Raw genomic sequence first — 56,846 nt, 5'->3', positions numbered from 1 at the left:
CGCGGCTCTGGGAGAACCACGTCGGCCGCTCGGCGGCCTTCTGGAGGCTCCTGCTCCCGAAGTTCGAGTCGGCGTTCCCACAGGCCGACGACCTGTCGCCGCAGGACGCATACGAGGCAGCCAACCAAGTCTACGACGAGAACTTCATCCGCGTCGAGGCCGACGAGCTCACCTACCACCTGCATATCATCGTCCGCTTCGAGATCGAACGCGAACTCATCGGTGGCGACCTCGCTGTCTCGGACGTGCCCGAGCGATGGAACGAACTCTACGAGGAGTATCTCGGCATCACCCCGCCGTCGGACGCGATGGGCTGTCTCCAGGACATCCACTGGAGCCACGGCAGCTTCGGCTACTTCCCGACCTACTCACTGGGCAGCGTGATGGCCGCCCAGCTGTACGACGCGGCCAGCGACGAGATCGACGATCTCGAACCGAAAATCGAAGCCGGAAACTTCGAGCCGCTGGGCGAGTGGCTCCGCGAGAACATCCATCAACACGGCCAGCGCTACCGAACCAACGAGCTGGTCGTCGAGGCGACCGGCGAGGACTTTACTGCTGAGGCGTTCATCGACTACGTCACCGAGAAATACGGCGAGTTATACGACTGCTAACTCGGAGTAGCCACTGGCTACTACTCTCACGGCAGAAAGATTTACCGAGTCGACGCCAATGTGAGGGCATGACCCCACGCGAACTCCGAGCGTCGATTCCGGCGCTCGACGAGACGACGTTTTTCAATACGGGCGCGAGCGGGCCGAGCCCCCAGCCGGTGCTCGATGCGGCGACTGACTGCCTCACCCATCACAAAGCCGTCGCTCCCGCGGCCGAAGGGATGTACACGGCCGCCAGTGAGGCGCGGGCCGACAGCCGCGAGACGATCGCGGCCCACCTCGGCGCAGCGCCCGCTGAAATCGCGCTGACCGAGTCGACCAGCGACGCGATCAGCGCGCTGGCGGCGGCGATCGACTGGCACCCCGGCGATGTGGTCGTCCGTACCGATCTCGAACACCCCGCTGGCATCCTGCCGTGGCAACGCGCGGCGCGGAAACACGGTGTGGAGATGCGGGTCCTCGAAACCACCGACGGGCGGGTCGATCTCGATGACTACGCCGAGGCGGTCGCGGACGCGCGGCTCGTCTGTTTCAGTTCGCTCTCCTGGAACTACGGCACGCAACTCCCGGTCGACGAGTTGGTCGAAATCGCCCACGACGCCGACTGCGAGGTGTTGGTCGATGCGGTCCAGTCGGCCGGACAGACCGCGATGGATCTCGACGCCTGGGGCGCGGAGTACGTCGCCGGGTCGGGCCACAAATGGCTGCTCGGCCCGTGGGGGTCGGGCTATCTCTACGTCCGAGAAGGCTGTGGCGAGGACCTCCATCCCGCCCAGGTCTGTTACGGCAGCGTCGAGGACCCCGATGCCGAGGCGTACACGCTTAAAAAGACCGCTCAGAAGTTCGAACGCGGGACCGCCTCTCCCGCCCCCCACGTCGGGATGGCGGCGGCGATCGACCGCTTCGAGTTGGTGGGGCTGGATGCGATCGAATCCAGGATCGAGTCGCTCACCGACCACCTCAAAGAGGCTGTTCCGGACGACCAGCTACTGAGTCCCGCTGCTTTCGAGTCCGGGCTCGTGACGATCGACGTCGACGACCCCGAGTCGGTCGTCGAGACGCTTGCGTCCGAGGGGATTCGAATCCGATCGCTGCCGGAGCCCGATGCGGTTCGGGCGTCGGTCCACGCCTTTAATACCGAATCCGAGGTCGACGCCCTCGTTGCAGCACTCGACGACTGCGGCGCGCTTGACTGACCGAGTGCGGCCTGTGAAGCCAGAAGAACGGTGAGAATATCCAGGAGTTAGACGTCGCCTACCACGGCGGCAGCGTGATCGCTGCCCGTATCGGTTCCGTTTATAAAACAGGGGTACGACAGTAGCAATCAAGAGTCGAGATGTTATCCGGGCTTGCCGTCTTCTTCGCTGTCAGCGCGGTCGTTATTCTGGCCCACAAGCTCGGCCACTACCTCGCGGGCCGGTGGCTCGTCGGGATTCCGGCTGCCGATATCCGGCTCGTGATTGTGAGCCTGCCGCAGTACGTCGCGCTCCAGGACGGCGACCGGTGGGCGAGCCCCACGAACTTCGACCGGTATCTGACCGCCTACCACCACCATGATCCCGAGCTGGACCACGTCGTGGCGTTTCTCGCGGCTGGCGAACTCGCACAGACCGCCGCAGTCGTCACCATCGCGGCTGTCGGCGTGGCCGGTGGCGTCGATGTCGTCGCCCAGTCGGCGGTGCTCGCCTCGGTAATGTTGGTCGGCTACCACCTCATCGCCGATCTCGCGCTCAACTTCCACATGGGCCATCCGACGGGTGACGTTTCGGCGCTCTGGTACCACTCGCCGATCACGGCCACGGTCGTCCTCCTGTTGGTGGCGGTGCCACACGCGATCCTCTACGGCCTGCTCATCTGACCCGCCTACGAGGCGGTGCTGACGATCTTGATCACGTCGCCGTCTTCGAGTTCATACTCCTCGGAGATCCGTCGCTTGGTTTTGCCGTTGACCGCATGCAAATACCCCTCGGCGATATCGGAGTGGACCGCCGCCGCGAGGTCTTTCGGCGTCGACCCCTCCGGAAGCAAGAAGGCATCCGGGAGGACGTTCCCGCGGGCGTCGGTCCACTTCGTCTCGTTTTGCACCGGAAACGCGGTGAGGTGATCCAGGAGATCGTACACCGCCGCGTTCAGCGCGCTTTGGACGCCCGTCCCGCCGTACTCGGCCATCACCTCACGGATCTGTTCGAGCCCGGCCTCCTGGCTGTCGCTGAGATCGCCGGTGATTTCGAAGTCCTCGTCGCCGGGTTTGTAGTCGACGACTCCGGCCTCGACCCCGCGCCGAAGTGCGAGTTCGCCGTCGGCCGTTGCGGGAATCACGATCTCGGCGGCCTCCTGGAGTCGCTGGAGGGTCTCGTCGTCGGCGATGTCGGCCTTGTTCGCCACGAGAATGATGGGCTTGGTTCGCGCCCGGACCTCGCTGGCTAAGGCCTCACGATCCTCGTCGGTCCACTGGATCGGGTCCTCGGGATAGTCCAGTTCGCGGAGACAGGCCGCCACGTCCGCCGTCGTTGCGCCAAAGCCGGTCATGAGGTCGGTGAGCACATCGTTGATGTCGAACTCCGGCGAGCGGGATTTGCGCTCGACGGACTCCCAGTTGCGGTCGATGATCCCGGTGAGCCACTGGTTCATTTCCTCCTCGATGAACTCCACGTCTTCGACGGGGTCGTGGCTGCCTGCCTCGACGGGTTCGCCCTCGGCGTTGGTGCTGCCGGAGGCGTCCAGGACGTTCAAAATCGCATCGGCGTTCGTGAGTTCATCCAGGAACTGGTTGCCGAGCCCCCGTCCTTCGTGGGCACCGGGAACGAGCCCAGCGACGTCGAGCAGTTCGATGGGAACGTAGCGCGTGCCGTCCCGGCAGCGGTCATTGCCGCACCGCTCGTCGAGTTCGAGACAGGGACACACCGTTCGTACTGAAGCGACCCCACGATTCGGGTCGACGGTCGTAAACGGGTAGTTGGCCACGTCGACGTCGGCCATCGTCGCCGCCGTGTAGAAGGTCGACTTGCCCGCATTCGGTTTACCAGCGAGCGCAAGCGAAAGCATACCACGCCGTTCGTCGGTGGGGTGGAACTGCCTTTCGGTCCCGCCGCTGGCCGATCAGGCGGTGCTGAGGATGTCGCCGATCCGGGCGGGTTCGCCCGACAGCTCCGGGCTCTCCTCGATGATCTGCAACACTTCGTGGTCGGTCACGTCGTGGTAGGATTTCTCCGTGGCCTCCTCGATGAGGTCCTTTTCGAGGCGGAACTCGGTGCCCTCATAGACGACATCGACGCCGGTTTTGTCGAAGGATAGAACGGTCATAGCACGTGTTTGCGGCCGAGGCTCAAAAGCACCACGAGTGGACGCGTTGTGCTACTGGTAGCGTCACCGCCCGTGTCAGCCACCCGTCTTACGGACCGTTTATTACTGTTCACGTACTGATTCGGTCTGTGTCCTCTCCCGGCGACCCGCTCGACGAGCTGTCGATTCCCGACGGCACCACCGTCGAGGAACACGACATCGTCACCGACAGTGACGTCCTCGTCGGGAGCAACAGCAGAATCGAGTTCGGGATTCGGAGCCGAACGATCGCCGCTGGCGAGCGCGTCGAGTTCGGCCGCCACCTCGAAGTCGACAGCGACTGTCGGCTCGATATGTTGTGTGAGGTCGACGACAGCGTCCTAGTCGGTGCGGACGCCTACATCGGAGCCCGGTGTCACATCCACGGCACGCTGTTGGTCTCCGGCGATCTCGATATCGGCGACGACGTGACGATCGACGAAGGGTTCGAGACCAACGGCTGGATTCACACCCGCAACCCCGTGCCGGTGCTCGTCTTCTATTTCATCGTGCTCTCGCAGTTCCTCCGGTTCGGCGACGAGGAGCAGGCCGAGGAGTTCGCCAGCGCGCTCACCGACGAGGATGCCGAACAACGCCCGCCGCTGGTGATCCCCCGCGGCGCGGAGCTCTCCGACGACGCCTGGCGCGTCTCGACGCCCGCGACGATCGGCGACGACTGTCGGCTCCACGGCAACATCCGCGCGGAATCGATCACCGTCGGCACCGAAACGACGATTTTCGGCAGCCTGCGGGCGCGCGAGGATATCGAAGTCGACTCCGGGACGGTCGTGATCGGCGACGTGACGACCAGAAACGGGACGGTCACGCTCCACGCCGGGTGTGAGGTGCGGGGTGACGTCTCCTGCCAGGAGCTCGTCGTCCACGAGGGCGCGGACGTCGACGGCGCGCTCCGGGCGAGCGGCGATATGAAACTCGTCAGGCAGACCACCCCATCGGCGGGCGGGCAGGCCGACGAACAGCCGACGGCCGACGACCCGAACGAGTCGGATCGGAACAGCTCCGAGGAGTCGACGGACCAATCGGCGGCCGAATCGGCGGAGTAAAACAGTAGTGTCGGGTTTCTGCTTGCGTTATTCGGTGCCAGCGGCGTGCCGCGAGCCGAGCCAGGTTCGGACTCGGTCGGTGTAGGCGAGGGCGATACCCGCGAGGAACGACAGGAGGCTTGGCACGACGATCCACCACAGCGAGGGGTGTTCGAGACTCGAATGGAGCACGACCATACGCGGTCTGGCTCCCCGTCGGTCGTCAATCTACTGATTTCGGGACGACTCACTCGACCGACTGCTGGCGTGCCTGTTCGAAGATCTGCTCGTGGAGCCGGTCGGTGACGGTCTCGGCGAGCGTTTTGAGATTGACCGCATCCTCACGATTGTAGGAGATCAGGGTCTCAAGTGCGCCGTCGACACCGGCCTCGTGTTCCTTCCAGAGCCGGACCGCATCCTGCCCGGAGATGTCGGGGCGGTCGCGTTCGAGGCCGATCTCCTGTTCGATCGGTTTTAAGCCACCAGTAAGGCCGAGCGTTTTGCAGGGATACAGCAGGTCGAGATGTGGGCAGTCGACGTCGATCCCAAAGGAAGTCTCCAGGAACGGCTGGTCGAACCGGAGCCCGTTGAAACTCACAAGCAGGCTGGCCTCGTCGATGGCCTCCTGGACCGCTTCGGCGGTCAGGTCGTCGCCGCGGACGAGCGTGGTCGTCTCCCCGGCCTGGTGGTAGCTGACGGTCGTGACCTTGTTGTACTCCTGATTGAGCCCCGTGGTCTCGATATCGAAAAAGCAGGCTTCGTCCCGGAAGTTCTCGTAGAGCCGCCACCGCTCGCTGCTGGGAAAGACCTCGTCGAAGTAGGCCGAATCCCCGGCAGCGAGTCGCTGGCGAGCGGTCTGGATGAACGACTCGATGTTGTCGGCGGTCTTCGGACCGACCAGCGACCCGTCGAAACAGTCCCAGTCGGTCGCCCCTTCGGCCCACAGCGTTCGTTCGGTCGTCTCCCCGACCCCGCTGACGGGGATGAAACTGTTCTCGATTCGCATACCGAACCGAGGGGAGTGGGTGACCCTAAAGGTCACGTCTCGTGAGTCGTCGACACTAAGCCGTCGCCGCCCCTCTCGCTTGGTATGTGTGGTCGCTACACGCTCCATACCGCCCCCGGGAAGCTCCGCGAGCGGTTCGATGCCGAGCCCGACCGTCCGCTGGAGAGACGCTACAACTGCGCGCCGGGCCAGAAGCTGCCGATCATCACGGGCGACGACCCCGACCGACTGCAGTTTTTCAAATGGGGACTAACGCCCGAGTGGGCCGACGAGGAGCAGGGCCATATCAACGCCCGCTCCGAAACCGTCCGGCAGAAGCGGAGCTTCGCCGACGCCTACGAGTCCCGTCGGTGTCTCGTCCCCGCCGACGGCTTCTACGAGTGGGCCGACCGCGGCGACGGCAAACGTCCCTACCGCGTGGCCTTCGCGGACGACCGCCCGTTTGCGATGGCCGGGCTCTGGGAACGGTGGGACGAACCGACCCGACAGACCGGCCTCGCCGAGTTCGGCAGCGGCGAAGCGGGCGAGGAGTCCTCGACGCTCGAAACGTTCACGATCCTCACGACCGAGCCGAACAGCCTCGTTTCGGAGCTCCACCACCGGATGGCCGTGGTGTTGCCGCCCGAACGCGAAGCCGACTGGCTCCACGGCGATCCCGACGCGCTGGTCGATCTCCTGGAACCCTTCCCCGCCGACGATCTCGATTACTATCCGGTCTCCGAGCGGGTGAACGACCCGGCCACCGATGAGCCGTCGCTCCTCGACCCGGTAGCGACCTGAGTACCGATCCGCACCGACCCCCGTTAGAGCGAGGCTACCGCGTCGGCGACAGCCTCGTAGTCGGGGAACTCGGGCCATTCGGCGGCGACCCATGCGTACTGGACGGTGAGCTCGGAGTCGACGAGGAACACTGCGGGCCGAGGCTCGCTGACGCCCGCCATTCCGTCGAGATCGTTGACGATATCGTAGGCCTCGGCGACGCCGTTTTGTGGATCACTGAAAAGGCCGTAGTCCATCTCGCGGTCGTCGATCAGCGTCATATGCTCGTAGGGCGTCGAGATCGAAAGCCCAACGACCTGGACGTCGTGGTGCTCCTCGAAGGCTCGCTCTCGGAGTTCGTTCCAGACGTAGGTCGCCGGGAACGAGCCGTCCATCGGGTGGAAAACGAGCAAAACGGGCCCCTCGGCAGCCAGTTCCGAGAGGCTGGCGTCCTCCCAGTGTTCGTCGGTCACGAGCGGGCGGGTGAAATCGGGAGCCGCCTCGCCCTCGGTGGGATGGTCGCTCTCCGGGAGATCGACGATATCGAAGCCGAGTTCCATCAGTTGGCTCCTCCGTAGGTTTTGTCGAGGTATTCGACGATGTTCCCGCTTTCGGACATCGTGACGCCCGTGTTCTCGTCGACGATCGCCGGGACCGTTCGGGAACCACTGACGCGTTTGACGACGTTGCGGTCCGAGTGCATCGGCTCGACGAACCGCGAGTGGTACTCGATGCCGTACTCGTCGAGCTTGCGGACGACGCGCTCACAGAACGGACAGGCCTGCAGCCGGTACAGCGTAATCGGCGCTGACTCCTCGGTTGCTTCGCTCATGGCTTCTATTTGGTCGGTAGATAGGTAAGAACTTCGCTGCCTGCGAGGACGGCCTCAGTTGACGTCGACGATCTCGACGTCGAATTCGAGGGTTTCGCCCGCGAGATCGGGGTTGAAGTCCACGCGGACGACCTCGTCGTCGACGTGGATGATTTCGCCGTGCTGGCCGTTCTGGGCTTCCAGGAACGCCCCTTCCTGGGGCGTCTGGCCGAGCATCTCGACGAGTTCGTCGGTATCGAACTCCTGGACGTGCTCTTCGCTCCACTCGCCGTAGGCCTTCTCGGGTGGGATTTCGAGCGTCTCGGTTTCGCCTTCGTCGAGACCGATCAGTCCCTCTTCCATCCCTTCGATGACCTCGCCCGCCCCGACCTCGACGGTCAGCGGTGCGTACTCGCGGTCCGGCTGGGCCTCGGCGAGGCCCGCCTCTTCGGCGACCGATTCGCGCGAACTGTCGAAAACCGTGCCATCGTCGAGTCGACCCGTGTATTCGAGGGTGACGGAGTCACCAGTAGCAATCGTCATACGTCAATGAGGGGCGACAGGCGGAAAAGCCATTGGATATCGGGTCAGGACAGCTGTCGTTCGGAACGCCGGGGGCCGACGTAGTCGGTCACCAATCCGTCGAAAACTGCCTGCCCGGCAACCAACCGATACCTCGGCCACCAGCCGATGACCGATCCTCCTGGAAGCGATCCGTTTACGATGGGTACCGAACCACGGACAACTGTCGGCTAGCAGCGGGCGTCTGTCGAGCCCGACTCGCCCGATGAATTTATTATAACTATTCTGGTATTATCGGTACAGTCTACCCAACTCCTCCTTGGCTACCGAATGATAAACCGAGGAGATAACAGGTTTTCCTGAGTAGTATATTGTATTTATAACTCACAACCGTCTGCAGATTTCTCCGACTGACAACCCATCAAACCGAATACGACCGAGTCGGTGCTTTGAGGTTTCGACCGCTTTTATACCGTTTTCCGGCAGATTCGATCATCTCGGCTGACTAGTCCTGATCGATAGCGGACGAGTATATTACGCGTCGATGTCTTCATCGAAACCCTTCGAAGAGCTGTTTTTCCGACGATTTCGAGGAGAATTCTCATAGTTAGTTCGGCACCCTGTGTTCAGAAGCGGTCGACACTCGAAACGGATTACTGCCATTTAGAATTGTGTAAAACTCACAATACTATCTCCACTACTATTGGCGGCAGTCTCGTCGGTAGCAGCGAGATCCGGCTGTGAATCAGGAATTTAAATAGGTACGATATCTTATGAATGTTGCGAGCAGCTACCAACCGTGTCGTCGACCATCGGGTCGAATACGTCCCGAGAGACAGTATTACCAATATGAATAAGTATCCAGGAGACCTGGTGCGACTGCTGGATCGAATCAACCCATGACATCAGACAACTGCTGTAAGCTGAGTCGGGTCACAGCCGACTACGGGATTTCCGAGCACGTTCTCGCGGACAGTATTGATGTCCTCCTGGCGAACAAGTGGCTTGGTGAGGGGAGCCAGCCGAACACCGCCCTCCGACCGTTGACCGATTGGTTCAACCGGAAACTGCTGAGCGCCGTCTATACGAAACACGACAGAAAAACGCTCGAACCGCAGATCGAAGCGGATTACGACGCGCTCGTCGGTGATGACGAGGGTCGCCGACAGCTCGTTGTCGATGATCTCGAACAGGATGGCATCGATGCGGGAACGGTTGTTGATGATCTGATCTCGACGTCATCGCTCTATCGGCATCTCACACAGTGTCTCGATGTCGGGAAGGAAACCCAACGGGGCAGCAGCGACACGGGGTGGGAAGCAGACAAGATTCGATACGCAAAACGGATGGCAAGGGACCGCGCCGAAGACGTTCTACGGTCGTGGGAGAACAAGGGCGAACTCCCGGAGGCCACAGCAGCGACAGTCTCGGTCGACATCTCCGTCGAGTGTCCGGTCTGTTCCAAGCGCTCACCGATTCTCCAATCCCACAACCGGGGCTATATTTGTGAAGACCATATGACCGCCGACGAGTAGCATCCTCGCGTGGACTGTCCCCATACGAGCCCCCTCCTTTATCATATCATAGTCTGAACTGTGAGTGGGATGAAAACAGTCTCTATCGAGAATATCGCCGGTATTCGGTCCGGGTCAGCGACGGTCAAGCCGGGGTTGAACGTCGTTCAGGCCTCTAATTTTCAGGGCAAATCGAGTTTTATAGCGTCGATACGGACCGTCATGGGTGCGACCGGCCATTACGGCGACCATCTCCTCACTGAGGGCGAAGACACCGGCTCGGTCGTCCTGGAGACCAATTCCGACTCGTATGCGGTCACGGTTACCCGTGAGCAGGGGGAGCGTCCAGTCCGATCCGGAACACCGTATCTCGCGACGGACACCGACCAGGTGTCTGCTCGACTGTTCGCGTTCCTCGGCGAAGACAATCCGATCCGACGGGCGGTACGAAACGGCGAGGACCTCACCGAATATTTACAGGCCCCGCTTGAGCTCGAAGATATCGATGCTCAGATTCGGACGCTAAAAGAGCAGCGAGACGCTGTCGACGCACGAATCGACACTGCCGAAACTGCAGCAGCCGAACTCCCTGCTGTCCAAGAAAAGGTAACACAGCTTACAACCGAACTCGAATCGCTTCGAGCGCGCAGAGACGAACTCCAACAGGAACGTGTCGACGACCTGCAGAAAGGCGATCCGAGTGATCAACTCAGTTCATCGAAAAGCCGCCTCCAAACGGTGAAAAACAAAATCGAACGAATCGAAAACCGGATCGAGCGAACGACCGAACGGAAAGCCGACAAACAGTCGGAACTCGACGAACTGACGGTCCCCTCCGAACCCGTCGACTCGATCGATGTCGAAAAACGAGAACAGCGAATCGCCGCGTTGCGCGATCAGATCCACCTCATCGAGGATCTGTACCACGCCAATCGAAACATGCTGGAAGACGGTGATCTCGACCGCATAACCGATGTCTCTCGGACAGTCTCTGGAGACGACATTACGTGCTGGCTCTGTGGCAAGGAATCCACGAAACGCGAGCTGAGTGGTCGTCTCGAAGCTATGCAACAGACGATCGAACAACTGAGAGCAGACACGAACGACCTCCAGGAAGACATTACGGAGTACAACCAACAGCAACGACTGATCGAACAGCGGCGGAGCCAACACGACCGGCTCGAACAGGAGAGAAAACAGCTCGGCGCGGAGATACAGGACCTGAACGGAGAACGTCGGACATACCTCTCGAAACGGGACGCCCTGGAAGACGAAATCCAGGCGCTTGCCGACCAACTCGATACCACTGAAAGCCAGTACACTGAAACACTGACTGACGTAAAAACGGAGATCAGAACGAAAGCGGCCCGACTCGACGAGGCTCGTGAGCGACTCGATACACTCGACGACCGGAAGAGCGATTTGGAGGGGCTCCGTGAACAACAAGCCGGGTACGAAACCGAGATCGAATCGTTACGGACCCGCAAAACCGAGACACAGTACGAACTCAAAGCGGCGTTCGATACGGCAGTCAGCGAGATCATCGACCGCTTTGCCCCCGGATTCGATCACGCGCGCTTCGATATCAGAACCGACCCGCAGGGAGAGATCGAGGGCTTCGAACTCAACATCGCACGTGACGGTCGGCAGACGACCGTCGACGCCCTCAGCGAGGGCGAAGTCGAACTCATCGGCGTCGCCGTCGCACTCGCAGGGTATCGGGTCTACGATGTCGAGGACCGCACGCCGATCGTCCTGATCGATGGGATCAGCCAACTCGCATCGGCACACCTCCGGAAGCTCATCGAGTATCTCGAAGCCACCACCGAGATACTCGTCACCACCGCCTACCCCGAAGCTGGCGACTTCGAGGCACACATCATTTCACCGGACGAGTGGGATGTCGTCTCCGACCGAGATCCGGCACCCGCCTGAGCGCACGTTGGATCGCTCTTTTGAAACAAAGTACCCTGTTTCACAAGTCGCAGCAGTCCGCCGTGTGAGTCTCGAACGCAACCCTCTGGTTCGTTACTGACGAACTGTTTTCGCTGCTACCGTCCCAGACGACCGTGGTTGACGGGTTCTACGAGCAAGGCGACTGCCGCCGGATCGATCTCCGAAACACTCTAAGAGTGGTGCTCGCGGGTTCCTATCGAACCGAGTCGAGCAGCAGTTTCTGCTCGATGCGCTTGACCTCGTGTTGGACGTCCTGGACGGCGTCGATGTTCGCGCTGATCGAGGAGATCCCCTGTTCGACGAGGAAGTCGACCATCGCCGGTTTGGAGGCGGCCTGTCCGCAGATGCTGGTGTCGACCCCGAGTTCGCGGCAGGTCTCGATCGTGGATTCGATCAGCTTGAGGACGCCGGGATGGAGTTCGTCGAACCGGTCGACGACGTGTTCGTTGTTTCGGTCCACTGCGAGGGTGTACTGGGTGAGGTCATTGGTGCCGAAGGAGACGAAGTCGATGCCCGTGGCCGCGAGCTCTTCGATCAACAACGCGCTGGCGGGCGTCTCGACCATCACGCCCCAGCGGGCTTTCGCGGGGTCGATGCCGACCTCTTCCATGAGCGTCTTGGCGCGGTCGATGTCTTCGCTATCGTTGACCAGCGGTAACATGAGTTCGACGTTGTCGTAACCCATCTCGAAGAGCCGGTCGAAGGCCCGCAGTTCACAGCGGAACGGTTCGGGTTTATCGAGGCTCCGGCGGATTCCCCGGTAGCCCAACATCGGGTTGTGTTCGTGCGGCTCGTCGCTACCGCCGTCGAGTTCGCGGAACTCGTCGGTCGGCGCATCGAGCGTGCGGGCCCGGACCGGCCGGGGATAGAACTCCTCGGCGACCGTTCGGATGCCGTCGACGAGCTCGCTGATGTAAGCGTCCTCGCCGTGGTCGGCGATGTACTGCTCGGGCGTCTTGCCCAGCGAGATCACCATGTGTTCGATCCGCAAGAGGCCAACGCCGTCGGCCCCGGTGGCGGCCGCACGTTCCGCAGCCTCGGGAATCGAGAGGTTGACCTTGACCTCCGTGGCGGTCATCGGTTTGACCGGCGTCTGTGGTCGAACCGCTTCGAGCGGATCGGGCTGGATCGCGGCTTCGTCCTCCGTCGGGCTTCCCTCGCGGACGGTTCCCATCTCGCCGTCGACGGTCACCGTCCGGCCGTTTTCCAGGACCTCGGTCGCGTTTCGCGTGCCGACGACCGCAGGGACGCCCATCTCGCGGGAGACGATCGAGGCATGGGAGGTCATCCCGCCCTCGTCGGTGACGATAGCTCCGGCCCGTTTCATTGCGGGGACCATATCCGGCATCGTCATCTTGCTCACGATGACGTCACCGTCGGTCACTTGATCGAGGTGATCGAGCTTCCTGACGATCCGGACCGCTCCCGTCCCGGTGCCGGGGCTCGCGCTGACGCCACGAACGAGTACGTCGTCGCCCGGTTGACCATCGCGGTCCTCCGGGCTGTCGGCTACGTCTTCGGCGTCGTTTTCGGTGATCGTCGTGATCGGCCGCGACTGGAGCATGAAGACGTCACCCTCAACGATGGCCCATTCGATGTCCTGTGGCTCGCCGTAGTGGGACTCGGCGCGCCGACCGAGTTCGACGAGCGCTTCGAGTTCCTCGTCGGTGATCACCCGTGTCGTCCGGTCCTCGTCGGGGACCGGCTGGAGCGTCGTCTCGCCGGTCTCGGGGTCTTTGACCATCCGCTGTTTCTTGTCGGCGATCGTCGATTCGACAATGGTTGCGGTCTCGGGATCGATCACGTAGTGGTCCGGCGAGACCGTTCCGGAGACCACGGCTTCGCCGAGTCCCCAGGCGGCCTCGACAATCATCTCTCGGTCGCCTGTCGAGGGGTGACGGGTGAACAGTACGCCCGATTTGTCGGCGTCGACCATCCGCTGGACGACCACCGCGATGTCGACCTCGCTGTGGTCGAACCCCTGTTCGTTCCGGTAGTGAACTGCCCGTTCGGTGAACATCGAGGCCCAACACTCTTTGAGCCGGTCGACGAGGTCATCCTCGGTCACGTTGAGGAACGTCTCATGTTGGCCCGCGAAGGAGGCCTCCGGGAGGTCCTCGGCGGTCGCCGACGATCTGACGGCGACCGGCTCGTCGTCACCCGCCAGCTCCCGGTAGGCGGTGATGATCTCCTCGACGAGGGCCTCCGGGAGGGGTGTCTCGATGACGAGCTCGCGTGCCTGCGAGGCTGCCGTCGCGAGGCCCCTGGCGTCATCCGGGTCGACATCGAGTGTGGCGAACAGTTCCGCGTCGATCTCGGCCCCCTCCAGGAACCTCCGGTAGGTGGCTGCGGTGACGACAAACCCCGGCGGAACGGGCAGGCCAGCGTCGGTGAGTTCGCCCAGCGAAGCCGCCTTCCCTCCGACTGTCGGAAGGTCGGTCGACCGGATGTCTTCGAGCCATTGGATACTCATGGACTGTAGGAGTCCAATTCAGTAGCTTCCATATGAATCTATTGTTAACTATAATGTTGGATAGATAGACACTCAGTTGGGAGTAAAAACATCAATCGACGGATGCGCTGTCGGCTGACAACGGTGGAGTTCGTTCTTGACGAACAGCGCCGCCTACACTCGGCCTTCGATCCGCTCGGCGTTCGATGCAACCACTGACGGTTCGAACGATCTCAGACTACGCAGATACAGTATCCATTCTGGGCTGTTAGAGGTCTGTGAACACTCGACATGGATCACGACTGCCAGCGAGGCAATCGAATAGCTCAGATTGTGTTACAAACATATGGTTGTAATATATATGTCGCTCAATAGTTCGCTAGTAACGAATACCGTGATCGACCGGTTCTCTCGGCGAGCGTGTATCGGTGCTTCGCTGATGAGTCGCGTTCGCCCACTTATTAAATATAAATATTCATTATGAATAGCGGTAGGTCGATCCAACAGGAAACACGTGTTACATCTTAGTTCGTTCCTGACGAACACTGGCCGCTGTGGCTGTTGTACCGACACGGCCCTCACGCACTGGGAGTCCGATCCCGTATAAAAAAAAAAACAGCCCGCGTCGTTACTCGTCGCCGTGTCCCATTACAGTGAGGACGGGCAGCTCTGCACCCAGCAGGATCTGTTGTGTCGTGCTTCCGAACAGGGCCTTGCCGACCGGCGACCGCTTCTGGCCGCCGATAACGATGTACCGCGTCTCGACCGTCTCGGCGTACTCCAGGACCTCGGCGGCTGGCTCCCCGATACGTCCCACCGGAACGGTTGGGACATCGAGGCCCTCGGTGGCCGCCTCCGCCGTCGCGGCCGCCCGTTGTTTGATCGACTCGTCCGTCGAATCCGCTTCGGCCTCGTTGAGCGAGTCGTACGTCTGGACGTAGACCGCGTGGAGTTCGTCGTCGAAGGCCTCGGCGAGCCGCGCGGCTTCGGCGACGATCGATTCGTCCGTCTCAGTGTCACTAACTGCTGCGAGTATTACCATACACTCGTTCTTTGCGGGGTATCGGAATAAGTGTATACGTCGACTGAAAAGTCAGGAATACTCAATGTTCAGTTCGAGCTCGTTTGCGGTGCCAAGCAGCAGATCGACCGTCTCCTCGTGGAACTGTTCGGCCTTCATCCGGTGTCTGGGACCGGACACGCTGAACGAACCCACGGGCGTCCCTTCGGGCCCCATCACCGGGACGCCGACCGACCAGAGCCCGCTGATCGACTCGGCTTTGTTCATACTGTAGCCCCGCTCGCGGATCGCTTCGAGATCTTCGAACAGCGACTCGCGGGTCGCGTGGGTGTTGTCGGTCTCCTGAGGGAGCCCCCATCGGTCGATGACAGCCTCGATCCGAGCTTCGGGAAAGTGGGCGAGGATCGCCTTCCCACCCGCGCTGGAATGGAGGTATCGCCGCTTGCCCACTCGCCGGTCGGCCTTAACGGCGTGTTCGCCCTGTTTCGTGTGCACGTAGACTGCTTGGCCGTGTTCTTCGGTCATAAACTGGGCTCGTTCGCCGGTCTCGGTGGCCAGCTGTTCGACGTGTGGCTCGGCGAGGTTGTACGCGCGCTTGCGCGTGCGAACATATGCACCTAAGTCGAGAAACTTCAGGCCTAACTGATACTGGCCGTCCTCTTTGAGTACATAGCCGAGGTCGACCAGCGCCGACAACTGCTGGTGGACGGTGCTTTTTGCCAGCCCCAGTTCGTCCGCGAGATCAGTGAGCCGCGCACCGTCGTTCGCTTCGAGGGCCTCGATGAGACGGAACGTCGTTCGCGTCGACTTCACCGACCGGCTGTCTGCGGGGTTGCTCATATGCGTTCGTTGTCGACGAACAAAATAAAGGTATGTCTCGGGTGACCGTCGCTGTCGCCGCCCTATGGCTGGAGTTTGTCGACGAGGTTCTCGACCGATGGGACGTCTTCGAGCGCGTCGATAGTCTCGGCGAGCTGGTCGGTCCCGTCGTCGTCGAGCACTGTCAGCACACACTCGTCGAACTTGGCCCGGAGCCGTTCTTCGCTGACTGGGTTGTTCGGGCTGCCGGGGTGGTGTTTGACCTCCTGGACGAGCGTTTCGCCATCCGTCGTCTCGACGGTGACGCGCGCGCCGTAGCTCGCGTAGTGGGCATCGAAGAGGTTCTCCTCGAAGGCGCGGTCGATCTTGTCGATCACTGCCGCGGTCTCGGGCTGGCTGACGTACTCGTCGGTGAACTCGTGGATGCCCGCCTTCCGTTCGCGGAGAATGGCGGCCAGACAGAACTCGATGGAGAATTTGGCCTGGAGCGCATTGTCCGGGTTCGCGTGGTGGAGCATCTCGGAGGCCGCGTCGTCGAGGGCGACCGTCATCGAGTCGACCGACTCCGGCGTCAGATCGTGATCGATCACGAGCGTCCGCAGGGCGTCCATCGCGGCGTGGGTGATCACGCCCGAGGGATGCGGTTTGAAGCCGAGATCGAGGACGGCCCACTCCTCGCCGAGGCCCTCGGTGATGATCTCGGGGTCGTAGGAGCCGTCGGTTGTCATCACTTCCCCGTAGCCGATCTTGCCCTCCAAAATCTCGTTGTCGGCGGTAAAACCGTTCTCGGCCAGCAGCGCAGCCCGAACCCCGTTTTCGGCGGCGTGACCCGCGTGCAGCGGTTTGGTCATGCTGCCGAAGTTCTTTTTCAACGCCGAGGAGGCCGAAGCGACGATCCCGAAGGCGGTGATGGTTTCGTCGACCGATAGGTCCAGGAGGTGGGCTGCTGCTGCCGCCGAGCCGAACGTCCCGACGGTACCGGTGCTGTGCCAGCCGTTCTGGTAGTGGTTCGGGTAGGTGCTGTGGCCCACGCGGTAGGCAGCCTCACAGCCCACGGTGTAGGCGGTGATCAGTTCTTCCCCACTGGCATTCGCCACCTCACCCGCGGCGAGCGTCGCACCGAAGACCGGCGAGGAGGGATGAATGACAATCGACTCGAAGGTATCGTCGTAGTCGATCGCGTGGCCGAACGTCGCGTTAGCGAGTGCCGCCCCCGTCGGGCTCGCCGTCTCTCGGCCGATCACGGTGGCTTCCTCGCCCGGCATACACCGGTCGACGTAGCCCATGATCTGGTCGCCGACCTCGTGGTGCGAGCCATAGACGGCAACTCCCAGATAGTCTCTGATGGCCCGTTTGGCGTGGTCGACCGCGTCTGTCGGAATCTCGTCGTAGGTGGTACTGACGGTGTACTCTGCAAGCGTGGCTGTCTCGGCCATACATCTACTCTATGTGGAGACATACATAAACATACGTGTATAATCGTCCAATCATTCAAAACTGACACGAAAAACAGGATATCAGCGCAAAACCGCGATAAACAGGCCGCCGACGGCAAGTGCGCAGACGATCAGCCCGAAGGCGACCGTGTAGCCGAAGAGATCCGACAGCAGGCCGATGACCGCGGGGGCTGCGCCGCCGATGGCAGTCATGAACGTCCGGACGATGCCGAGGGTACCGCCGCCGATGGAATCCGGGATGAGGTCCATGAGATAGGAGTCGCGCACCGGCCGGAAGCCGTGGAAGCCGATCCCAGTGAGGACTGTGAGACAGAGGATGGCAGCGACTGAATCGACGACGAGCAGCGCGAGCAGTCCGGCGATCATGACACCGAAGAGGGAAAGCGAGATGGCGAGTTTACCGACCCGGTCGCTCGCGCCGCCGGTGACGGTCTGGCTGACGCTCGCGGCGAACAGCAGACTGTAGGCGATCCCCGCTGTGCCCGACGAGAGCCCCTTCGCGTCGGCCAAAAAGAGTGGAAAGAACGCCGAAAGGCCGTTCCAGGAGAACGTAAAGAGAACGGTTACACAGAGAAACAAGACGAGTTTCCGGTCGGTGAAGATCGTCACGTAGGAGTGACTGTCGACAGTCGGGCCGTCCTCGGAGTGGTCGATGTCGGTCTCTTCGGTCGCGTCGGTCGACCCGCCGTTTGTTGCCTCCACAGTGACCGATTCCTGCTGTGGCCCGCCGTTCGCGTGGGGTTTCGCGCGGAGGTAGAGCAACACTGCCAGCACCGCGCTGGCTCCTGCACCGAGCAGGAAGACCGTCCGTCCCGGCAGGCCCCAGCCCAGTACCGCGACGACGGCGATGGGCGCGAGCATCCCCCCGAACTGGCCGACGGTATCCATGATCCCGAGACTCAGGCCCGTGCGTTCGGGGTAGACCCGCGAGAGGTAGGCGATGGCGACCGTCTTGTGGACGCCGGTGCCGAGGCCGATCCCGACCGCCGCGAGCGTGATCAGCCCGAAAGTCGGCGCAACGAACGTAAACAGCGCCGCCGCGGTGAACAGCCCCGCGCCGCTGACGATAACCGTGACCTCGTGGAACCGGTCCGACAGCAGGCCGCCGGGAAACTGCATCGCCGAGTAGCCGAGCATCAAGAGGGTAAACAGCAGGCCGGTTTGGGTGTTCGAGACGCCGTAGAGTTCCTGGAAGGTCCCGAACAGCGGGGGAAAGACGAACCGGAGAAACTGCACCATGAACCACAGCAGGGCGATTAAAAGCACGAGATCGTAGGTCCTGATCGCCCGCCTGGCGGCAGCGAGGGAGAACCCCGAGACTGAGAGGCGCATACGCGGTAGTTCCGCTCCACTGATTTATGTGTTTCAGTGGATGTTCGGGGCGTAGCTTTATGCTGACCTCGCCATTCCGGACTGTATGGACCTCGAACTGGTCGACAGAACTGCCTTTGTAGCTGCATCAAGCCAGGGCCTCGGCTTCGCGAGCGCCGCCCGCCTCGCCGGAGAGGGTGCGAACGTCGTCGTCACCTCCCGAAGCGAGGAGCGCGCCGCCGAAGCGAAAGATCGACTCTGTGAGAAACACGACTCAGTCGATCCCGACGACGTGCTCGCGGTTGCCTGCGACATCACCGACCGCGAACAGATCGAAGCCGCAATCGAGCAAACCGTCGAGACGTTCGGCGGCCTCGATATCATGGTCAACAACCACGGTGGCCCACCGGCGGTCACCCTCGAAGACGCCAGCGAACAGCAGTGGGACGACTCCTACGAGGGCGTCATCAAGAGCAACGTCATGCTCTCGGAGGCCGCCCTGCCCGAGTTGGTCGACAGCGAGGTCGGTTCGCTGGTCACCGTCACGAGCGCGTCGGCCCGCGAGCCACCGGAGAACCACGCCATCTCGAACGTCTTCCGGCTCGGGCTCTACGGCCTCACGAAGACGATTGCCAAGGAGTACGCCCCCGACGTGCGAGCCAACTGCGTCACCCCGCGGTTCGTGATGACCGAGCGGATCGAGTACAAGGTCCAGCGCCGGGCCGACCACCGCGGCATCTCCATCGAAAAAGCCCTCCAGAGCCGGACCGACGAGGTGCTGCTCGACCGCCCCGGCCAGCCCGAGGAGTTCGCCGACGCGGTCGCCTACCTCGCCTCGCCGCGGGCGAGCTACATCACCGGTGACGTCCTCCGCGTCGATGGCGGCTGGCTCGACGGCGTGATCTGAGATGCGCGCCGTCGTCTGTCACGATTTTGGCGCGTGGAGTGTCGAAGACGTCGACCGCCCGACCCCCGACGCCAACGAAGTCCTGCTCGAAATCCACCGCGTCCAACTCAGTGTGACCGAGTGTGCCCTGTTTCAGGGCGAATCGATCGCTCACGCCGAGTCGGTCGCCGCCCGGCTGGCCGAGGGCCCGGCGCGACTCTTTGGTCATGAGTTCTGTGGCACCGTCGTCGAACGCGGCGAAAACGTCGACCACCTCGCGGTCGGCGACCGTGTCTATGCGCCCGGCAAGATCCCCTGTGGGGAGTGCTCGTACTGCGAGTCGGGTTTCAAGCGATACTGCCCGTCGAAGACGTACATCGGCTACGACATTCCCGGCGCGCTCGCCGAGTATACCGCGCTGCCCGCCGAGGCCTTGCGGCCGGTGGCCGACTCGCTGTCGGACGCGGAGGTCGCCGCGCTCCAACCGCTGGCGAGTTCGGTACTCTGTGTCCGCGATAGCGGAATTCAGTCGGGTGATATCGTCGCGGTCATCGGCACCGGCGTCATGGGCTACCAGTGTGCCCAACTCGCGCTTGCAGAGGGGGCCGAGCGGGTGTTCGTCACCGATGTCGACCCCAAAAAGCTCGATATCGCGGCCGAGCGCGGCCTCGATCCGATCGACGCGACCGGCTGTGATCCGGTCGAGGAAATCACGGCCCACACGAACGGCGTCGGCGCGGATGTGGTCTTCGAGGCCGTCGGCGGCGACCAGTCGCACGCGACCGACGGCAGCGACCCGATTGCACAGGCGATGGGCGCGGTCAAGGCTGGTGGGACGGTCGTCCAAGTCGGCTACATCATCGGCGACGTGACCTTCTCGGCGCGGGCGGTCCGCAAGAAGTCGGTCACGTGGCAGAACCCCGTGACCGGTATCGCGCCCACGGGACCGGGCCGCGACACGGGCGATTTCGCCGCGGAACTCGTCGCCAGCGGTCGCGTCTCGATTTCGGAGTACGTTACTCACGAGCGTTCTGGACTCGATTCGTTCGCTGAGGCGGTCGACATCACCGCCAACAAAGCCGATTACGGGGCGCGCGGCCCTGCCCAGATCGTCGTCGACTCACACACCAATCTGTAACCGAGACTGCAATTAACGATAGTTATTTTATCCTCCGGGGGAGCCAGTTGAGTACTGATGGAAATCACAGACGTTGAAACGGCAGTGCTAGGGAGTGCTGTCGACGCTGCTTCGTTGCCAGCACAGGTCGGCGCACGAGAACTGGATATCAGCTCCGTCGTCGTTCGCGTCCACACGGACGCCGGAATCACCGGATTCGGCGAATCGTTCTATCGCTCGAAGGAGAACAACATGTTCCTCGCAGAGAGCATCGAAGCCATGTCGCGGCACATCATCGGGAAGGACCCCGAGGATGTCAAGGCGATCTGGCACGAGCTCTACCTTCACGTCAAGCGCGCCGGAGCCTACGGTGCGCTGTCGGCGATCGACGAGGCGCTCTGGGACATCAAAGGCAAGGACGCGGGCAAACCCGTCTACCAGCTGCTCGGTGGCCAGACCAACGAGGTGAAGGCCTACGCGACGTTCCCGGTCGACAAGACCGCCGAGGAACTGATCGACTACGCCGACTGGCTCTCCGAGAAGGGGTTCCAGGCGATGAAGATCGGCGCGGGCTACGGCATCAAGGAGGATCGACACCGCATCAAGACGATCATGGACAACATCCCCGATGACTTCGGGCTGGCGATCGACGCCAACACCTCCTACAGCTACAACGATGCGGCGCGGGTCGCCAAGACCGCCAGCGAGTACGAGGTCGAATGGTTCGAAGAGCCGATCTCCCACACCGACCTCGACGGACAGGCCGAACTCAATCGCAAGTTCACCGTCCCGATCTCGGGGTATCAGACCCACACGCCGCACTACCCCGCCCTCGATCACCTCAAAGCCAAATCCCTGGACATCTACCAGCCATCGGTCGACTACGTTGGCGGGATCACCGGCGCGATGCGCGTCGCGGGGCTCGTCGAAGCCTTCGACAAGGAACTGGTCCCCCACGCACTCGGCCCGGCGATTAACTACGCCGCCAGCTTGCACGTCGCCGCCGCAAGCCGCCAGTGCCGCCTGATCGAGTTTGCAGTACTCGACGACGACATCGACGATCCAGGAACCTACATCGCCGGTCCCTACATCGAAAACGACGACGCGATCCACGTCGAGGACGGCGGGACCATCGACCCGCCGGAGGAGCCGGGGCTCGGTATCCACATCGACGAGGACGTTTTCGAAGAGTACCGCGTCGACTAACGGCTGGCTGCGGGTTGCGGTCTTTTTCGAGATTTTTGACCATTCGAGAAGGTCAGATGTACATCATAATTAATGAAAATATATATGTACTGTGGGGTCTGTAGTCAAACTGTATGACTGGTACAAACAGACGTCAGTTCATCAAATTGACCGGTGCTGGAATCGGAGCATCAACGCTTGCGGGCTGCCTCGGCGGCGATGATGGGGATGGCGGTAACGGTGGCGGCGGTGGCGGTGGAGACGACTACCCACCGAGTTCGCTGACCTTCGTCAACGCGTACTCCGAGGGTGGCGGCGTCGACACGAACTTCCGGCAGATCCAGGGCTACTTCGAGGAGTATCTCGGAGCCAATCTCAGTCCCGAGTACCGGGCCGGTGCGGGGACGCGAACGGCTGCGACGACCGTGGCTCAGGACGAAGAGGTCATGCGGATCGGTGGGACGCTCTCGCCTGCGACGCCAGCGGCGATCGCCGTCGACGAAGTCGAGGGCACCGAACCGCAGTACACGCTCGACGATCTCCAGCCGCTCGGCACCCTCTCGGGTGAGGCCGCGATCATCCGCGTCCGCGAGGACGAAGACCGATTTACGACGATCCAGGAGCTCGTCGACTACTCGGTCGACAACAGCGTGACCGTCGGTGCATCCGGCCCGACGAACCGGAACGTGCTGTCGATCATCCAGTTGATGGAGGCGACAGAGGCCGACTTCACCATCGTCCCGTACGATGGCGGTGGCGCGACCCAGACTGCGCTCCTCCAGGGCGAGATCGATGTGGCCGCACGCAGTGTCTACAACAGCGCGAGCATTGCGGAGGACTCACACTGTCTCTGTATCTACGCCGAAGAGAACCCGGAACCCGGTCTGACGAACGATGCCCCGCCGATCAACGATGAACTCGGCACCGACATCAACTACGCCCCATCGAACGGGACGCAGTTCTACTACGTTTCGGCTGCGGCCGCCGAGGCCTACCCCGACCGGTTCGAGCACGTCCAACAGGCATTCAAAGACGCCCACGAGGACGAGGACTACCGGGCCGACCTCTCGGAGATCGACGAGGAGGGCAAACTGGTCTGGAACTCGCCCGAGGAGACGGATGCGATCCTCCAGAGTGCCTACGAAACCTACCGGGATTTCGCCCCGCTGTTCGACGAATACGTGCAGTCCTAAGGTCGGACACCGTCGGTAGTCCGCATTTCTATTTGAATACCACCACACCATACACAATCCCAAAATGACATCAACAGAGGCCGAAGAGGGGGCCACGAATCGTCCGGCTCGGTCGACGAGCGCGGTCGCACTGTTCAGGCTAGCATTCCCGCTTGCTGGCCTACTGCTGGCGGTACTGTACGTCGAGAACACCTACGGGCGGATCAGGCTAGAGAACCTGTACTACCCGTACTTCGTGATCGGTGTGCTCGCGGTACTGTCGCTCACCGTCTTCGCAACTGAGCTGCGTGGGCTCGCCGACTACTCGGGGGAGCTGTCGTTCGTCGAGTCGGTTCGTGATGCACTCGGCGAGTGGAACCGCTCGATCGGGTTTTCCCTCGTAGCGATCGGGTACATCTGGTTGATCGAGCCGATCGGCTTCTTTATCGCGACAGCTATCGCGATGGTCGGCGTCATGCTGGTCGGTGGTCGCCGAGACCCACTGTGGATCTCGATTTCGACAGTGATCATCCTGGTGTTCGTCTACGTGATGTTCGTCCAGATAATGGGATTGCGGCCACCATCAGGACCGCTTGGACTATGATGAGACACTCACTGCGATACCAGCCACGACAGCACCGACATGAGCCAGCCCGCGGTGTGCTGGCACCAAAACAGCGCACAACGGAGGTCGGTCAATGACACCGTTACAGCTCGATCTCATTAGCCAGGCCTTTGGGGTACTGTTGACACCTGAGAACCTCGTGTTTATCGCGGTCGGTGTCACCTTCGGGATGCTTGCCGGATCGATCCCCGGCTTCACGGGCACGAACACGGTTGCCATCGCGCTGCCGTTTACGCTGCCGATGACCGCCGAGATCGCACTGGTTACCCTCTCGGCGATCTACGTCGGGGCCAACTACGGTGGGGCGATCCCCGCGGTGTTGATCAACACACCCGGGACCGCTGGTGCGACAGCAACGGTCCTGGACGCGTACCCGATGTCCCAACAGGGCGACGCCTCGAAGGCACTCGGAATATCGATCTTTGCGAGCGTAGTCGGAGGATTCGTCTCGGCGATCATCATCCTCTTTTTGCTCCAGCCGATCGGGGAGATCGCGTTCCTGTTTACCAACCGTGAGATATTCGTCCTCGGGATCTTCGGGCTCACAGCGGTCGCGGTTGCTATCGGTGACAACATCCGCAAGGGGCTCGTCGGGGGGTTCATCGGGCTCCTCATCGCCGTGATGCCCGTCGACCCGACGACCGGACAGCGTCGGCTCGACTTCGGCTTCTTCGGACTCTACGACGAGGTGCCGTTCGTGCCCGTGGTCGTCGGCCTGTTCGCCATCTCCGAGCTGTTTTATCTGATCAACAAAGCAGCCATCAGCGAGGACAACTCGATCAACACCTCTTACAGGGACATCTTCGAGGGGGTCAGATACGTCATCAGTCGACCGGTGGCGCTCATCCGGGCGATGGGGATCGGACTGATCATCGGCTCGATGCCGGGGGCGGGGACCTCGGTCGCGAACTTCGTGAGCTGGGGGGCCGCGAAATCGATGTCGGACAAACCCGAATCGTTCGGCGAGGGCAATCCCGACGGCGTGATTGCCTCGGAGTCCTCGAACAGTGCGGTGACCGCTGGCTCGCTCGTCCCGACGCTCGCACTCGGTATTCCGGGCAGCGGGACGACCGCCGTGATGCTTGCGGCACTGCTGCTCCACGGGCTCCGACCGGGCCCACAGCTGATGCAGAACTTCGCCTTAGAGGCCAACGTGATCATCCTCTCGCTGTTGGTCGCCAACGTCTTCCTGCTGATCTCGGCGCTGGCGATCTCGAAGTATCTCGTCCGGGTGGTGACGATGCCAGCCAACCTCATCGTGCCCGCGATCTTGGCACTCACAGTGATCGGGGCGTTTGCCATGCGGAGCAGCATGTTCGACGTCTGGATGATGTTCATCTTCGGCATCATCGGCTTCGTCATGCGGGAGAACGACTACTCGTTGATCCCGCTCATCCTGGGGATCATTCTCGGGCCCATCATCGAGGGCTCGTTCCTCCGGAGCATGCTGGTCAGCAGCAACGATCCGTTCTACTTCTTCGGAAGTACGATCGCGATCGTCCTCTGGGTCCTGACCGTGTTGGCGCTGTTCATCCAGCCGCTGTCGAACCTCATTCGGGGGGTGATCGCCAACAGAACGGACTTCATGAACTAACGGTCTCGGTCCGACTGGGCAGTCGGGCCACCGATCCCGAGCGAGAATCGACACACAAATACACCGGCTCGAAGAACACGCGACAATGGAAACACCCACCGCACAGCAGCTCCCGATCAACGCCTTTGCGGGCATCTTCCTGGCCGCAACCGGGGTTGGCGTTTTGATCATCAGTCAGGATCTGCTGCGGTCGGCGCTGTTTCTCGGCGTCGGCCTGTTCTTCCTGATGCGGGCACTCGCACAGCACAGACACGCTGCCGACGGCGCTGACTGAGAGCCGACACCGAGGCACCCCCCACCCGACTCTCAGCGTGGCCGTCGACCGGCTTCAATTTTCACATGCTACCGAAACTCCCACCGGGATCACTCTCGACGCACGAATGGCGCTTCGGGCTCGTCATCTCCTCGGTTCACGGGGTTCAGCATCTGTTTTACCGGCTGTTCCCGCCGCTGATCCCGATTCTGGTCATCGGGCTCGACTCGCCGCTGTGGCAGTTGGGTTCGCTCGTCAGTATCTACCTGTTCGCCGGTGGTCTCGGCCAGGCCCCGATGGGGATTTTGGTCGACAAATTCGACCGCCAGTACATCCTGCTGCCAGCGATCGGACTGATGTCGGTTGGCTATCTGCTGTTCGTCCTCGGCTCGGCCGTCGGCCCGGCATTCCCGGCGGTGGAGCTGTTCGGACACAGTTTCAGCGGGACCTACCAGATCATGGCCGGTGGGATGTTCGTCGCGGGCGTCGGCTACAGCGGGATTCATCCGGTTGGCTATCCGCTGATCTCGGCGAACATCAGCGCCGAAGGGAAAGCTACCGTGTTGGGGATGTGGGGCAGCGCCTCGAAGCTTGGTGATACCCTCGCTCCGCTGTTGATCGGTGGACTCATTCTGGTGGTCCCATGGGAGTGGATTCTCGTCGGCGTGAGCCTGTTTGGGTTCGTCTACGCTAGCTGGCTGTGGCTCGTCTTTCGGGCCAGCGATATCGAGACCCGCCCACCGTCGGCTCTCGGCGAGGCGTCGGCCGGTGGGTCATCGAGAGCCTCAACTGGTCGTTCGTCGCGTGACTCGTCGGGCGCAGCCGGTGGCTCCTGGAGGGCCAACCCGCGGCAGTTCCTGTATCCCATGGTGACGATTCTACTCGCCTTCTGCTTCATTCTGTTCGCGACGAACGGCCTGATCACCTTCGCGCCGGTGTTCATCACTGACGTGTACGGCTACTCGCTTTCGGTCGGTGATCTCGTAATCCCCTCCGAATCGGTTGCCAACGCCTACTTTTCGGTGTTACTGCTCAGTGGGGCCCTCTCGCAACTGCTTGTCGGAGCCGTAGCCAAACGGTTCGACTACCGGCTCCTCTTGATCGGGCTGCTCGCGTTGACCACGGCCGGACTCGCTGTGCTCGCCGTACGACAGCTAACCCCGGTGGTGTTGGTGGCTGTGTTCGCTCTCGTCGGCGCCTGTCTGTTCGGCATCAACCCGATTCGGGACGCCCTTATCAGTGACATCACGCCGCCCGCCTACGAGGGGCGGACGTTCGGGTACTTTTGGACGATCGTCCTGCTCGTCAGCTCGGGCTACCCGCTGGTGATCGGCTATCTCGGAGACACGGTGGGTATCCAGGCGAGCTTCCAGTATCTCGCCGCGGGCACGCTCGTCGGCATCGCAGGAATCGCCCTGCTGTACAGTCCGCGACTCTACCGCCAGCGAACGTCGACTGCGGCCGAAACGGAGCCTGAACGGCAGTAGCCGTCGGCCGCAGATCGCGCCCGGAGATTCCCCGAATTCGCTGAACGCTATGTTTTTCACGATTGACTGGGTACGATACCTATGACGACGGAGTACAATCCTGGGCTGGATGGGATCGTCCTCGGACCGACCGAACTCAGCGGTGTCGACGGCGCGGTTGGGCAACTCACCTATCGAGGGTATCCCATCGAGGAGCTCGCCGGAACGGTGAGCTACGAGGAGACGGTGTATCTACTCTGGAACGGCGAACTACCGACCGCCGCCGAACTCGACGCCTTCACTGACAGGCTGGCAGCCAATCGCGCGCTGCCCGAGCCCTTGCCCACGTTGCTGGCCTCGTTGGTCGATCAAGACGACGATCCGATGGACGCCCTCCGGACGGCGATCTCGGCGCTCACTGCCAGCGACCCGGCGTCGGACGAGGCCACGGAAAGCCGCGAGGACGCCGAAGGCGCCGCCATTCGGCTGGTGGCAGTCGTGCCGACGATCATCGCCACCTTCGTCCGCCTCCGCGACGGCAACGAACCGATCGAGCCGCGGGCCGATCTCGGCCATGCCGCGAACTTCCTCTACATGTTGACCGGCGAGGAGCCCGATCCGGTCGTCGCCGACACGCTGGATACCGCGCTCGTACTCCATCTCGACCACGGCATCAACGCCTCAACCTTCTCGGGCAAGGTCAACGCGAGTACCCTTGCGACCGTCTACGGCTCGGTGACCGGCTCGCTCGCCGCGCTGTCGGGACCGCTCCACGGTGGAGCCAACGCCGACGTGATGCGAATGTTGCAGAAAGTCGACGCCAGCGACAAATCGCCCACCGAGTGGATCGACGACGCCATCGACCGCGGCGACCGCATCCCCGGCTTCGGCCACCGGGTTTATCAGGTCAAAGACCCGCGGGCGGTCGTCCTCCAGGAGCGTTCGAAGGCCCTCGCGGAAGCTGCGGGCGAGACCAAGTGGTACGCCTACAGCACCGAGATCGAGCAGCATCTCGCCGAAACGAAGGGCATTCAGCCGAACGTCGATTTCTATTCCTCAAGCATGTACTACGTGATGGACATCCCGATCGACATCTACACGCCCATTTTCGCCATCTCGCGGATGGCTGGCTGGCTCGCCCACCTCTTCGAGCAGTACGAGAACAACCGCCTCATCCGGCCGCTGGGTGACTACGTCGGCGACCACGACAAGACGGTCACCCCACTCGACGAACGATAGCCAGCACACAGTCTTTATAAACGGCTCGCTGTTGCCGACTGTTCCGTTGACCGACCGGTTATAAATGACAGCCACAGTCGACAATCCGTTGCCACCTAGCGAATCACTCACATACCATTGGTGAGAACAGTCAGTGATGACTGAGCAAATCGTCAGCCTCCGATCAGTGGAGCGTATCGCCGACGCCTTCGAGGATGTAGACCTGACCGTAGTACCGAAGCAGCAGTACACCGACGACGAACTCATCGCCCATGCTGAGGGAGCGAGCGGTCTGTTCGTTCACTCGGAAAACCAGTACACGTCGGCGCTGTTCGAAGCGTCGCCGGACCTCCGTGTCATCGGTCGACCGGGCTCGGGACTCGACAACATCGACCTCGATGCCGCGACCGCCAACGACATCGCGGTCGTCTTCACGCCGGGGATGAACGCGATTGCGGTTGCGGAGTTCGTCGTCGGCCGCGTCATCTCGCATATCCGCGAGTTCGAGGCTGCCGCGAACCATGTCCAGGAGGGTGGCTGGCGCTCGCCCGACTGGTGGGGGACCGAACTCCGGGAGAAGACGGTGGGAGTCGTCGGCCTCGGTGCGGCTGGCTACGAGACCGCAAAGCGACTCGAACCGTTCGGCGTCGACTTCCTCGTTGCCGATCCCTACGTCGACCAATCGCGGGTCGACGAGATCGGCGGGCGGCTGGTCGACCGCGAGGACCTCCTCGCCGAGTCGGATTTCGTCAGCTTGCATGTCCGGCTGACCGAAGAGACGACCCACATGATCGACGCCGCAGCCTTCGACCGGATGAAGGAGTCGGCCGTCCTGATAAATACGGCCCGCGGGCGGGTCGTCGACCACGACGCGCTGGTCGAGGCGCTCAAAAATGATCGGATCGGCGGCGCGGTGATCGACGTCTATCCCAGCGAGCCGCCGGAGCCGACCGACCCGATCTTCGACTGTGAGAACGCCTCGGTGACGCCCCATCTCGCGGGTGCGACAGTCGAAACACGGACCCGAATGCTCCGGACGACCGCCGAGAACATGCTGGCGGTCCTCGGTGGCAGGGACGTCGACCCGCAGTTCGTCGCCAACCCGGCCATCTTCGACCAGTAACCGGATCGTCGAGCCGACGCCACCGACCGCGAGTCAGTTACTCGCCGTAGAGTTAATTTCTTTGTGAAAATTACAGAAACAATTATACCTATGGCCCCTGCATCTCCCCACATGATCCGCGTGGGAGTCAATGGCTACGGAACCATCGGTAAACGCGTTGCCGACGCGGTCCGTCTCCAGCCCGACATGCAGCTCACCGGTGTCGCAAAAACCCGCCCGAACTACGAAGCTGCAACCGCCCTCCAGAACGGCTACGCGCTGTACAGTGCTATCCCCGAACGATCCCATCTGTTCGCCGAGGCAGGCATGGAGCTTGCGGGAGACGTCGACGACCTCGTTCGCGCTAGTGATGTGATCGTCGACGCGACGCCCTCGGGCGTCGGTGCGGAGAACGCCGACCGCTATCGGGCCCACGACACCCCAGCGATCCTGCAGGGTGGCGAGTCCGCCGATTGTGTCGACGCGAGCTTCGTTGCCGGAGTCAACTACGACGAGGCCGCGGGCGCGGACCTCCTGCGTGTCGTCTCCTGTAACACGACCGGCCTGTCGCGACTGCTCGACCCGCTCGACCGCGAGTATGGGATCGAAAAGGTCCGAGTGACCCTCGTTCGGCGCGGTGGCGATCCCGGTCAGACTGATCGGGGACCGATCAACGACATCCTTCCGGATCCAGTGACGGTACCCTCCCACCACGGCCCCGACGTGAACACGATCCTCCCCGAGGTGGATATCGACACCGTCGGACTGACCGTCCCGGCGACGCTGATGCACGTCCACAGCGTGAACGTCACCCTCGACACCGCTCCGACCCGCTCGGCGCTCGCCGACCTCTTCGGGCGACAGTCACGGATCTTCCTCGTCGACGAGACGCTGGATATCGACGGGACGGCCGACCTCAAGGAGTTCGCCGCCGACAGCGGTCGACCCCGGGGAGATCTCTGGGAGAACTGTCTCTGGCAGGAGTCGATCGCTGTCGAGGGAACCGACCTGTATCTGATGCAGTCGATCCACCAGGAGGCCGACGTTGTCCCCGAAAACATCGATGCGATCCGAGCACTCGGCGGCGAGCGAACCGCCGACGAGAGTATGGCGCTGACCAACGAGTACCTCGGTGTCGGGATGGGGTCGACGTCTGCTGACATACGGACGCGATTTTCCAGTGCGATCCAGCCAGCCGATGATTAGGAGCTGACAACGCCCACTGTCGACTGTCCATTCGCCTTTACTTTTCAATTCTTCTGTACATTGTAGTACGGGTACTGGAGCACTATTTGACGATTATCCTCAACTTTGTTAGACTGGTATACATACCTTTTTGACTGACTACACAAACCGCAGTAGTATGGGAATCGATGACGAATCTCGGGAGTATCACCGCAGCGATCCGCCCGGCAAGATCGAAATCGCAACGACGAAACCGACCAACACGCAGCGCGATCTCAGTTTAGCCTACTCGCCGGGCGTTGCTGCCCCCTGTCGGGATATCGACGAGAACCCAGACGACGCCTTTCAGTACACCGCCAAGGGCAACCTCGTCGGCGTCGTCTCCAACGGTTCGGCGGTCCTCGGCCTCGGCGATATCGGTGCCCAAGCCTCCAAGCCGGTGATGGAGGGCAAGGGTGTCCTCTTCAAGCGGTTCGCGGATATCGACGTCTTCGACATCGAACTCGACCTCGATACCGCAGACGGGATCGTCGAGTCGGTCGCCGCCATGGAGCCAACGTTCGGCGGCATCAACCTGGAGGATATCAAGGCTCCCGAATGTTTCGAGATCGAGCGCCGCCTCAGCGAGCGAATGGACATTCCCGTCTTCCATGACGACCAACACGGGACGGCGATCATCTCGGGGGCCGCCCTGCTGAACGCCGCTGACATCACCGACAAAAGCCTCGAAGACCTGCAGATCGTCTTTTCGGGTGCAGGCGCGTCGGCATTAGCCACGGCGAAGTTCTACGTCTCGCTGGGCGCGACGAAATCGAACATTACGATGTGTGACTCTTCAGGGATCATTACCGAAGACCGCGAGGACCTCAACAGCCACAAACAGGAGTTTGCCAGCGATGTCGACGGCGGGAGCCTCGCCGACGCGATGGCGGGGGCAGACGTGTTCGTCGGCCTCTCGGTCGGTGGCATCGTCTCCCAGGAGATGGTCCGGTCGATGGCCGACAACCCAATCGTCTTCGCGATGGCCAACCCCGATCCCGAGATCAGCTACGAGGACGCCAAAGCCGCCCGCGACGATGACGTGATCGTCGCCACTGGACGGTCGGACTACCCCAACATGGTCAACAACGTGCTTGGATTCCCCTTCATTTTCCGTGGTGCACTCGACGTGCGGGCGACCGGCATCAACGAGGAGATGAAACGCGCGGCGGCGATGGCGCTGGCGGATCTGGCCCGCAAGGACGTCCCGGACGCGGTCGTCAAAGCCTACGGCGACCAGCCGCTGCAGTTCGGTCCCGACTACGTGATTCCCAAACCGCTGGACCCCCGCGTGCTGTTCGAGGTTGCGCCCGCGGTCGCTGAGGCCGCCGTCGACAGCGGTCTGGCACGGGTCGAGATCGAAGATATCGACTCCTACACCGAAACACTGGAGGCCAGGCTCGGTAAATCCCGCGAAATGATGCGGATCGTCCTCAACAAGGCCAAAAGCGATCCCAAGCGGGTCGCGCTGGCCGAAGGGACGGACGAAAAGATGATTCGAGCGGCCTATCAGCTCCAGGAGGAGGGGATCGCCGAACCGGTGTTGTTGGGCGACCACGAGGAAATCACGCGGATCGCACAGCAGCTCGGGCTCGCCTTCGAGCCGGAGGTCGTCGACCCACATGCAGAGTCACTCGATGTGTATGCCGACCGGCTCTACGAACGACGCCGACGGAAAGGCATCACACGCGGTGAGGCGGCCGAACTCGTTGCGAAGGATACGAACTATCTGGGGAGCGTCATGGTCGAGATGGGCGACGCCGATGCGATGTTGACCGGGCTGACCCACCACTACCCCTCGGCGCTTCGGCCACCCCTACAGGTGATCGGCACCGCCGCCGCCGCCAACTATGCGGCGGGCGTCTACCTGCTGACGTTCAAGAACCGCGTCGTCTTCTGTGCGGATACGACCGTCAACCAGGACCCGGATGCGGACGTGCTCGCGGAGGTCACCAAACACACCGCCGAGTTGGCCCGCAGTTTCAACGTCGAGCCGCAGGCAGCGATGTTGTCCTACTCCAACTTCGGCAGTGTTCGCAACGAGGGAACGGCCAAAATACGCGAGGCCGTCGACCGTCTCCACAGTGATCCAGGAGTCGACTTCCCCGTCGACGGCGAGATGCAGGCCGACACCGCCGTCGTCGAGGAGATCATCGACGACACCTACAGCTTCTCGGCGCTCGATGGACCGGCGAACGTGTTGATCTTCCCGAACCTCGAAGCCGGAAATATCGGCTACAAACTCCTCCAGCGGCTCGGTGGTGCGGAAGCCATCGGCCCAATGTTGGTCGGGATGGACAAACCGATCCACGTCCTCCAGCGTGGCGACGAGGTCAAAGACATCGTGAATCTGGCCGGTGTGGCTGTCGTCGACGCCCAGAATCAGTAGCAGACCGCGTTTAGTTGTCGTTCCAGACTTTCTCGGGCATCGGGAGGTCTTCCCAGAGTGCGTCGTCGAGTGGGTTCTCGATTTCGACGCCACAGACCTCCTGGAGCACCCACTCCAGTTGGCGGACGTGTTGGCCAGTGTGCCACGTCGTGCGCTCGAAGAACTCGTGTTTGGTCGGCTGGCCCCAGAACACGTCGGCCGTCTCCGACCAGTCGCAGGTTTGGCCAGTGCTTTCGAACCAGTCGTCGAGTCGACCCTGAACTGATGAGCCGTAGGTCCGCAGGGCGACCTTCGAGTTGTGGTCCCAGTCGTGTTCCATTCGGGGAACGCCTGTCATCGGGACGCCCGCCTCGTGCATCATGAACACATCGGGAAGGCTGTAGATGTGCTGGACGAGATCGGCGTAGCTCCGCGGCCGGTTGGGGATATGTGTCTCCAGTTCGTCGTCCGGCAGGTATTCGAGATACTCCTGGGTGGTCTCCAGGAGGATAGTCAGCCGATCATACAGTTCCCCAACCGGGAGTGGCTCGGCGTCGTAGTCGATGTCGAGCAACTCCGCGACGTTTTTCAGATCCTTCCCGTCGGCCCACTCCTCGCCACGTCTCACGATCGGGACGTGCTGAGGGAGGCCCAACTCGGCCATCTCATCCATGAGCTCCGGGTCGACGCCCTGGATGCCGACGCTTGCTTCGACATCGTCGTCGGCTGTCGTTCCGTCCGTTCGAACCACGTTGTGTGAGACGAACGACGTGTTGGTCCGTTCCAAAAACTCCTTGACTCTGAGACAGCTCGTACACCCAGTAGCCCAGTAGAGATGCGTTGCTGTATCTGTGGCACTCATTGCACCGAGAGAGGTGGGTATCAGAGTTAAGTATATTGTGCACAGAACGGATATTCTCGCTCGACCACAGTACGGACCGTACCATCCACACTACCAGCAGCAAACAGACCACTAGCCTCCAGTTCGTCCGCGAATACGCTGGATTCAGCCGCCTACTGCTCATTCTGATCGAATTCGAGTCCTGGATGTTTGTCAGGAGAAGCCCCCAGCTCTCCTCACGGTCACGCTCAGTATTCATATAGCGGTATGTAATTTACAAGTCGCGGAGAGACCAGTTTCTCACACGTTCTGAATCAGATTGCTCCCGATGTATTCGAAAATAGACTCTTATCGTCGACCGGAGATCGAGTAGATATTGGCCTCGTAGGTTTCCCGTACTTGGTCGCCCCAGTTGTGGGTGTAGGTGTCGATGATGTCCTCGGCGACATCGCCGCGGAGGTATTTGACGATGCCGCGGTCGCCGGTTCGCTCCCGCAAGTGTGTCGTGAAAAAGTGCCGGAAGTAGTGGGGAGTGACGTTCTCGGAGGCGTCGCCACCGGTTCGGTACCAGCCCATCTCCCGGGCGTGACCCGAGACGACGTTCCGGACCGCTCGCGGCGTGAGTCGGTCGCCCCACTCTCCCGCAGTGTAGACGAACAGCGGCTCGGCGGGTGACCGGCTGTCGGGGCGGACCGCAAGCCATCGCTTGAGTGCGGTTTTGAGTTCCTCGTCGACCGGAATCACCGTTGCCCGCTTGCGTTTGTTCGAGGCCGTCCGCTCCTCGCCGTTAACCACCTCCCCACGTGAGGGCGTGCTGTCGACGTAGAGCGAATCCGGTCGCGTATCCAGTTGTGGCCGGGGGCTGGTCTCGAAGGCGACCGCGATCTCTCCATCGTCGAGCGCTATATCACGGAGATCCAGGTTACAAAGTTCGCCGACACGCATCCCGGTTTTTAATAGCGTCAGGATCAACGCACGGTCGAGCGGATGGTGGATATCGGCCACGAACGATCGCATTCGGTCGAGACCGATTTCGCGGCGCTGTGGGTCTTTCTCGATGGTTTCGTCCATCTCCTCGACGACCAACGTCATCGGATTGGCCTCGAAGACGCCGACTTGGGTCATATAGGCGTAAAACCGATGCAGATAGGCGGCGTAGCTGGCGATCGTGCTGTCGGCGACCGTCCCACGAAGGCTGTGAACCCACGCCATACAGTCGCGGTGGGTCGCCTCCGCCGGGGTGGTGGCTTCGCCCGTGCGATCGGCCAGAAACGACTCGAACCGCCGGAGGACGCGGCCGTAGCCCTCCCGTGTCCGCTCGGTTTTGCCGTGGAAGGTGAGGTCTTCGAGGAAGTAGCCGATCGGGTCTTCCGGGTTGTCGCCCGACTGACTCGCACTCATTGGTCGACCAGCCTGTAGCCACCCTCACGGCCACTGTACCGAATCCGGTTGTCGTTCTGGAGCGATTCGAGTGTTTCCTCTAGGCGGTCCTCGAAGTTGCTCGAAAGCGACTCGACCAACTCGTTCCAGGAGAGTGGATCGGCCGAATCGAGGGCATCGAGGACCCTCCTTTCGAGGCCGCTACCCCCAGGGTCAGAGGGGGGAGAAGACCCCTCCAGATCGGCTTCTTGTGAGTCGAGTTCGAACCCCTTTCGGCCCGCTTGTACCATGGTTCTGACATACTCGGCCTGACTCATGCCGAGCTCGTCGGCGTGGGCCTTCCATTCGGCTTTTTGATACGCCGGGACGTAGGTCATGACAGTCGACCGCTCGGTTTCGGCCTCCTCGCTCATAGTTCAGTCTTGCAGTACACTCACTTTAATCTGGTTGTACAGTAGATGATAAGGGATCTTATGCGCTGATTTGATAGTGGGATTCGACAGCTGAATGTCGAATATCGTCTAAAATGCTTGTGTATATCGTACTGTTTACTATCGTTTGGGACGATATTTGACCGTACTGTTGAGTCAGGATTTTATTGGTATATCAACAGGTACGGTTTGTCCAGTCGACTCAGCCACGATGTGGGTAGCCGCTTCTCGGTCAGTCACGCTTCGATCGGGGGATCGATGCGTCGTTCGAATCCTCAGCTTAGGCGGTAGCGGTTCGGTTGGATCGGGAAACACCTCTTGTTTCAGACATAGGTTACGAACGGTTCTCACCGCGGATCGTTTCGACGGCAGCCATCACCTCCTCGACGCGGTCGACGTCGACCGGATTCGTGGTGTGGCCACCCTCTTTCAGTGCGGTGCCGACGATCGCGCCGTCGGCGATGGATAGCAGTTGGTCGACCGAGTCGGCGGTGAGGCCGCTGCCGATCAGAAGCGGCGTCGACAGTCCACGATCGGCGCGCGCCGCCGCCACCCCTTCGAGAGTGTCGGTGTCGACCGACGCGCCCGTTCCAGCACCGCTGACGATCACGCCGTCTGCCAGCCCTCGCTCGACGAGATCGGCGAACTGGTCGCCGACCGATCGCTCGGCACCGAGCGGCGCGGCGTGTTTGACGTCGACATCAGCCAGAACCTTCGTGTCGACACCGAGCTGCTCCCGGAGTCGCAGGGTTTCGTGGGCCTGTCCCTCGATGACGCCCTGATCAGTAACTGCCGCCCCGGTGTGGACGTTGATCCGCACGTAGTCGGCGCCGACAGCCGCGGCAACCGAGAGCGCGGCCTCGGCGTCGTTCCGCAAGACGTTGATCCCGATGGGGCAGTCGACGGCCTCGCTCACCGTGGTCCCGACGCGCGTCAGCGCCGCGACGGTGTGTTTCGGCACGTCGTCGGGGTAGACGGGACGTCGCCGTAGTTTTCGATCATGAGGCCGTCGACGCCGCCTGTGGCGAGTCTGTCGGCGTCTCTGACGGCAGCCTCACAGACGCTTGCAAGCTCGTCTGTGGCCCCTGGAGCCCTCGGTAGCGGATCGAGATGCACTATGCCGACGATCGGCCTGTCGGTTCCGAACCACTCGCTAAGTGTCATAGCTCGCGGTTCGAGTGGTGACTACCTACATCCGACGGTCGACCGACACGGGGCACAGCCCCACAGAGATAACCTCTGTTCCCGAAGCCCGGCTCGCTTCTCGGAGCGACAACGCTCGTTCTCGGCTGGTCGACGCGGGTCCATCGTCGGTTCGATCAATCGACTGCGACGATACCGTTGGTGCGAGCCCCGTCGTGGGATACCCACTCTGTGTGCTACTGTGAGGTCGTCATTGTCAGCTGATGGACAGAGACAGCCGTTCCCGTTATTTGTGAGGTCAGTCACCCATCATGTCGACGTTCGATCCAGTGATTGCCGGAGTATAGCCGACACATGAATTGTATACTGCTATACAGAGTTCGAAGGTGTCGACTGGGTCGAAGGAATGCTGAGTATTTTATACTGGCTTCGACAGAGAGCGAGCCAATGAACGTCCGTCGGATTCTGTCACTCGTGTTCCTGTGGCAACTCGCAGCAAGCATCTGTTACTACACCGTCTTCGCTGCAACACCCTTTTTCCGGGACGAGTTCGGGCTCTCGGGAGCACAGGTCGGGTTGGTACTGACGGCGCTGTCGCTTGGGTACGCCGCGTTTCTGCTCCCGTTGGGTGCGATGACCGACCGGTTCGGCGAGCGGCGAATGCTCACCGTCGGCCTGATCGGGCTCTCGATCGGCTCGGTGCTCGTCGCCGGGGCATGGTCCTATCCCACACTGCTCATCGGGACCTTCCTCCTTGGATCGCTATACGGAACGGCGATGCCCGGAACGAACAAGGCCATCTTCGACAACGTGGCCGTCGGTCGACAGAACCTTGCAGTCGGCATCAAGCAGGTCGGCGTGACCGCTGGCAGCGGCGCGAGCGCACTGCTGGTGACCGGGATCGCAGGGGTGCTGTTCTGGGAGGCCGGATTCTACGTCGCTGCAGTGGTCGGCATCGTCGTCGCAGCCGTCTTCTGGATCGCCTACCGTGGTACGCCAGTCGACGGCGACGCCGAGTATCCCGAGTACCGCACTCTCCTGGACAACACCCCCTACCTGTCGCTAACAGTAGTCGGGGTCTGTCTCGGTGCGGGACTGTTCACGACGACCGGCTACACGATCATCTACATCAACGAGTCGGTGGGGGCGACCGTCGCCTTCGGCGGACTGGTGCTCGCCGCGATCCAGGTCTCGGGGAGCGCCGGGCGCGTCGTCACCGGCTGGCTGAGTGACGTGCTGCCGGGCGAGCCCCGGCGGCGAATCGGAACGATCCTCCTCATTCAGGCCGCCGCCAGCGCGGTGCTGTTCGTCGCCGTCGCGCTCGTCGACAGTCGGCTGCTTGCGGCGGCGCTGTTCGTCCTCCTCGGCTTTTTTGCGCTCGGCTTTACCGGGATTTACTTCTCGTGTCTGGCGACGCTAGTTCCGGCCGAGGAGATGGGAAGCGCGACCGGGGGTGGACAGCTCGCGTTGGTCACCGGCGCGCTCGTCGCTCCGCCGACGTTCGGCTATCTCTCGGACGTGCTGGGGTATCGGGCCAGCTGGTTCATGCTCGCGGGGCTCTCGCTGTTTGCAACGGTGTTCGTCGTCCGGGTGATCCGCCAGGAGCCGCCAACCCAGTCTCAGGCGGCGGTCGGGTCCACTGACCCGCAGGACTAACTCGGATGGCACTGTTGTGGTGCGTGATGCCATATCTCGCCGAGTAGACTGCTCAAAGGCGCGACCGAGCCGCTACTGTCTACGAAGCAGCGTAATCCCCAGCGAGACGCCGATCGTCGACAAGGAGGCGAGGACGAGGAACATGACCGACACCGAGCTGTAGGTGAGCACCGTCCCGGTGATCGCCGCACCGAGGGCACCGATCCCGAAGATGGCGAGGTAGGTGTAGCCGAACGACAGCCCGCGGGACTCCGGCAGCGAGTATTTGGCGATCGTCGCCTGCGACAGCGGCTGGATCGCAAACAGGGCGACGCCGAGGACGAAACTCCCGAGCAGGAGCCCTGCCAGTCCAGTTTGGACCAGCGGGACGAATACGAGAGCGATCGTCGTGAGCACACCGAGCATGACCGTCAGCCCACGGTCGGGCTCGATGCGATCGGTGAGCCGACCGCCGAGATACTGCCCGCCGATGCCGACGGTCAGCAGCCCGGCGTACAGATACCGCGAGAGGTCGAACTCGGCGGCCACCGGGCTATCGGGATCGAACAGACCCAGCTGCACGTCACCGACCGCCGCCGTCAGGAAGTCGCCGAGCAGCTCCGGCAGGAAGGTCAGCACACCACGGTAGTAGAGCCCGTTGAACGAGACGATACAGAACACCAACAGAAAGCCGATCGTAAACAGCCGCCGCGTCTCGCTGCCGAACTCGGCGAGACTCGCCGGTGAGCGCCGCTCCGGCTCGCCGTCGTCGACGTCGACGGCGGCGGTCGGATCGAACGAGACGGTGAGTCCAATGACGGCCGCAATCGCGGCCGGAACGGCGAGGATTGCCGCCACGAGCCGCCACTCGAAGGTGAGCAACAGCAGCGCCGTCACCAGTGGACCGCCAGCAATGCCAGCGTTGCCAGCCATCCCGTGGTAGGCAAACACCTGCCCGCGATCCTGGACCCCGTTGCTGATGAGTGTCAGTCCAGCCGGGTGGTAGATACTGGCGGCGAGTCCCCACAGCGCGAGGGCGACTGTGATACCGATGACTCCCGGCGCGAGGCTCAGGACGAGAAAGGACACAGACATCCCGACCAGACAGGCGACGATGAGCCGGCGGGAGCCGAACCGATCGACCAACAGCCCGCCCGGCAGGGCACCGACGCCGAACAGCCCGTAGCCGATTGCCGCCGCCGTCCCCAAGACCGCCGACGTCGTCGAAAACTCCACCAGCCACACCGTCATCAGGATCGGCACCGACAGCTCGTAGATGTGGACCATCGAGTGACTAACCATTACGAAGCCGACAATTGACTGGTCGTTGGTGTCCACGTGATCTGATAGTTACACAGGGTGGCTAATAATTATTGGTCCAGTCGTACGGTTTGACCGACGCAGTTCGCCGATAACAGCCGGGAAACGTGAGCGACGCCACCCAGCTGGCGAACCGATTCCCGGTTCATATATACATTCTGTTGTCAATTTTTCATTATTCCAATGTCTCGAAACATATATTATATATCGTGATAAATCCCGAGCCATGTATCACGTGCTGCTACCGGTCGACGGCGATGAAGATCGACTCGACAAACAGCTCGAGACGCTGACGACGCTGCCGGGAGACGACGAGATCACCGTGACGCGGGCGGCGGCCGCGGACACATCATCGAGGATCTGAAGAAAGCCTACGGACCGGGGAACCGGCTCCATGCCGGGTTGTTGACGTTCTCGGCGCTCGATGTGTTGGTGACGATCACCTACATCGCGACGAACTTTCAGGAGCTGTACGTCTCCAACCTCGGCCGGGCGACCACCAACGAGTACATCATGGCGGTCGTGTTCACGTTCGTCATCATCTACCTGACGTGGCGCTCGTTCGGAATCACGTTCCTGTCTGTGATCTTCCTCGGCATTCTGTACGGGCGCTACGGGGCGTTCGCTCCAGGAGCGCTCTCACACGGCGGGCTCACCTGGGAGCGGATCCTGCGGACGCTCGTCATCAGCGTCGACGGCTTCTTCGGCTTCCTGACCCAGCTGGTCGCCGCGTGGATCGCCTTGTTCCTGCTGTATGCGGGCTTCCTCAAATCCTACGGCGCGTTCGATCTCATCATGCGGCTGGCGTTCCGGTCGGCCCGCTACATCGATTCGGGGATCGCCCAGACCGCGGTACTGGCGAGTGCGGTCATCGGTTCGGTCAACGGGAGCCAGACCGCAAACGCCGGAATGACCGGCTCCTTTACGATTCCGCTGATGAAACGCAACGGGATGAAACCCGAAACCGCCGGGGCGATCGAGGCCGTCGCCTCGACCTCCGGCCAGGTGCTGCCGCCCGTGATGGGTGCGGCGGCGTTCATTATGGCGTCGCTCATTACGGGTGTCACCTACGCCGACGTGATCGTCGCGGGGCTGATCCCGGCGGCGATCCTCGTGGTGACGATCGCCATCGCGGTCCACTACGTCTCGGTGCCGCAGCTCGACGACGTCGATCCCGAGATCCTGATCCAGGATTCGATGCCACGCAGCGAGTTCGCGACCGAGTTGGTCAAATACGGCCTCCCGCTGGCGGTGCTCATCTACCTGTTGGGCATCGTCCAGGTGACGGTGATGACGGCGGCACTCTACACCTCGGTCACGATGCTGGCGACCGGAACGATCATCCCGCAGCTCCAGTCGCTGACGGGAGTCACCGACGCGACGATGGTAGAGACGACCAAGCGAAACGTCTGGGAGACGCTCAACGGGATGCGCGAGGGCGTCGTCGTCCTCGCGCCGGTGACGATCATTCTGGCGGCGATCAACGGCGTCGTCGACATCCTCACCGCGACCGGCGTGCCGACCAAGATCTCGCTGACGCTGATGGATCTCTCGGGCGGTATCCTGCTGGTGGCGGCCATCCTGGCGATGATCATCTGTATCATCCTCGGGCTTGGAATGCCGACGACCGCCTCCTACACGATCGTCGCGTTACTGATCGCGCCGACGCTGACCAACCAGTTCCTCCTGCCGCAGTTCGCCAGCCACTTCTTCGTGTTCTACGCGGCGATCCTCGCGGGGCTGACGCCGCCGATTGCGACCTGTGTGGCGGTCGCCTGCGGGATCGCGGGGGCGGATTTCTGGAGGAGTTGCCTGGAGGCGATCAAGATCTCCGCGCCGCTGTTCATCCTGCCGTTCGTCTTCGTCTACCATCCGGAAGTCGTCTCGGCGGAGTTCGGCACCCAGACGCTGGTTTCGGGATCGCTGGCGATGATCGGCGCGATCGCGGTGATCCACGGCATCAACTACCGCTTCGGCTTCGGCAAGGCGGTCTCGCTCGGTGCCGGTGTCGCGTTCTTCGTCCTCGGGATCGTGACGATGGTCCACCCCTCGCGGCTCGTTCAGTTCGGGGCGTTCGCGGCCATCATCGCGATGTACGTCATCCAGACGATCACCGGCAAACCGAACCCGGTTGCGAACATCCGCAACCTCGTCGGGTCCTCCGGCGGGTCGACAACCCCATCGGTCGAACCTGACACCGAGTAACACCGACGGAACCCTTTTTTCGACACCCAGCCGACCATAGCCATGCATATCGCAATCGTCGTCTTCGAGGGCGTCGACGAACTCGACGCCATCGCCCCCTTCGAGGTCTTCGAGAACGCCCGACAGGCGGGCGCGGACCTCAGTGTCACGCTCTGCACGCTCGATGCTCCCGGCGAGATCACCGCGAGCCACGGGCTCCGGATCGGCATCGACGACCGGCTCGACGATCTCGACCCCGATCTCTTGGTCGTCCCGGGCGGCCAGTGGGGAGCCCGCGGCGAGACCGGCGCGTGGGCCGAAGCCGAACGGGGCGATCTCCCCGCAGCAATCGCTTGCCTCCAGGAGGCGGGCGTCGATCTCGCGGCAGTCTGTACCGGCGGGATGCTGCTGGCTCGCGCCGGAGTGACTGATGGACGACCGGCGACGACGCACGCGAGCGCACGCGATGAACTCGAAGCATCAGGTGCCGAACTCGCCGACGGCCGGGTGGTCGACGACGGCGATCTCGTGACCGCCGGTGGCGTCACCGCCGGGCTTGATCTCGCCTTCCATCTGGTCGCACGGGAGTTCGGCGACGAAGTAGCCCAGCGCGTCGCCACGCAGATGGAATACGAGCCAGCAGAGGCAGTCGTCCCATAGCGAGCCAACCGGCCTCACGACTCGGGGACTGTCGGAACGACCCTCTGCTCGTCGGGCTGTTGGCCGCGTTCCTCGGAGACCACGTACTCGACCTCGACGCGGAGCGGCTCGCCGATCCGGTCGGCCAGAGCCCGATACAGATCGTCCGCGAGTGGCGGGTTCGGCCCCGGTTCCCGGCCGGTGACGGTGATGACGATTCGGTCGACCGACCGGACCGGATAATCGTCGTCCAGGACGACCTCGATCTCATCGAGTTCGATCCCGTCGTACTCGGGAGCAGCGAGGACCGACTCGACGCCCTCCTCCGCGCTGGCTTCCATCTGTGTCGTCTGGAAATCGAGCAGCGTAATACTGGCCAGCGGGGCCGCCAGCACCAGGAGGCCGACACCGAAGATCGTCGCGTAGGTCAGTGTCGACCGGCGGGTGGGTGAGACGTCGAACATCCCCTGCGGGCGGTAGCCCGCCACCCAGAGCGTCCCCAGCGCGGCGACGTTGATCGACAACAGATTGACGACGACCAGCGTGAACGCCCCCAGAGCCGCGCCGTCCATCCCCCAGGCAGCGGTGATCCCGACGGCGGCCGACGGTGGAATGAGCGCGGCGGCGATCATCACGCCGACGATCGCCTCCGAAAAGCCACGCGTGAGACTCAGGATGCCAGCGATTCCGGCACCCAGCGCGACCAGGATCGAAAGCAGGTTCGGCGAGACGCGCTCTTCGAGTTCGGCGACGACGACGATGTCGACGCCGCCCGGTTCGAACCCCGCCAGCCGAGCGAGCAGCCCGAGGCCGACCGAGGCGGCGATCACGACCGCGACGCCGATAAACTGATAGATAAACCCCTCCCGCCGAAGATCGTCGTCGCCGGTGACGATGCCGATACTGGCGGCGAGCGCCGGGCCGAGCAGCGGCGCGATCACCATCGAGCCGACGACGACGGCGGGCGAATCACCCAGCAGCCCTGCGGTGGCGACGACCGCGCTGATCAGCAGCATCACGATATAAATCGGGAATGCGGGCGTGAACTCGTCGGCCTTCGTTCGGAGCACCTGCCGGGAGGTGCGTTCGCCTTTGGCTCCGCCCCCGCTGTAGCGGTCGCGGACGGCGTCGAACTCCTCGGAGATCACGGTCTCGGCGTTGATGACGACCACGCGAGCGTCTTCGATATCGACCTGCGCGAGGTCGTCCAGGACCGGCTCGACCGCCCGATTCGGCAGCGGGAACCGGACGACATCGCTGTACTTCTCGCCGCTGGTTTCGTCGCTCATCACGTAGTCGACGCTCGCCTCGTCGAGCACGTCCAGGACGGCCCGGCGGCGACCCTCGGGGATCGTGATTTCGAGATAGCGCATTGGCAGGTCGTCGGCGACCAGATGGGTAGTTCTAGTTCGAATCGAGTGAGTGGTCGACGGGCCCAACTGTACCGACCGTCTGTAGATCGAGCGAGGGGGTCGTGTCGGTAATCCAGTTATAAAAGTCGCACCAGTCGTAGTATCGTCACTCGTCCGTGCTTGCGGGCTCGTCGGTGTCCCAGTCGCGGGAGACCGGCGTGTCGCTCGCGTTGATGTTCGACAGCAGCCAGTCGGCGGCTCCACTCAACACCGCCTCGTCGGTCGCGGTGAGCTTCAGCCGGTTGTGGTCGGCCTCCCGGTCGGGATAGCAGCCGACGGTCACCGCGAAGCGATCCATCGCCTCCTCGAGGGCCCACACGATATTGGCCTCCGGTTCGACCGTATACAGGAACGCCGAGCGGCGATTCCCGGCGAACTCCTCGGCAACCGACTCGAACATCGCCTTCAGTTCCTCCGGAATGCCGGGCAGCACGTAGACGTTGGCGAGGACACAGCCCGGTGCGAGCCCGGCGTCGTTTATGAGGGGTCGGCTCTCCGCTGGAATCGCGGCCTCGGCCTCCCGGTCGACATCGATCTCGCGGTCCGGAATGCGCCCCTCGATCTCGGCGAGTCGCTGGTCTACGGCTTCGCGGGTCAGCTCCGAGGCCGCCAGCTCGCGGCCGAAGGCGTCGGCGACCGCCTCCATCGTCACGTCGTCGGGCGTGCCGCCGATGCCGCCGGTGACGATCACGCGGTCGAAGGCCGTGCTGTAGTCGTCGACGTGGGCGGCAATCGTCTCCTGATCGTCGGGCAGCGAGAGGACACGGGTGACCGTGACGCCGCGGTCGGCGAGCCGCGCGGCGAGCCAGTTGGCGTTCGTGTTCACCGTGTCGCCCGACAGTAGCTCATCGCCGACGGTAATCAGGGCAACCTCCATTGGAGACAGAACGACCGGCCGAAAAATAGCCCTTGTGACTCGGGGGCAGGCTTACAGCGGCTCTGGCTCGTCGGCCGCTCGGGCCGCTGTGTCGACCGACGACAGCGCGGTCGCGGCGTGGGCCGCCAGGATCTCGAAGAGATCGACGTTTTCGGTATCCGGTTCGGAGATGTCGTAGTAGACGGCGAACAGGACGACAGTGCCCGCGCCGTAGGGGATCGGCACCGCCAGCGTCGAGCCGGGTTCGCCGTTGCGGATCTCGTCGAACCCCTCGCCGTCGGTAACCGTCTGAAGCTTTTCGCGGTCGCTCGCGTCGCGGGCGGCCCGGCCGAGCGCGCCATCGGTCTCGACATCCGGGAGCGTGGTGTCGACGATCCGCCAGGAGTCGCCGTCGCCATGGACGAAGACGGCCCCGTCGCTATCCAGGACGAATTCGAGCACCTCGATACAGAGGGCGCTGACCGACTCGACGTTCGAGGATTCGTTGAGCACCTTACCGTACTTGTTGAGCCCCTTCAGTTTCTCGGCCGACCGCTCGACGGTGGCCAACGTCTGCCGACTCCGGGCGTCGTACAGACCGATCAACAGTCCGGCGAGCCCGCCAGCACTGCCCGCGTCGGCGGCTCCGAACAGCAGCGTGAGGCCCGCCTGCTGGCTGGTGCCGGTGATGAGCGTAAAAACGGCGACGAAGGCGACTGCGCTCCCGACGCCCCAGGAGATAATGAGCGTCGCGTACTCGCTGTAGGCGTCATCGCGGACGATAGTGACGCCAGTGAAGACGATCGCCGCCGACACCAATATAAACGGGACCGTGTTGAACAGGAGCGTCGTCGCGGCCGCGGGGAACTGGAGATACTGCACAATCTGCAGCACGCCGAGGAGAACACCGGAGACCACGAGGCCGCCGCCGATAGCTGCTCGATACTGCATTTAAAATCACCAATGTCAGATAGAAACATAAAACCGCCTGCTCGTCGGTCCCTCGATTCGGGCCGTTCGAAAGAATCACGCCGCTCGGCGACATACCAGCGGTCGTGAGTAGTCCACTGTCGGTTCTCATCTATGACGGCCGCAAAGCGGCGTTTCGAACCGCAGTCGACGTGTTGACCTACGGGATGGACGACGTCATCGCCGTCCCGTGGGAGTCCGACGTTGTCCAAGAGTTCCTCGAAGCCCAGTTCGGTAGCCGACCGTTCGTTTTCGTGCTGATCGAGGACAACGCGGTCCACGCTGGCGAGACAGCCGTTAAAAAGGCGATGTACGCCCGCGGGATCGCCTCGCCGGTGGCCCGTGGCTTCGAGGCGCTGTACCCCAAAATCGCCGCACCCTTCGGCCGTGTCGTCCACGGGGAAGCCCCCGCCGAGATCCACGGCACCTACAGACTCGATCCTGACGCTCGGGAGTACATCGACGAGATTCGGCAGGATCACGCTGACCGTCAGGAGTAAGTCGACTATCAGGCGTCATCGACCGTCTCAGCGTTCGGCGGACGCTCGGAGTTCGGCCAGCGCGTCCCGTACTGCCGTTTCGATCGGGGTCTGGTCGATCGGCACGACAGTTTGCAGATCGCTTGCGGCGTCGACGGTCACCGGATTGCGCATACTCTCGGCCAGCGCCCGGGCGATATCGAACTGCACGTCGGTCGTCAGTCGGAGCCAGTACGACGAGAGCTTCGGCGTCATCACCGGCACCGGCACAATATACACCGTCTTCCCCTTCTCTCTGGCGGTCAACTGGAGCAACGACTCGTAGTTCCACACCGACGGACCGCCGATGTCGTAGGTCCCGCCGCGGGTCGCTTCGGCATCCAGGACACCGACCAGATAGCTGATCGTATCCCGAATCCCGATCGGCTGACAGGGGGTACGAACCCACTGGGGGACCGCCATGATCGGGAGCCGGTCGGTCAGATCGTGGAGGATTCTGAAACTCGCGCTCTCCGCGCCGATGATGACCGCCGCCCGCAGGACGGTGAGATCGAACTCGCCGCCAGCCAGGATCGCCTCGACCTCGCGCCGGGATTCGAGATGTGGCGAGAGGTCGACCCCGGTGCCGCTGATACCGCTCAGGTAGACGACGCGGTCGACGCCCGCTTCGGAGGCGACATCCCGGAACCGCCGGGCGTACTCCCGGTCGCGGGCGGCGAAATCGTCGGCGGTCAGCGAGTGAATCAGGTAGTAGGCGACGTCGACGCCCGCACAGAGATCGGCTACTGAGTCGGCGTCGGCAAGATCGCCCTCGAAGGCCTCGACGCCGTCGGAGAACGACTCTCGTCTCGCACTCCGCGAGAACGCGACGACATCGTGACCCAACTCCGCAAGCCGAGCGACCAGTCGACTGCCGACGAACCCGGTCGCCCCGACAACGAGAATACGCATTACGTCCCTCTATGTACGACTCCGTCAATAGAGTTTGCCCGGTCTGATAGATCCGATTCCGTGGGCATGGGTCCAGCCTGCCGAATCAGGCGGGCGTTCGCGCAGTGTTGCGGTCGACCACAGTCCGCCGGCGGACGAACACGACGGTCACTGCGCCACCGAAGACGAGCCCCCCGGCCGCGCCGAAGGCGACGAGGTAGCTCCCGGCGGCGAGCCAGCCGCCGAGGAGGCTGCCGACGCCCCCGGCGAGCGCGCTGAGGGCGGCGTACATCCCGAGGGCCTCGCCACGGATCGTCACCGGGGCGAGTTCGGTGACAAGCGTGCTGGCGGTGACGGCGATGATCGCCCACGTCACGCCGATCAGCGCGAAGACGGCCGCGGCGATTCCGAAGCCGAAGGCGGTAGCTCCCAGCGCGAGGTCGACGACCACGACCAGCGAAAAGGCGAGGCTACGGACCGAGAGGCCGACGATCTGCACCAGTTCGGCCCCCCATTTCGCGCTCAGTCGTCCGGTGGGACCGAAAACGGCGGCCGCGGCGAGGCTGTTGATCAGGTAGAGTGCGAAGATCCCGTCCGATCCGTAGCCCGCATCGGCCAAAAACGCCGGCAGCGGCGCGAAAAAGGCTGCAAAGCCGGCGAAACAGAGGCAGACCGCCAGAAAGTAGAGCGCGAGCGTGGGCGAAAACCGGTCGACGAACCGACGCGGGTGGAACTCCCGGAAGTCGGCCCGACTCACCGTAAACGGAAAGGTGGCGCTGCGGACGCTGAACCGATTGGCCCGCTGGAGGGCTCGCCGGAGTCGGTCGGCCGAGATCCGTTGCTGGGCGGGTGGATCGGCCGGGAGGGTTCGACCGCTCCACAGGAGGCCGAGGGCTGCAGCGACCGCCAGCGGGACGAACAGGCTCCGGATCACCAGCTCCGGGGCCAGCAGCCGCGTTCCGAACCCGGTCCACACTGATCCCACAAAGAGGCCGACAGCCCAGCCGATCCCCTGATATTTGTTTAATAGGGCGATCCGTTCGCTCCACGCTTCGGCGGGGGCGTCGACGACTGCCAGCAGCGTCACCACCGGCGTGGCGGCGGCGAAGGCGAACCAAAGCACACCGTTTGCGAGAATTACTGGTGTCACGCTTTCGAGCAGTGGGATCACGGCAATCGCTCCGGCAATCAACACGAGCGTGCCAAGCAGGAGCAGCCGGTAGTTGCCGGTTCGGTCGGCGATCCGGCCCGCACCGAGCGCACCCGGAACCCCGACGAGGGCGGCGACCGCTGCGAGTAGCCCCAAGACGAACGGGCCGCCGCCGAGGTCCACGGCGTACAATGGGACGACCAGCGACGCGCCGCCGAGGGCGACCGAGCCCAGTCCCCAGCCGTACAGCCAACGGTCGGACATAGCTCCCCTTGCAGACGGCCCGCCCATATGGCCTCCGATTGTGCGTGACTGTCGACCCGAGCAACAAGTCCGACTAAACTGTTCTTTCGGGAACACCACTATATGTGTGCCATGTGAGTACGAACCGTATGGCGGACGAAACAATATACAAATCCGAAACGAAACGGAGTCGGCGGTCGATCGCGACCTATCTGCGTCGGCTGGCGAAAGCACTCGGTCGAGGAAAGCCGGTGCCGGTCGACGACGAACAGACGGTGACGGTGACCCCGGCGGCCGAACCCGCAATGGAGATCGAGGTCGAAGAGGAAGGCGAAACCCTCAGTCTCGACATCGAGATGGAGTGGGAGGGCGAGGCCGACGACGTCGACACCGAGACCAACGTGAGCAAAGCGCGGTTCGAGCTGTACGAAGACCGGGAGGGCAAGTGGCGCTGGCGGCTGGTCCACCGCAACGGCAACATCATCGCCGACAGCGGCGAGGGGTACGCCTCCGCCCAGAAGGCCGAACAGGGACTCGACAGCGTCAAGCGGAATGCCCCCGGCGGCTACGTGGTCGACACCTCGAAGGACGACCACGAGGCGACCGTCGAGGAGGGCGGGAGCCACGCGACGTTCGAACTGTTCGCAGACAAGGGCGGCAAGTGGCGCTGGCGGCTCGTCCACGACAACGGCAACATCATCGCCGACGGCGGGCAGGGCTATGCCTCGAAACAGAAGGCCAAACAGGGACTCGACAGCGTCAAGACGAACGTTCGGGGTGCGCCAGTCGAACGCACGGAGTGAATGGAGAGGGCGTGTCGGTACCTGACGCGACAATTGATAGCGAATATTCGGTAGCAGACAGCATACCCATTTATTCGGGACGTCGTTGTACGTCCGGTATGAAGCTCGGCGTGCTCACCGTCCCGCTCGGCGACCAGCCAATCGACGACGCCCTCGCGTATCTCTCGGAACTCGGCGTAGAGGCTGTCGAGTTCGGCACTGGCGGCTATCCCGGCTCGGACCACCTCGACCGCTCCGGACTCCTGGACGACCCCGAGGCCCAGGGGGCGTTTCTCGACACGGTCGCCGAATACGACCTCGAAATCAGCGCGTTGGCGACCCACAACAACCCCCTCCATCCCGACGAGAGCCGCGCGGCCGAGGCCGACCGGGAGCTGCGGGAGACCGTCGATCTCGCCGCCCAGATGGGCGTCGACACCGTGACCTGTTTTTCGGGCCTTCCGGCGGGCGGGCCGAACGACGAGGTGCCCAACTGGATCACCGCGCCGTGGCCGACCGAACACCGTGAGGCCCACGAATACCAGTGGACGGTCGCCGAAAACTACTGGTCGGAACTCGCCGATCTCGCCGACCGGCAGGGCGTCGATATCGCCATCGAGATGCATCCCAATATGCTCGTCTACGAACCCCACGGCCTGCTCGAACTCCGCGAGCGAACCAACGAACGGCTCGGCGCGAACTTCGACCCCTCACACCTCTACTGGCAGGGGATCGACGTCACCGAGGCGATCCGACTCCTCGGGGACCACGACGCCATCCACCACGCCCACGCGAAAGACACCAAAATATACGAGTCACAGGCCCGTGAGAAGGGTGTCCTGGACACGACCTCCTACACCGAGGAGGCCGACCGCTCGTGGCTGTTCCGATCCATTGGCTACGGACATAGCGAGAGCCACTGGAAGGACATCGTCTCGACGCTCCGGATGGTCGGCTACGAGGGTGCGCTGTCGATCGAACACGAGGACTCGCTGACCTCGGCCACGGAGGGCCTCGAAAAGGCCGTCGACGTGCTCTCCCGCGCGCTCTTTACGACCGAACCCGGCGATGCCTACTGGGCGGCATAACCATGACGGAACCACTCACCATCGGGATGCTCGGCTACCGGTTTATGGGTCGAGCCCACTCGAACGCGATCGCTCGGTTGCCGATGTTCTTCCCCGACGCGCCCGCGGTCGAACGTCATACACTCATTGGCCGCGACGAGGAGGCGCTGGCCGAGGCGGCCGACCAGTTCGGATTTAACAACACTGCGACCGACTGGGAAGACGTGGTCGGCGAGGTCGACGTCTTCTACAACCTCGGGCCGAACCACCTCCACGCCGAGCCCTCGATTGCGGCCCTCGAAGCAGGCACTGCGGTACTCTGTGAGAAACCGCTCGCGCCGACCCTCGACGAGGCCGATCGAATGCGCGATGCGGCGGCGCAGGCGACGGTTCCGGCTGGCTGTGCCTTCAACTACCGCTTTTTACCGGCGATCCAGTACGCTAAGGGGCTGATCGCCGACGGCGAACTCGGCGAGATCCGTCACGTTCGTGGGCGGTATCTCCAGGACTGGCTCGTCGATTCAGAGGCACCGTGGGCCTGGCGGATGGACGCCGACCTCGCGGGGTCGGGCGCGCTCGGCGATCTGGGTGCCCACACGGTCGACCTCGTCCGCTTCCTCGTCGGCGACCGAACCGGTGGGATCGACCGCGTGTCGGGCCACCTCGAAACGTTCGTCGAGGAACGCCCCGTCTACGACGATGTGGGCGAAATCGAGGAGTATCGGCCAGTGACCGTCGACGACGCCTACACTGCACAGGCCGAGTTCGCCAACGGAGCCGTGGGGAGTTTCGAAGCCTCGCGGATGGCGACGGGTCACAAAAACGACCACACCATCGAGATTCATGGCTCCGAGGGGAGCCTGAAATTCGCCCTCGAACGGCTCAACGAGTTAGAAGTGCTAACCGGCGACAGTCGGGGCTACGAGACGGTGCTCGTGACGGAGGAAACCGACCCCTACGTCGACCACTGGTGGCCGCCGGGCCACACCATCGGCTGGGAGCACAGTTTCGTCCACGAAAACTTCGAGTTCCTCTCAGCAGTCGCCGAGGGAACCGAGTTCTCACCCTCCTTCGCCGAGGCCTATGAGGTCCAGGAGGTTCTCGATGGCATCGAGCAGGCCGACGAGCACGGCGAGTGGGTCAGCGTCGACAACGGTCAGGAGTGAAAAAACCGAAACGGTTTTTCATGACTACCGGGAGTGATAGCTATGGTAGAGGTAGAAGGATACGAAATTATCATCACCAGCATCCTCATTCTGCTGATCGGAACGGTTCTGTCGTACACTGGCTACCTCCAAGAGTCCCTCTCGCTGTTCATGTTTATGGCGATGGGGCTCGTTGGATTCCTGGCCGTGCGGGCGATCCGTGGCCGGAAGTTCGACTGGCGCTAGAACTCGTGGATGCCGGTCTCGGTGATGAGCTGGTCGATGTACTCGACAGGAGTGGCATCGTAGGCCGGGTTCTCGATCTCGATGCCTTCGACGGGTTCGAGCATGACTTCCGACGTCGAGCGGTGTTGATTCTCGAAGGCGAAGCCTTCCTCGATGACCTTGGCCCCTGAGCCGACGACGACAACTGGAACGCCGAGCTCCTGGGCGGTCGCCGCCAGCGGCAGCGTGCCGATCCGGTTATACAGGGTGTCGTCGACGATGCAGTCCATCCCGATGATGACGCGATCGCACTCCGAGAGGAAGTGCCCCAGCGCGCTGTCGACCATCAGATGCGGCTCGACCCGGTCGATCGCCGCGAGCATTCGGGCGGTTCCGCGGCCGATGTATCGGGGGCGGGCCTCCATTACGTAGGCCGTGAGGTAGTTGCCGTCGAGGGCGGCGGCTTCGACCGCCGCAAGCGCAGTCGAGGAAAAATCGTGCGTCAGAAAGGTTTCGCCGTCTTCGAAGGTTTCGGCGGCGTTGATCGCTGCCCGGCGCTTGCCGGTCTCGATATCCTCGACCACACGGTCGATCATCTCGCGGGTGAAGTCCTTGGCCTCCTCGACACTGTTGGACACATCTAACACCGAGCGTTCGACCGCCCGGACCGCATTGTGGAGCGACGCATGAGAGGGGTTGGCCCGTCGAAGCGCGCCCGCGTTGCGTTCGAGGTCGCGTTCGAACTCCTCGACGGAGGCGTACTCGCGGTCGAGTAGCTCCGAGAGCGCCTGTGTCGCCTTGATAGCGATCAGCGAGGAGCTGTGGCTCTGCATTCCTTGGATCTCCTCGACTGTCTCATCGATCATACAGGAACGTTCGTCCCTCGGCTCAAATGTGTTCCGGGCCAGTCTGCAGGCGGCCAATTATCAAACCGGTAATTTGCCACGGAAGATTTTTGAGACGGTAGCCCCCTGCGAACGGTACCCAGTAGCGATGCCTTCGACGCCGACTCGCCGACAGCCGCCCTGTAGTATCTGTGGCAACACTGTCGGAGCCCCGGCCGCCGGGTCCGTTCCGAACCCGGTCTGTGCGGTCTGCGACGGCCGGGCCGAAACCGAGGACGGTCGACCTGCCACCCGCGGCGAGCCCAACCCGGTCTTCATCGACGGCCACAAATGCTGGCGACAGTACACCGTCGAGCCCGGAGCGGGCCGCCGCGACCACCTGACGATGCGGGATGCGGTCGGTTGCGACTCCGTCCGCGAGTGTCTGCGCCGACACACCGATGAGGGTGGCGAGCCGATCGCGTGGTTCGCTCCTGGACCCTCCGGCGAGCCGCTGCAGATCCGGGCGGCCCCCGACTCCGGGGCGGCGCTCGAAGCGTTTTTCGACCAGTTCGACTCCTCGACGGCGTTTCGGATCGTCGGCGCGGAATCGGCGACGGAAGTCGAGACCAAGCGACCGTTCGCCGGGCCGACACGGCTTCCGGCGGCCGCGGTCGGGCTGACAGCGCCGCCCACCTTCGAATGCACGACGGTCGAACAGTCACCCCGGCAGATCCGAATCGCCCTGCCGGAGATCGCCGCGGTCGAAGCCGTCACGCGGGCGTCGCTCCCCACCCTCGACGAGGGGCCGCCCGACGACCGCGTCGACCGCTACCGACAGCTTGCGGCGGTCGCCCCCGGCCTCCTGGAGACCGACTCGCTGTGGCCGCTGATCGACGCCGAAGAGCAGGCGGTGCGGTACGACGCGATGCGGACCGTCGAATCGGTCGTCGACGACCGCCCCGAGGCCGGGCTGACCGCCGTCGACCGGTTGGCCGACCGGCTCGACGACGACCGGTCGATCCGGCTGTACGCCGTCCGGTCGCTGGCGACCGTCGCCGAGCGGTTCCCCGAAGCTGTCGTCGACGTAACCCCGGAAATCGTCGACCAACTGAACGCCGAAAGTTCGCTTCTGAACACGGCGGCTACCCAGTTCCTGTTGGCGGTCGCCGAACACGACCCCGCCGCGGCACTGGATGCCACCCCGGCGATCGCCTCGCTGTTGTCGCCGACGCCGACGCGGGCGCGTCGGCAGGCGCTGGCCGTGTTGAGCGTGATCGCCGAATCCTTCCCCGAGGAGGTCCGGCCGCTGGTGCCGCAGCTGTGTTCGCTGTTGGATGCCGACGACGACCCCTATCGGATCAGCTGTACCGCCGCCCTGGGCCACGTCACCTCGGCGTACCCCGACGCGGCGACGCCCGTGGTCCCGACGCTGTTGGATCAACTCGGTGCATATGATCCCGAACTACGCGGAAATTCGGTCGGTATTCTCGGCGACATCGCCCAGGGGTTCCCGATGGACGTTGCCCCCTACACCGAGGAGATCGCCCCGCTGTTGGACGACGACGATCCCACGGTGCGCTCGAACACGGCGGGCACCCTCGCCCGGATCGCCGAGGAGTACCCCGCCCGGATCGAGCCGTTCGTCCCGCGAACGATCGAACTCCTGGAGGACAGCTGGACGCGGAGTCGGGTCCACGCCTGCTGGGTGTTGGGCCACTGCGAGGCGGACGAGGCCGTCGACCCGCTGACTGAACACCGCCGGGAGGACCCCAGCGAGGCCGTCCGGGCGCGGGCAGCGTGGGCGCTCGAACGGATCGGCTGATTCACAGGACCACACAAAGTAAGCCCCTCGACGCCCTACTCCCGGTATGTCATTCCCGGTCACTTACTACTGCCCGCACTGCGAGACGCTAGTCGAACTCGAACGCGACGGCTATCTCGCAGATAAGGCGGTAACACCGTTCCCCTTCGAGGGGTGGCGCTACGTCTCACCCGACGAACCCTTCGAAGATCGGGAGGACGTCGACGGCGTCGAGTTCGTCTGCGGCGAGGACGGCACGCTTAAAAACGACGGCGGGGGCTGCGGGGAGACGTTCTATCTCAGTTTCGTCAAGTTCGAAGACGGCGAGGAGGTCGACCCGCGCAAGCCGAGCGAGCGGGTCGAAATCGCCGATGAGGGGCCGCGATCGACGCGAGGTCCCAGCGGGCCATCAGGACCGTCGGGACCGGGCGGAAGCGGCGGCTTCTGGTAAGTGGGTGTTTCTGGTGGCGTGGTTTCGGGCGTCAGGGTGGCGCAGCGGTCGGGACGCGGCTCGGGCTCTCGTCGGCGTCCTCGACGCCATAGATCGATTCGAGTTCGTCGACCGTGCGGTCGATGGAGAACGCTTCGACGACGGATCGGGTCTCTTTCGGTTCGAGCAGACATTCCCTGACCGCCCGCTTCATGTCGTCGATGTCTTGGTAGGTGAATCGCGCACCGTTCTCCCGGCCGATAGTTTCGTCGAACGGCTGGACGTCGGCGGCGGCCACTGGCGTGCCACAGGCGTTGGCCTCCAGGGTCGATAAGCCGAGGGTATCGCAGGTCGAGGCGGTCACGAACACGTCCAGCGAGGAGTAAAAGGTCGGCAGCTGTTCGCGGGGCATGAAGTCCCGAAACGTCACGTTGTCGGGGGCGATAGCTTCGAGGTGCTTCCGAGCAGGGCCCTCGCCGACGAGCTCGAACCGGTAGTCGGGACAGGCCTCGGCCAGCCGGACGATCTCGTCGAGGTTCTTTTTCGTGCTCATCCGCCCGCTGTAGCCGACGATCGGCCTGTCGTCGTCGAACAGCGTGTCGGGCTGGGGCTCGAAAAAGTCCATTTCGATGCCGACCGGGAGCTGGTGGGGGTCGACGTTTCGCCGGATGCGCGATGTGGAGGCGGTCACACAGTCGAAGGAGTTCAAAAACCGGTTCTCGTAGGCGACATACAGATCCCCGACGCGCTGGGAGAGCGACTCGAAGCGGAGCGCCCGAATGAGGTAGTCCTCGATCGGCGTGTGGTGGGTGTACACCGATTTGCAGCCGTGTTTTTTGGCGTAGCGCCGACCCATCAGGCCGGTCGTCGCCGGACCGTGACAGTGAACGACATCCAGTTCGGGCAGCGTCGAGAGCCGCCGGTAGATCGGCAGTCGGTACTGCTTATAAAAGGGGTTGGGGAGCGCAGGGACGGGAATCTCGTATTCGCTCGGCTCGTGGCTACTCTCGGGGTAGACGACGTACACCTCGTGGCCGCGGGCTTCCAGCCGCTCGCGCCACGCCTTGATCGTGTAGGTGACCCCGTCGATCCCCGGGAAGTAGCTATCGGTGAAAAAGCCGATTCTCATTCGATTGGGTATCCTGTTTGTCGACCTCGTTTTTACATCTACCGAGATACGTCCGCGAATGTGTCAAATATTGCGTACCAATGTGTCGACGAACTCGGGCGCGCCGTTCTCGAAGTCCGGCTGTTCGTCGGCGGTACAGTAGTAGGAGACCGCATCGAGTACGGCCTCGACGGAGGTCGCCTGTGAGACGCCCTCGATATCCAGTGCGTCGGCCCGCGCTGCGAGGGCTTTCTGGAACGGCAGGAAGGGATAGATAACACACGGGGTCCCCGCGACGACCGTATCGGCAATAGAAGAAAAGCCGGTACAGACGACGACATCCGCCGCCGCCGTGTAGGGCGTCATCGCCGGTTTCGTCTCCCACTCGTCGTCGCCCACCGTTCGCACATCGTACCCCATGCGTTCGAGTCGTCGACGGATCTCGTCGAAATCCTCGCCGTGGGTGCCCGGATTTAAGAGGACATCGTAGGGTTCGACTTCGTCGTCCGGGTCGCCCTCCTGGGCCAGCGGGCCGACGCGGGTGATTCTCTCGGGATCGGGCTCGTCTTTCCAAAGGGAGGTGACGAGGATTCCTTCGGCAAACTGCAGCGACGTCCGATTATAGATTTCGAGGGGGATGCCCCACCGGCGGTCGAAGAGGTCGGTCGTCAGGTGGTCGATGCGGTAGAAATCGATGTCCTGGAGGATCGCCACAAAGGCCGCGAAGATGTCGTCGGTCACCAGCACGTCGGGGTCCTCGTCGTCAAGCCACCGATACAGCTCACGGAAGCGGCGCACCGAAGAGGGGATCAGATCGAACAGGGTGTGTTCGAGAAAGGCGCGGGGCGTGCTGCCCTTGACGGCGACTTTGGTAAGGTCGGGCTGGTCGAATCCGTTCATGTCGACGAACGGCTCGCCTTGGCCGCCGCCGCCGATGGCGACGTCGACGCCGCGGGCTTCGAGTTCCTTGGCGACGGGAATGCTTCTGGCCGCGTGGCCCGCCCCATCACACCAGTAGACGATCGCTACTTTC

General features: G+C 62.8%; 54 protein-coding genes and 1 pseudogene (2 of these 55 only partly in view). 30 read left to right on the top strand and 25 right to left on the bottom strand.

Annotated elements, in window-relative coordinates; genetic code table 11:
* From NO877_RS11750 to NO877_RS11740, 3 genes are all read left to right on the top strand, one after another.
* Positions 1-614, top strand: partial view of a carboxypeptidase M32 gene (locus NO877_RS11750; RefSeq protein ID WP_256396532.1) — the final stretch only. Its footprint begins 904 nt before the window's first position; the window shows 614 of its 1,518 coding nt (coding positions 905-1,518); its start codon lies off the left edge, out of view; the stop codon is at positions 612-614.
* 68 nt (positions 615-682) lie between these two features.
* Positions 683-1,810 carry an aminotransferase class V-fold PLP-dependent enzyme gene (locus NO877_RS11745; RefSeq protein WP_256396531.1) on the top strand — a complete coding sequence of 376 codons (1,128 nt, stop codon included), beginning with the start codon at positions 683-685 and terminating at the stop codon, positions 1,808-1,810.
* A 140-nt stretch (positions 1,811-1,950) separates the two neighbouring features.
* On the top strand, positions 1,951-2,472 hold the full coding sequence (locus tag NO877_RS11740) for a hypothetical protein (RefSeq protein ID WP_256396530.1): 522 nt from the start codon (positions 1,951-1,953) through the stop codon (positions 2,470-2,472).
* A 5-nt stretch (positions 2,473-2,477) separates the two neighbouring features.
* On the opposite strand, the gene NO877_RS11735 is transcribed toward NO877_RS11740, so the two are convergent.
* Together NO877_RS11735 and NO877_RS11730 are read right to left on the bottom strand one after the other, a co-directional pair.
* Complete coding sequence (locus NO877_RS11735; RefSeq protein WP_256396529.1) at positions 2,478-3,659, bottom strand: redox-regulated ATPase YchF; 1,182 nt, start codon at positions 3,657-3,659, stop codon at positions 2,478-2,480.
* Positions 3,660-3,713: 54 nt separating this feature from the next.
* Positions 3,714-3,917, bottom strand: coding sequence for a DUF5800 family protein (locus NO877_RS11730; protein WP_256396528.1), 204 nt, complete (start codon positions 3,915-3,917; stop codon positions 3,714-3,716).
* A 128-nt stretch (positions 3,918-4,045) separates the two neighbouring features.
* Between NO877_RS11730 and NO877_RS11725 the strand changes: the two genes are divergently transcribed.
* Positions 4,046-4,999: a polymer-forming cytoskeletal protein gene (locus NO877_RS11725; protein WP_321169429.1), complete on the top strand. Its 954-nt coding sequence runs from the start codon at positions 4,046-4,048 to the stop codon at positions 4,997-4,999.
* 27 nt (positions 5,000-5,026) lie between these two features.
* Here NO877_RS11725 and NO877_RS11720 read toward each other — a convergent pair whose 3' ends face one another.
* Both NO877_RS11720 and NO877_RS11715 read right to left on the bottom strand, forming a co-directional pair.
* A complete protein-coding gene (locus NO877_RS11720; protein WP_256396527.1) occupies positions 5,027-5,176 on the bottom strand; it encodes a hypothetical protein in 150 nt (49 codons plus the stop codon).
* Positions 5,177-5,225: 49 nt separating this feature from the next.
* Positions 5,226-5,984, bottom strand: a complete 759-nt coding sequence (locus NO877_RS11715; RefSeq protein ID WP_256396526.1) for a ribonuclease H-like domain-containing protein — start codon at positions 5,982-5,984, stop codon at positions 5,226-5,228.
* Positions 5,985-6,068: 84 nt separating this feature from the next.
* On the opposite strand from NO877_RS11715, the gene NO877_RS11710 reads away from it, so the two are divergent.
* Complete coding sequence (locus NO877_RS11710; RefSeq protein ID WP_256396525.1) at positions 6,069-6,764, top strand: SOS response-associated peptidase; 696 nt, start codon at positions 6,069-6,071, stop codon at positions 6,762-6,764.
* 23 nt (positions 6,765-6,787) lie between these two features.
* Here the strand turns inward: NO877_RS11710 and NO877_RS11705 are convergent, their stop codons facing one another.
* Genes NO877_RS11705 through NO877_RS11695 form a run of 3 tightly spaced genes read right to left on the bottom strand, consistent with a single transcriptional unit; the run spans position 6,788 to position 8,097 of the window.
* Positions 6,788-7,303 carry a redoxin domain-containing protein gene (locus NO877_RS11705; RefSeq protein ID WP_256396524.1) on the bottom strand — a complete coding sequence of 172 codons (516 nt, stop codon included), beginning with the start codon at positions 7,301-7,303 and terminating at the stop codon, positions 6,788-6,790.
* On the bottom strand, positions 7,303-7,575 hold the full coding sequence (locus NO877_RS11700) for a glutaredoxin family protein (RefSeq protein ID WP_256396523.1): 273 nt from the start codon (positions 7,573-7,575) through the stop codon (positions 7,303-7,305). Before NO877_RS11700 ends, NO877_RS11705 begins: the two co-directional genes overlap by 1 nt.
* A 54-nt stretch (positions 7,576-7,629) precedes the next feature.
* Positions 7,630-8,097 carry an FKBP-type peptidyl-prolyl cis-trans isomerase gene (locus tag NO877_RS11695; protein ID WP_256396522.1) on the bottom strand — a complete coding sequence of 156 codons (468 nt, stop codon included), beginning with the start codon at positions 8,095-8,097 and terminating at the stop codon, positions 7,630-7,632.
* An 878-nt stretch (positions 8,098-8,975) separates the two neighbouring features.
* Between NO877_RS11695 and rdfA the strand changes: the two genes are divergently transcribed.
* Together rdfA and NO877_RS11685 are read left to right on the top strand one after the other, a co-directional pair.
* Positions 8,976-9,611, top strand: a complete 636-nt coding sequence (gene rdfA / locus NO877_RS11690) for a rod-determining factor RdfA (RefSeq protein WP_256396521.1) — start codon at positions 8,976-8,978, stop codon at positions 9,609-9,611.
* A 69-nt stretch (positions 9,612-9,680) separates the two neighbouring features.
* The gene (locus tag NO877_RS11685) at positions 9,681-11,525 is read left to right on the top strand and encodes an archaea-specific SMC-related protein (protein ID WP_321169428.1); all 1,845 of its coding nucleotides are present in this window, start codon (positions 9,681-9,683) and stop codon (positions 11,523-11,525) included.
* Between the two features lie 214 nt (positions 11,526-11,739).
* Here the strand turns inward: NO877_RS11685 and ppsA are convergent, their stop codons facing one another.
* From ppsA to NO877_RS11660, 5 genes are all read right to left on the bottom strand, one after another.
* Positions 11,740-14,019, bottom strand: coding sequence for a phosphoenolpyruvate synthase (ppsA, locus tag NO877_RS11680; protein WP_256396519.1), 2,280 nt, complete (start codon positions 14,017-14,019; stop codon positions 11,740-11,742).
* Between the two features lie 607 nt (positions 14,020-14,626).
* Positions 14,627-15,040 carry a universal stress protein gene (locus tag NO877_RS11675; protein WP_256396518.1) on the bottom strand — a complete coding sequence of 138 codons (414 nt, stop codon included), beginning with the start codon at positions 15,038-15,040 and terminating at the stop codon, positions 14,627-14,629.
* A 51-nt stretch (positions 15,041-15,091) separates the two neighbouring features.
* Entirely contained in the window at positions 15,092-15,859 is a 768-nt protein-coding gene (locus NO877_RS11670; RefSeq protein ID WP_256396517.1) for an IclR family transcriptional regulator, read from the bottom strand.
* Between the two features lie 62 nt (positions 15,860-15,921).
* Complete coding sequence (locus NO877_RS11665; RefSeq protein WP_256396516.1) at positions 15,922-17,274, bottom strand: MmgE/PrpD family protein; 1,353 nt, start codon at positions 17,272-17,274, stop codon at positions 15,922-15,924.
* 81 nt (positions 17,275-17,355) lie between these two features.
* Positions 17,356-18,627 carry an MFS transporter gene (locus tag NO877_RS11660; protein WP_256396515.1) on the bottom strand — a complete coding sequence of 424 codons (1,272 nt, stop codon included), beginning with the start codon at positions 18,625-18,627 and terminating at the stop codon, positions 17,356-17,358.
* A gap of 85 nt (positions 18,628-18,712) precedes the next feature.
* Between NO877_RS11660 and NO877_RS11655 the strand changes: the two genes are divergently transcribed.
* The 12 genes from NO877_RS11655 (at position 18,713) to NO877_RS11600 (ending at position 32,837) form a co-directional block, all read left to right on the top strand.
* Positions 18,713-19,513 carry an SDR family oxidoreductase gene (locus tag NO877_RS11655; RefSeq protein WP_256396514.1) on the top strand — a complete coding sequence of 267 codons (801 nt, stop codon included), beginning with the start codon at positions 18,713-18,715 and terminating at the stop codon, positions 19,511-19,513.
* 1 nt (position 19,514) lies between these two features.
* Positions 19,515-20,630, top strand: coding sequence for a zinc-dependent alcohol dehydrogenase (locus tag NO877_RS11650; RefSeq protein WP_256396513.1), 1,116 nt, complete (start codon positions 19,515-19,517; stop codon positions 20,628-20,630).
* A gap of 57 nt (positions 20,631-20,687) precedes the next feature.
* Positions 20,688-21,815, top strand: coding sequence for a mandelate racemase/muconate lactonizing enzyme family protein (locus tag NO877_RS11645; protein ID WP_256396512.1), 1,128 nt, complete (start codon positions 20,688-20,690; stop codon positions 21,813-21,815).
* 113 nt (positions 21,816-21,928) lie between these two features.
* Positions 21,929-22,987, top strand: coding sequence for a Bug family tripartite tricarboxylate transporter substrate binding protein (locus NO877_RS11640; RefSeq protein ID WP_256396511.1), 1,059 nt, complete (start codon positions 21,929-21,931; stop codon positions 22,985-22,987).
* Positions 22,988-23,051: 64 nt separating this feature from the next.
* On the top strand, positions 23,052-23,570 hold the full coding sequence (locus NO877_RS11635) for a tripartite tricarboxylate transporter TctB family protein (protein WP_256396510.1): 519 nt from the start codon (positions 23,052-23,054) through the stop codon (positions 23,568-23,570).
* Between the two features lie 94 nt (positions 23,571-23,664).
* Complete coding sequence (locus tag NO877_RS11630) at positions 23,665-25,185, top strand: tripartite tricarboxylate transporter permease (protein WP_256396509.1); 1,521 nt, start codon at positions 23,665-23,667, stop codon at positions 25,183-25,185.
* An 85-nt stretch (positions 25,186-25,270) separates the two neighbouring features.
* On the top strand, positions 25,271-25,459 hold the full coding sequence (locus NO877_RS11625) for a hypothetical protein (RefSeq protein ID WP_256396508.1): 189 nt from the start codon (positions 25,271-25,273) through the stop codon (positions 25,457-25,459).
* A gap of 65 nt (positions 25,460-25,524) precedes the next feature.
* Entirely contained in the window at positions 25,525-26,925 is a 1,401-nt protein-coding gene (locus NO877_RS11620; RefSeq protein WP_256396507.1) for an MFS transporter, read from the top strand.
* Positions 26,926-27,006: 81 nt separating this feature from the next.
* Positions 27,007-28,143 carry a citrate synthase gene (gene citZ, locus NO877_RS11615; protein ID WP_256396506.1) on the top strand — a complete coding sequence of 379 codons (1,137 nt, stop codon included), beginning with the start codon at positions 27,007-27,009 and terminating at the stop codon, positions 28,141-28,143.
* A 136-nt stretch (positions 28,144-28,279) separates the two neighbouring features.
* Positions 28,280-29,245, top strand: coding sequence for a hydroxyacid dehydrogenase (locus tag NO877_RS11610; RefSeq protein ID WP_256396505.1), 966 nt, complete (start codon positions 28,280-28,282; stop codon positions 29,243-29,245).
* Positions 29,246-29,356: 111 nt separating this feature from the next.
* Positions 29,357-30,430 (top strand): type II glyceraldehyde-3-phosphate dehydrogenase, encoded by a 1,074-nt coding sequence (locus NO877_RS11605; protein WP_256396504.1) that lies wholly within the window; start codon positions 29,357-29,359, stop codon positions 30,428-30,430.
* A gap of 157 nt (positions 30,431-30,587) precedes the next feature.
* Positions 30,588-32,837, top strand: coding sequence for an NADP-dependent malic enzyme (locus NO877_RS11600; RefSeq protein WP_256396503.1), 2,250 nt, complete (start codon positions 30,588-30,590; stop codon positions 32,835-32,837).
* A gap of 10 nt (positions 32,838-32,847) precedes the next feature.
* Here the strand turns inward: NO877_RS11600 and NO877_RS11595 are convergent, their stop codons facing one another.
* The 4 genes and pseudogenes from NO877_RS11595 to NO877_RS11580 all read right to left on the bottom strand — a co-directional run bounded on the left by NO877_RS11595 (position 32,848) and on the right by NO877_RS11580 (position 36,632).
* The gene (locus NO877_RS11595; RefSeq protein WP_256396502.1) at positions 32,848-33,678 is read right to left on the bottom strand and encodes a DinB family protein; all 831 of its coding nucleotides are present in this window, start codon (positions 33,676-33,678) and stop codon (positions 32,848-32,850) included.
* Positions 33,679-34,005: 327 nt separating this feature from the next.
* Positions 34,006-35,058 (bottom strand): tyrosine-type recombinase/integrase, encoded by a 1,053-nt coding sequence (locus tag NO877_RS11590; protein WP_256396501.1) that lies wholly within the window; start codon positions 35,056-35,058, stop codon positions 34,006-34,008.
* A complete protein-coding gene (locus NO877_RS11585) occupies positions 35,055-35,450 on the bottom strand; it encodes a DUF5805 domain-containing protein (protein ID WP_256396500.1) in 396 nt (131 codons plus the stop codon). Before NO877_RS11585 ends, NO877_RS11590 begins: the two co-directional genes overlap by 4 nt.
* Positions 35,451-35,802: 352 nt before the next feature.
* Positions 35,803-36,632 (bottom strand): annotated as a pseudogene (locus tag NO877_RS11580) (BtpA/SgcQ family protein).
* Positions 36,633-37,058: 426 nt separating this feature from the next.
* On the opposite strand from NO877_RS11580, the gene NO877_RS11575 reads away from it, so the two are divergent.
* Entirely contained in the window at positions 37,059-38,267 is a 1,209-nt protein-coding gene (locus NO877_RS11575; protein WP_256396499.1) for an MFS transporter, read from the top strand.
* Positions 38,268-38,339: 72 nt separating this feature from the next.
* Here NO877_RS11575 and NO877_RS11570 read toward each other — a convergent pair whose 3' ends face one another.
* Positions 38,340-39,548, bottom strand: a complete 1,209-nt coding sequence (locus NO877_RS11570) for an MFS transporter (RefSeq protein WP_303646949.1) — start codon at positions 39,546-39,548, stop codon at positions 38,340-38,342.
* A gap of 244 nt (positions 39,549-39,792) precedes the next feature.
* Between NO877_RS11570 and NO877_RS11565 the strand changes: the two genes are divergently transcribed.
* Genes NO877_RS11565 through NO877_RS11555 form a run of 3 tightly spaced genes read left to right on the top strand, consistent with a single transcriptional unit; the run spans position 39,793 to position 42,410 of the window.
* A complete protein-coding gene (locus tag NO877_RS11565) occupies positions 39,793-39,930 on the top strand; it encodes a hypothetical protein (RefSeq protein ID WP_256396497.1) in 138 nt (45 codons plus the stop codon).
* A 41-nt stretch (positions 39,931-39,971) separates the two neighbouring features.
* The gene (locus tag NO877_RS11560) at positions 39,972-41,771 is read left to right on the top strand and encodes a TRAP transporter permease (RefSeq protein ID WP_256396496.1); all 1,800 of its coding nucleotides are present in this window, start codon (positions 39,972-39,974) and stop codon (positions 41,769-41,771) included.
* Positions 41,772-41,813: 42 nt separating this feature from the next.
* On the top strand, positions 41,814-42,410 hold the full coding sequence (locus NO877_RS11555) for a DJ-1/PfpI family protein (RefSeq protein WP_256396495.1): 597 nt from the start codon (positions 41,814-41,816) through the stop codon (positions 42,408-42,410).
* 14 nt (positions 42,411-42,424) lie between these two features.
* Here the strand turns inward: NO877_RS11555 and NO877_RS11550 are convergent, their stop codons facing one another.
* The 3 genes from NO877_RS11550 to NO877_RS11540 form a co-directional block, all read right to left on the bottom strand.
* Positions 42,425-43,762 (bottom strand): TIGR00341 family protein, encoded by a 1,338-nt coding sequence (locus NO877_RS11550; RefSeq protein WP_256396494.1) that lies wholly within the window; start codon positions 43,760-43,762, stop codon positions 42,425-42,427.
* Between the two features lie 145 nt (positions 43,763-43,907).
* A complete protein-coding gene (locus tag NO877_RS11545) occupies positions 43,908-44,678 on the bottom strand; it encodes a competence/damage-inducible protein A (protein ID WP_256396493.1) in 771 nt (256 codons plus the stop codon).
* A gap of 51 nt (positions 44,679-44,729) precedes the next feature.
* A complete protein-coding gene (locus NO877_RS11540; protein ID WP_256396492.1) occupies positions 44,730-45,608 on the bottom strand; it encodes a hypothetical protein in 879 nt (292 codons plus the stop codon).
* 104 nt (positions 45,609-45,712) lie between these two features.
* Here NO877_RS11540 and NO877_RS11535 point away from each other — a divergent pair, with 104 nt between their 5' ends.
* The gene (locus NO877_RS11535; protein WP_256396491.1) at positions 45,713-46,126 is read left to right on the top strand and encodes a hypothetical protein; all 414 of its coding nucleotides are present in this window, start codon (positions 45,713-45,715) and stop codon (positions 46,124-46,126) included.
* Between the two features lie 27 nt (positions 46,127-46,153).
* Here NO877_RS11535 and NO877_RS11530 read toward each other — a convergent pair whose 3' ends face one another.
* Both NO877_RS11530 and NO877_RS11525 read right to left on the bottom strand, forming a co-directional pair.
* Entirely contained in the window at positions 46,154-47,056 is a 903-nt protein-coding gene (locus NO877_RS11530; protein WP_256396490.1) for an NAD(P)H-binding protein, read from the bottom strand.
* 85 nt (positions 47,057-47,141) lie between these two features.
* Positions 47,142-48,449, bottom strand: coding sequence for an MFS transporter (locus NO877_RS11525; protein ID WP_256396489.1), 1,308 nt, complete (start codon positions 48,447-48,449; stop codon positions 47,142-47,144).
* 128 nt (positions 48,450-48,577) lie between these two features.
* Here NO877_RS11525 and NO877_RS11520 point away from each other — a divergent pair, with 128 nt between their 5' ends.
* The 4 genes from NO877_RS11520 (at position 48,578) to NO877_RS11505 (ending at position 51,668) form a co-directional block, all read left to right on the top strand.
* Positions 48,578-49,231 (top strand): HVO_2922 family protein, encoded by a 654-nt coding sequence (locus tag NO877_RS11520; RefSeq protein ID WP_256396488.1) that lies wholly within the window; start codon positions 48,578-48,580, stop codon positions 49,229-49,231.
* Positions 49,232-49,329: 98 nt separating this feature from the next.
* Entirely contained in the window at positions 49,330-50,298 is a 969-nt protein-coding gene (locus NO877_RS11515; RefSeq protein WP_256396487.1) for a sugar phosphate isomerase/epimerase family protein, read from the top strand.
* A gap of 2 nt (positions 50,299-50,300) precedes the next feature.
* Positions 50,301-51,443: a Gfo/Idh/MocA family protein gene (locus NO877_RS11510; RefSeq protein ID WP_256396486.1), complete on the top strand. Its 1,143-nt coding sequence runs from the start codon at positions 50,301-50,303 to the stop codon at positions 51,441-51,443.
* 42 nt (positions 51,444-51,485) lie between these two features.
* Positions 51,486-51,668: a hypothetical protein gene (locus NO877_RS11505; RefSeq protein ID WP_256396485.1), complete on the top strand. Its 183-nt coding sequence runs from the start codon at positions 51,486-51,488 to the stop codon at positions 51,666-51,668.
* Here NO877_RS11505 and NO877_RS11500 read toward each other — a convergent pair.
* Positions 51,665-52,513 carry an eIF2B alpha/beta/delta subunit family protein gene (locus NO877_RS11500; RefSeq protein ID WP_256396484.1) on the bottom strand — a complete coding sequence of 283 codons (849 nt, stop codon included), beginning with the start codon at positions 52,511-52,513 and terminating at the stop codon, positions 51,665-51,667. The genes NO877_RS11505 and NO877_RS11500 overlap by 4 nt on opposite strands.
* Positions 52,514-52,640: 127 nt before the next feature.
* Here NO877_RS11500 and NO877_RS11495 point away from each other — a divergent pair, with 127 nt between their 5' ends.
* Positions 52,641-54,296 carry a HEAT repeat domain-containing protein gene (locus tag NO877_RS11495; protein ID WP_256396483.1) on the top strand — a complete coding sequence of 552 codons (1,656 nt, stop codon included), beginning with the start codon at positions 52,641-52,643 and terminating at the stop codon, positions 54,294-54,296.
* Positions 54,297-54,342: 46 nt separating this feature from the next.
* Entirely contained in the window at positions 54,343-54,726 is a 384-nt protein-coding gene (locus tag NO877_RS11490; RefSeq protein WP_256396482.1) for a DUF7969 family protein, read from the top strand.
* A 31-nt stretch (positions 54,727-54,757) separates the two neighbouring features.
* Here the strand turns inward: NO877_RS11490 and NO877_RS11485 are convergent, their stop codons facing one another.
* Positions 54,758-55,834, bottom strand: a complete 1,077-nt coding sequence (locus tag NO877_RS11485) for a glycosyltransferase (protein ID WP_256396481.1) — start codon at positions 55,832-55,834, stop codon at positions 54,758-54,760.
* 63 nt (positions 55,835-55,897) lie between these two features.
* Positions 55,898-56,846, bottom strand: the 3' portion of a protein-coding gene (locus NO877_RS11480; protein WP_256396480.1) for a glycosyltransferase. It continues 8 nt past the right edge of the window; 949 of the gene's 957 nt are visible here — the last part of the coding sequence; the start codon falls outside the window, past its right edge — the gene reads right to left on this strand; it ends in the stop codon at positions 55,898-55,900.

This window comes from Halohasta litorea (genome assembly GCF_024494645.1).
In the GTDB taxonomy this organism is placed as follows: domain Archaea; phylum Halobacteriota; class Halobacteria; order Halobacteriales; family Haloferacaceae; genus Halohasta; species Halohasta litorea.
The sequence above is the reverse complement of the archived record's forward strand: the minus strand, read 5'-3'. Positions and strand labels throughout refer to the sequence as shown.

Excerpts from the sequence above, each read along its gene's own strand:
- NO877_RS11660 (WP_256396515.1), bottom strand. The coding sequence starts at position 18,627 with ATGCGCCTCTCAGTCTCGGGGTTCTCCCTCGCTGCCGCCAGGCGGGCG.
- NO877_RS11490 (WP_256396482.1), top strand. The coding sequence starts at position 54,343 with ATGTCATTCCCGGTCACTTACTACTGCCCGCACTGCGAGACGCTAGTC.
- NO877_RS11720 (WP_256396527.1), bottom strand. The coding sequence starts at position 5,176 with ATGGTCGTGCTCCATTCGAGTCTCGAACACCCCTCGCTGTGGTGGATC.
- NO877_RS11645 (WP_256396512.1), top strand. The coding sequence starts at position 20,688 with ATGGAAATCACAGACGTTGAAACGGCAGTGCTAGGGAGTGCTGTCGAC.
- NO877_RS11525 (WP_256396489.1), bottom strand. The coding sequence starts at position 48,449 with ATGTCCGACCGTTGGCTGTACGGCTGGGGACTGGGCTCGGTCGCCCTC.
- NO877_RS11740 (WP_256396530.1), top strand. The coding sequence starts at position 1,951 with ATGTTATCCGGGCTTGCCGTCTTCTTCGCTGTCAGCGCGGTCGTTATT.
- NO877_RS11610 (WP_256396505.1), top strand. The coding sequence starts at position 28,280 with ATGACTGAGCAAATCGTCAGCCTCCGATCAGTGGAGCGTATCGCCGAC.
- NO877_RS11600 (WP_256396503.1), top strand. The coding sequence starts at position 30,588 with ATGGGAATCGATGACGAATCTCGGGAGTATCACCGCAGCGATCCGCCC.
- citZ (WP_256396506.1), top strand. The coding sequence starts at position 27,007 with ATGACGACGGAGTACAATCCTGGGCTGGATGGGATCGTCCTCGGACCG.
- NO877_RS11695 (WP_256396522.1), bottom strand. The coding sequence starts at position 8,097 with ATGACGATTGCTACTGGTGACTCCGTCACCCTCGAATACACGGGTCGA.
- NO877_RS11575 (WP_256396499.1), top strand. The coding sequence starts at position 37,059 with ATGAACGTCCGTCGGATTCTGTCACTCGTGTTCCTGTGGCAACTCGCA.
- NO877_RS11705 (WP_256396524.1), bottom strand. The coding sequence starts at position 7,303 with ATGGAACTCGGCTTCGATATCGTCGATCTCCCGGAGAGCGACCATCCC.
- NO877_RS11545 (WP_256396493.1), bottom strand. The coding sequence starts at position 44,678 with ATGGAGGTTGCCCTGATTACCGTCGGCGATGAGCTACTGTCGGGCGAC.
- NO877_RS11650 (WP_256396513.1), top strand. The coding sequence starts at position 19,515 with ATGCGCGCCGTCGTCTGTCACGATTTTGGCGCGTGGAGTGTCGAAGAC.
- NO877_RS11655 (WP_256396514.1), top strand. The coding sequence starts at position 18,713 with ATGGACCTCGAACTGGTCGACAGAACTGCCTTTGTAGCTGCATCAAGC.
- rdfA (WP_256396521.1), top strand. The coding sequence starts at position 8,976 with ATGACATCAGACAACTGCTGTAAGCTGAGTCGGGTCACAGCCGACTAC.
- NO877_RS11550 (WP_256396494.1), bottom strand. The coding sequence starts at position 43,762 with ATGCGCTATCTCGAAATCACGATCCCCGAGGGTCGCCGCCGGGCCGTC.
- NO877_RS11595 (WP_256396502.1), bottom strand. The coding sequence starts at position 33,678 with ATGAGTGCCACAGATACAGCAACGCATCTCTACTGGGCTACTGGGTGT.
- NO877_RS11685 (WP_321169428.1), top strand. The coding sequence starts at position 9,681 with ATGAAAACAGTCTCTATCGAGAATATCGCCGGTATTCGGTCCGGGTCA.
- NO877_RS11495 (WP_256396483.1), top strand. The coding sequence starts at position 52,641 with ATGCCTTCGACGCCGACTCGCCGACAGCCGCCCTGTAGTATCTGTGGC.
- NO877_RS11585 (WP_256396500.1), bottom strand. The coding sequence starts at position 35,450 with ATGAGCGAGGAGGCCGAAACCGAGCGGTCGACTGTCATGACCTACGTC.
- NO877_RS11710 (WP_256396525.1), top strand. The coding sequence starts at position 6,069 with ATGTGTGGTCGCTACACGCTCCATACCGCCCCCGGGAAGCTCCGCGAG.
- NO877_RS11570 (WP_303646949.1), bottom strand. The coding sequence starts at position 39,548 with ATGGTTAGTCACTCGATGGTCCACATCTACGAGCTGTCGGTGCCGATC.
- NO877_RS11605 (WP_256396504.1), top strand. The coding sequence starts at position 29,357 with ATGATCCGCGTGGGAGTCAATGGCTACGGAACCATCGGTAAACGCGTT.
- NO877_RS11505 (WP_256396485.1), top strand. The coding sequence starts at position 51,486 with ATGGTAGAGGTAGAAGGATACGAAATTATCATCACCAGCATCCTCATT.
- NO877_RS11500 (WP_256396484.1), bottom strand. The coding sequence starts at position 52,513 with ATGATCGATGAGACAGTCGAGGAGATCCAAGGAATGCAGAGCCACAGC.
- NO877_RS11620 (WP_256396507.1), top strand. The coding sequence starts at position 25,525 with ATGCTACCGAAACTCCCACCGGGATCACTCTCGACGCACGAATGGCGC.
- NO877_RS11670 (WP_256396517.1), bottom strand. The coding sequence starts at position 15,859 with ATGAGCAACCCCGCAGACAGCCGGTCGGTGAAGTCGACGCGAACGACG.
- NO877_RS11665 (WP_256396516.1), bottom strand. The coding sequence starts at position 17,274 with ATGGCCGAGACAGCCACGCTTGCAGAGTACACCGTCAGTACCACCTAC.
- NO877_RS11510 (WP_256396486.1), top strand. The coding sequence starts at position 50,301 with ATGACGGAACCACTCACCATCGGGATGCTCGGCTACCGGTTTATGGGT.
- NO877_RS11675 (WP_256396518.1), bottom strand. The coding sequence starts at position 15,040 with ATGGTAATACTCGCAGCAGTTAGTGACACTGAGACGGACGAATCGATC.
- NO877_RS11745 (WP_256396531.1), top strand. The coding sequence starts at position 683 with ATGACCCCACGCGAACTCCGAGCGTCGATTCCGGCGCTCGACGAGACG.
- NO877_RS11700 (WP_256396523.1), bottom strand. The coding sequence starts at position 7,575 with ATGAGCGAAGCAACCGAGGAGTCAGCGCCGATTACGCTGTACCGGCTG.
- NO877_RS11485 (WP_256396481.1), bottom strand. The coding sequence starts at position 55,834 with ATGAGAATCGGCTTTTTCACCGATAGCTACTTCCCGGGGATCGACGGG.
- NO877_RS11715 (WP_256396526.1), bottom strand. The coding sequence starts at position 5,984 with ATGCGAATCGAGAACAGTTTCATCCCCGTCAGCGGGGTCGGGGAGACG.
- NO877_RS11735 (WP_256396529.1), bottom strand. The coding sequence starts at position 3,659 with ATGCTTTCGCTTGCGCTCGCTGGTAAACCGAATGCGGGCAAGTCGACC.
- NO877_RS11630 (WP_256396509.1), top strand. The coding sequence starts at position 23,665 with ATGACACCGTTACAGCTCGATCTCATTAGCCAGGCCTTTGGGGTACTG.
- NO877_RS11590 (WP_256396501.1), bottom strand. The coding sequence starts at position 35,058 with ATGAGTGCGAGTCAGTCGGGCGACAACCCGGAAGACCCGATCGGCTAC.
- NO877_RS11555 (WP_256396495.1), top strand. The coding sequence starts at position 41,814 with ATGCATATCGCAATCGTCGTCTTCGAGGGCGTCGACGAACTCGACGCC.
- NO877_RS11640 (WP_256396511.1), top strand. The coding sequence starts at position 21,929 with ATGACTGGTACAAACAGACGTCAGTTCATCAAATTGACCGGTGCTGGA.
- NO877_RS11565 (WP_256396497.1), top strand. The coding sequence starts at position 39,793 with ATGTATCACGTGCTGCTACCGGTCGACGGCGATGAAGATCGACTCGAC.
- NO877_RS11730 (WP_256396528.1), bottom strand. The coding sequence starts at position 3,917 with ATGACCGTTCTATCCTTCGACAAAACCGGCGTCGATGTCGTCTATGAG.
- NO877_RS11530 (WP_256396490.1), bottom strand. The coding sequence starts at position 47,056 with ATGCGTATTCTCGTTGTCGGGGCGACCGGGTTCGTCGGCAGTCGACTG.
- NO877_RS11540 (WP_256396492.1), bottom strand. The coding sequence starts at position 45,608 with ATGCAGTATCGAGCAGCTATCGGCGGCGGCCTCGTGGTCTCCGGTGTT.
- NO877_RS11520 (WP_256396488.1), top strand. The coding sequence starts at position 48,578 with ATGGCGGACGAAACAATATACAAATCCGAAACGAAACGGAGTCGGCGG.
- NO877_RS11635 (WP_256396510.1), top strand. The coding sequence starts at position 23,052 with ATGACATCAACAGAGGCCGAAGAGGGGGCCACGAATCGTCCGGCTCGG.
- NO877_RS11515 (WP_256396487.1), top strand. The coding sequence starts at position 49,330 with ATGAAGCTCGGCGTGCTCACCGTCCCGCTCGGCGACCAGCCAATCGAC.
- NO877_RS11625 (WP_256396508.1), top strand. The coding sequence starts at position 25,271 with ATGGAAACACCCACCGCACAGCAGCTCCCGATCAACGCCTTTGCGGGC.
- ppsA (WP_256396519.1), bottom strand. The coding sequence starts at position 14,019 with ATGAGTATCCAATGGCTCGAAGACATCCGGTCGACCGACCTTCCGACA.